This is a genomic window from Micromonospora sp. NPDC049004, assembly GCF_040649315.1.
Classification (GTDB): domain Bacteria; phylum Actinomycetota; class Actinomycetes; order Mycobacteriales; family Micromonosporaceae; genus Micromonospora.
The window spans coordinates 1-56,024 of record NZ_JBEZFG010000016.1; the positions used below are offsets into that span (position 1 = coordinate 1).

Sequence of the window (56,024 nt, forward strand, 5' to 3'; positions counted from 1 at the left end):
GCCCCCCGCGCGGGCGGCCGGGGGGGCCTGCTATCCCCCCCCCCGCCCGGACGGTGCCGGGAACTCCTCAGCGAACGGCGAGCGGCTGCGCGGCCGGACCGACCGGCGCCGGCAGCGCGCCGGCGCCACCCAGGTAACCGTGGATCGCGGCGGCCGCCGCGCGCCCCTCGGCGATGGCCCACACGATCAGCGAGGCGCCCCGGTGCATGTCACCGGCGACGAACACGCCGTCGGCGGCGGTCTGCCAGTCGTCGCGGGCGTCGATCGCCCCCCGCGGGTTGCGGGTCACCCCGAACTGCTCCAGCAGCGGCTGCTGCTCCGTGCCCTCGAAACCGATCGCCAACAGCACCAGGTCCGCCGGCAGCTCCCGCTCGGAGCCCGGGACGACGGTGACCATCCGCCGGCCGTCGCGCTTCTCGACGGTCACCTCGGCGATCCGCACCGCGCGCACCTGACCGGTGCCGTCGTCCACGAACTCCTGCACGGCCACGGCGAAGACCCGCTCGCCACCCTCCTCGTGGGCCGGGTAGCTGCGCAGGACCCACGGCCACGTCGGCCACGGATCCCGAGCCTCGTCGCGCTCGCCCGGCGGCTGCGGGTACAGGTCGAGCTGATGCACGCCGGCAGCGCCCTGCCGGTGGGCGACACCGAGGCAGTCGGCCGCCGTGTCACCGCCGCCGATGATCACCACGTGCTTGCCGGCCGCGTCGATCGGGGTGCCGTCCGGCAGCACCGCGCGGGCCGCCCGGCCCTCGCCGGTGACCGCCACGCCAGGCCCGCCGCCGGCCGCCGTGGCGACCGCGCGATTCGCCGCGACCAGGTGCGCCATCGCCTGGTGTACGCCCCGCAGCGCCCGGCCCGGGGTCTCCGGGGTGTCCCGGCCCTGCAAGGCCCCGCAGGTCAACAGCACCGCGTCGTGTTCCGTGCGCAACTGCTCGGCGGTGACGTCGACGCCGACGTTCACACCGGTACGGAAGCGCACCCCCTCCGCCGCGAGCTGCGCCAACCGGGCGTCGATGTGCCGCTTCTCCAACTTGAAGTCGGGGATGCCGTACCGGAGCAGGCCGCCGATCGCGTCGTCGCGCTCGTACACCGTCACGGCGTGACCGGCGCGGGCCAGTTGCTGGGCGGCGGCCAGACCGGCGGGCCCGGAACCGACCACGGCGACCGACCGGCCCGACGGCGCCGGCACCGGGCGCGGGGTGAACCCGCGCGCCGCTGCCGCGTCGGCGATCTCCACCTCGACCTGCTTGATGGTGACCGGCTGGCCGCCGGCGATACCCAGCACGCAGGCCGCCTCACAGGGCGCCGGGCAGAGCCGGCCGGTGAACTCCGGGAAGTTGTTGGTGGCGTGCAACGACTCCACCGCGGCGTCCCAGTTGCCGGTGCGGACCAGGTCGTTCCAGTCCGGGATGCGATTGCCCAGCGGGCAGCCGTCGTGGCAGAACGGGATGCCGCAGTCCATGCACCGCGTGGCCTGCTCGCGGATGAGCTCCTCGCCGGCCGGCGGGTACACCTCCCGCCAGTCACTGATCCGCACCGGCACCGGGCGGCGGGCCGGCAGCCGCCGGTCGTAGCGCAGGAAACCGTTCGGGTCAGGCACGTGCCACCTCCTGGGCAGCCACCCGCGGGGCGGGCGGCACCGGCGCGATGGGCGCGCTGAGGGCGCCCATCACCGCGTCGTCGACGTCGCGGCCGGCTGCTTCGGCGGCCCGCATGATCTCCAGCACCCGGCGGTAGTCGCGGGGTACCACTGCGGTGAACTCGGACACCGCTTCCGGCCAGCGCTTGAGCAGGTCCTCGGCGACCGCCGACCCGGTCTCGGCCACGTGTCGCTGCACCAGCTCGTGCAGCAGCGCCTGCTCCTGCTCGCCCAGTGGCGCGAGGTCGACCAGTTCCGTGTTGACCCGGGCACGGTCCAACAGGTGCACGAACGCCGTCCCGCCGGACATGCCGGCGGCGAAGTTGCGGCCGGTCGCGCCGAGCACCACCACCGTGCCGCCGGTCATGTACTCGCAGCCGTGGTCACCGACGCCCTCGACGACGGCGATCGCGCCGGAGTTGCGGACCGCGAACCGCTCCCCCACCCGGCCGCGCAGGAAGACCTCGCCCGCCGTGGCGCCGTACAGGATGGTGTTGCCGGCGATGATCTGATCCTCCGCACGCTGCCCCGGCTCGGCATCGGGGTCGAGGAACGGCGCGGCGGCGTCCGGACGGACGATGAGCCGGCCCCCGGAGAGGCCCTTGCCCACGTAGTCGTTGGCGTCGCCGTGCAGACGCAGGGTCACCCCGCGCGGCAGGAACGCGCCGAACGACTGCCCGGCGGTGCCGTGCAGCACGAACTCGACGGTGTCGTCCGGAAGGCCGCCCCCGCCGAAGCGGCGGGTCACCTCGCCGCCGAGCATCGCGCCGACGCTGCGGTGCTCGTTGCGCACCGCGACCTCGACGCGGACCGGCGACCCCTCCGTCAAGGCCGGACGGGCCAGCGCGATCAGCTCGTTGTCGAGCGCCTGCTCCAGGCCGTGGTCCTGGGCGCGCACCCCGCGCCGGGCAGCGCCGGCGGGCAGTTCCGGCAGGTGCAGGACGGGTGCCAGATCGAGCCCGTGCGCCTTCCAGTGCGACACCGCCGGGGCCACGTCGAGCAGTTCGGTCTGCCCGATGGCCTCCTCGATGGACCTGAAGCCCAGCTCGGCCAGGTAGCCCCGGACCTCCTCGGCGAGGAACAGGAAGAAGTTCTCCACGAACTCCGGCGTGCCCGTGTACCGCTCACGCAGCACCGGGTTCTGGGTCGCGATGCCTACCGGGCAGGTGTCCAGGTGGCAGACCCGCATCATCACGCAGCCCGAGACGATCAGCGGCGCGGTCGCGAAGCCGAACTCCTCCGCGCCGAGCAGCGCCGCGATCAGCACGTCCCGGCCGGTCTTGAGCTGGCCGTCGACCTGCACGGTCACCCGGTCACGCAGCTTGTTGAGCAGCAGCGTCTGCTGCGCCTCGGCCAGCCCCAGCTCCCACGGGGTGCCGGCGTGCTTGAGCGAGTTCATCGGGGACGCGCCCGTGCCGCCGTCGTGGCCGGAGATCAGGATGACGTCGGCCTTGAGCTTGGCCACACCGGCGGCGACGGTGCCCACACCCACCTCGCTGACCAGCTTGACGTGCACCCGGGCGGCCGGGTTGACGCACTTCAGGTCGTGCACGAGCTGGGCCAGGTCCTCGATGGAGTAGATGTCGTGGTGCGGCGGCGGCGAGATCAGACCGACGCCGGGAGTGGCGTGCCGGGTCCGCGCGATCCACGGCCACACCTTGTTGCCGGGCAGCTGGCCGCCCTCGCCGGGCTTTGCGCCCTGGGCCATCTTGATCTGCAGGTCGTCGGCGTTGACCAGGTATTCGCTGGTGACACCGAACCGGCCGCTGGCGATCTGCTTGACCGAGGAGCGCCGCAGCGGGTCGTGCAGCCGATCGACGTCCTCGCCGCCCTCGCCGGTGTTGGACTTGCCGCCGAGGCGGTTCATCGCGATGGCCAGCGTCTCGTGCGCCTCGGCCGAGATCGAGCCGTACGACATGGCGCCGGTGGCGAAGCGCTTGACGATCTCGGTGGCCGGCTCAACCTCCTCGATCGGCACCGCCGGACGGACGCCGGTGCGCAGGGTGAACAGCCCACGCAGCGAGCCGGCCTGCGCGGCGAGCGCGTCGACCTTGGCCGTGTACTGGCGGAAGACGTCGTACTGCCGGCTGCGGGTGGCGTGCTGGAGCAGGAAGACCGTCTCCGGGTTGAACAGGTGCAGCTCACCCTCGCGGCGCCACTGGTACTCGCCGCCGACCTCGAGTCGGTCGGAGCCGGCGGTGCCGGCCGGCGGCCAGGCCAGCGCGTGCCGGGCGGCCACCTCGGCGTGCACACCGGCCAGTCCGACGCCGCCGATCCGGCTCGGGGTGCCCCGGAAGTAGCGGTCGATCAGCCGGGTGTCCAGCCCGACCGCCTCGAAGACCTGCGCACCGCAGTACGACGAGACCGTCGAGATGCCCATCTTCGACATGATCTTCAGGACGCCCTTGCCGAGCGCCTTGGCGTAGTTGCGCACCGCGGCAGCGGGCTGCACGCCGGCCAGCGCACCCGTGGTGATCATGTCCTCCACGGACTCGAACGCCAGGTACGGGTTGACCGCCGCCGCGCCGTACCCGATCAGGACCGCCGCGTGGTGCACCTCCCGGCAGTCGCCGGACTCCACGATCAGCGCTGCCTGGGTGCGGGTCTGCTCCCGCACCAGGTGCTGGTGCACGGCGGCGGTGAGCAGCAGCGACGGGATCGGCGCGAGATCGGCGTTGGAGTCCCGGTCGGAGAGCACCAGGATGCGGACGCCGTCCTCGATGGCCTCGGAGACGTGCCGGCAGATCTCGGTCAGCCGGGCCTTGATCCCGGCGGCGCCCTCGCGGATGCGGTACAGCCCGGAGACCCGCACCGCCTTGAAGCCGGGCAGGTCGCCGTCCTCGTCGATGGAGAGGATCTTCGCCAGCTCGTCGTTGTCGATGATCGGATGCGGCAGCACGATCTGCCGGCAGCTCGCCGCGCCCGGGTCGAGCAGGTTGCCCTCCGGCCCGATCGTCGACGCCAGGCTGGTCACCAGCTCCTCGCGGATGGCGTCCAGCGGTGGGTTGGTGACCTGTGCGAAGAGCTGGTGGAAGTAGTCGTAGAGCAGCCGCGGGCGGGTGGACAGGGGCGAGATCGGGGTGTCCGTGCCCATCGAGCCCAGCGGCTCCGCGCCGGTACGCGCCATCGGCGCGAGCAGGACCTTCAGCTCCTCCTCGGTGTAGCCGAAGGTCTGCTGGCGGCGGCGCACCGAGTCGTGGGTGTAGACGGTGTGCTCACGCGGCGGCAGATCGTCCAGCTCGATCAGCCCGGCGTGCAGCCACTCGCCGTACGGCTGTGCGGCGGCCAACTCGGACTTGATCTCGTCGTCGTGCACGATCCGCCCGGCCACCGTGTCGACCAGGAACATCCGGCCCGGCTGGAGCCGCCCCTTCGCGACCACGTGGGCGGGGTCGAGGTCCAGCACGCCCGCCTCGGAGCCGAGCACCACGAGACCGTCGTCGGTCTGCCACCAGCGCCCCGGGCGCAGCCCGTTGCGGTCCAGCACCGCGCCGACGATCTCGCCGTCGGTGAAGGCCACCGACGCCGGACCGTCCCACGGCTCCATCAGGCTGGCGTGGAAGCGGTAGAACGCGCGCTTGGCCGGATCCATCCCGGGGTCGTTCTCCCAGGCCTCCGGGATCATCATGAGGACCGCGTGCGGCAGGCTCCGCCCGGCCAGGTGCAGCAGCTCCAGTACCTCGTCGAAGTTCGCCGAGTCGGAGGCGGCGGGGGTGCAGACCGGGAAGACGCGCCGGATGTTGCCCGGCACGTTCGGCGAACGCAGGAGCGCCTCGCGGGCCTGCATCCAGTTGCGGTTGCCCCGGATCGTGTTGATCTCGCCGTTGTGGGCGATGAACCGGTACGGGTGCGCCAGCGGCCAGGACGGGAAGGTGTTGGTGGAGAAACGGGAGTGCACCAGCGCGATCGCGCTCTCCACCCGCTCGTCGCGCAGATCCGGATAGAACGCCGGCAGCTGGTCGGGCGTGAGCATGCCCTTGTAGACCATCGTGCGGCTGGACAGCGACGGGAAGTACGCCGGCACGCCCCGCTCGGCGGTCTCGCGCTCGGCCTGCTTGCGCAGGCAGAAGGCCACCCGGTCCAGGTCGATGCCGCTCAGGGCGGAACCGGCGGGCCCGGCGGGCGAGTCGGTGAGGCGGTGGGCGGCCACGAAGACCTGCCGCACCCGGGGCATGGCCGCCAGGGCGGTGTCGCCGAGCCCCTGCGGCTCGATCGGCACGTCCCGCCAACCGAGCACGTCGGCGCCCTCGACCAGCGCGTACTTCTCGACCACCCGGCGGGCACGGGCCTCGGCGGCGTCGTCGTCGGGCAGGAACACCAGGCCCGTGGCGTACTCGCCGGCCGGCGGCAGTGTGACATCGGCGACCGCCCGCAGGAACGCGTCCGGGACCTGGATCATGATGCCCGCGCCGTCACCGGTGTTGGGTTCCGCGCCGCGGGCGCCCCGGTGGTCCAGGCGGCAGAGCGCACCGAGCCCGTTGGCGACGACCGCGTGGGACCGTCGGCCGTGCATGTCCGCGACGAAGGCCACCCCGCAGGCGTCGTGCTCCTGCGCCGGGTCGTAGAGGCCCTGGGCGGGCGGATGGGGGCCGGGCGTCGGGGACGCCTGTGGGCTGTGGGGGTGCGGCTGTGTCGAATCCGCGTACGGCTGAGCCACCGGGCCTCCTGTCGTCACTCAGGTTGGATCATGGTGGGGACGACGTCGGCCCGTGGGTCTATTGAGTCTACGTTAGGGCTGGGGGCGCAAGGCCACTCAAGATTGATCACACCGTCCAGAGTCTGGGACGTGTAGTCTCGCGCGGTGGATTCGGTGCACAAGGACATCTTCGACCGGTTGGAGCGTTTCTACGACGCGGTGCCCCGCGACGTCGCCGGTGCCGAGGAACACGGCGGGTTGGTGCTGTTCGTCCGCGAGGGCGCCGGCTGGCCGTTCTACGCCCGGCCCCGGATCGGCGCCGCCGAGCCGCCGTCCCTGGCCGACGTGACATCGGTGCGGGAGCGCCAGCGGGAACTGGGCCTGCCGGAGGCCTTCGAGTGGGTGCACGAGACGACTCCGGAGCTGCTGGCGGTGGCCCGCTCGGCGGGGCTGAACGTGCTGGAGGCCCCGCTGATGGTCCTCGATGAGGCCGCGTTGGCCGACCCGGCGACGCTCTCCGACGTACCCGTGCGGGTGCTGGCCGCGGACTCGCCCGACTTCGCCGCCGACGTGGCCGCCCGGCGGGCGGTGGCGGCCGTGGCGTTCGGCGCCGCCGGCACCGAGCCCGGTGCGGCCGGCCCGGCCGAGCGCGACGCGGCGGTCACCGAGTTGGAGCTCGCCGCGCTGGACGAGGAGCGGGTCCGGATCGCCGACGGCCGGCGGATCTCCGCGCTGGCCGGCACGCCGACCGAGGGCGCGCTGGCCAGCGGCATGGCGATGCGGGTGGACGACGTCGCGGAGATCGCCGGAGTAGCCACCCTGCCGGCCGCCCGCCGGCGCGGCCTGGGCGCCGCCCTGACCGCCACCCTCGCCCGCGAACTGCTCGCCGCCGGCACCGGCCTCGTCTTCCTCTCCGCGGGCAGCGAGGAGATCGCACGGGTCTACCTGCGGGTCGGCTTCCGCCGCATCGGCACCGCCTGCATCGCCGAACCCGCCGCCCTGATCCCCTGAACCGCCCGGTTTCCCGCAGCCTCGCGGACGGTCAGGCCGGCGGACGCCACTGCGCCGCCGAGGCGGCGGCGCTGGAGAGCAGCCGCGAGTTGATGGTGCCGAGCGCCGCGTCGCGGGCGCGCAGCGCCAACCGGCCCCGGGTCTGGAGTACCGCCGACATGCGCCGGGTCTGGCGGACCACTGTCGCCGCCCGGGGACGGCGCACCCGGTCGTACGTCTGCACGGCGTCGGGCAGGCGGGCCTCGCGCAGCAGCGAGGCGAGCGTCGCGGCGTCCTCGAACGCGAGGCAGGCGCCCTGGCCGAGGTGCGGCGGCATGGCGTGCGCCGCGTCACCGAGCAGTACCACCCCGCCCGGCCCGACTCCGAAGCCGTAGGCGCGGGGCAGCGGGCGCAGCTCACGGACCTCCTGCTGCACCAGGTCGCTCGGGTCGGTGGCGTCGAGCAGCGCGGCGATCGGCGCCGGCCAGCCGGCGTACCAGCGGCGCAGGAGGGCGAGCTGGGTCTCCGGCGGCTCGGGGCGGGGAGCGCCGGCGGCGGTGGCCACCCAGTAGATGCCACCCCGGCTGGAACCACCCGATGAGCCACGCTCGCCCAACGAGGCGGCCACGAACCGGTAGCCCGCGCCGAGGACCTCGCCGGCGATCGGCTGGTCGGCGGGCAGCCGAGGCGCCCGGTACCAGGGGATGACAGCCCGCCAGGCCGCACAGCCGGAGCTGACCACGCCGGACTCGGGGGCCAGTTGGCGACGGATGACGCTGTCCGTGCCGTCCGCGGCGACCACCAGGTCGGCCTCGATGGTGTGCCGTCCGTCGCTCACACCCGGGCGTTCGCCCGGCTCGACACGAACGTGCCGAACGGTCACCCCGGTACGCAGCTCGACCCGGTCACCGAGGCCGGCGATCAACGCGTCGTGCAGATCCTCCCGGTGCACCACCACCGGCATCCGGTCGGCCGGAGTCGGCCGGGGTTGCACCAGCCAGTGCCCGTCCGGGCGGCGGACCCCACCGTCGGGCAGCGGGGTCGCGATGGCGGCCAGGCCGGCGCCGAGACCGAGGGCCTGCAACGCGCGGACGCCGTTGGGCCAGAGCACCACGGCGGTCGGCTCGGGGCGGACCCGCTCGGCGCGGTCCAGCAGGGTGACCTGCCAACCGGACCGGGCCAGCGCCCCGGCGACCGCGAGGCCTCCGACCCCGGCGCCGACCACCACCGCGCTTCGCATCGGTGCCGCCCCCGCTCAGCTGTCCCGGTCGGCGGGGCGCACGCCGGAGACGTCGGCCCGGTCCTCGTCGCGCGCCTCGGGCGTGTCATCCACCGGCTCGTCGGCGCGGGCGCGGGCCGCCTCGTCGCCGGTCGCCTCGGCGTCGAGCGGCTCGGCGCCCTCGGGGCGTGCCTCGTCGTCCGCCTCCGGCGGCGCCACGCCGGTGTCCCGCCAGGTGTCGTACTGCTCCTCGCTGACCACCCGGTAACCCTCCGGCGCGGCGGCACGCGCGCTGGTCTGGCCCTCGGAGAGGTCGACCTGGGACACGTCGGAGGTGGTGGGCGGCGTGGGGGTGCCCGCCGGGCCGATCGGGATCAGGTACTCCCGGGGGCCGCGGACCCGCACGAAGTAGATCAACGCGCCGAGGAAGACCAGCGCGGCCGTCCAGACGTTGAGTCGTACGCCGAAGATCTGGTTCGCCTCGTCGGTGCGCATCAGCTCGATCCAGAACCGGCCGGCGGTGTAACCCATCACGTACAGCGCGAACGCCCGGCCCCGCCCGAGCCGCAACCGCCGGTCCAGGATGAGGACCAGCGCGACCACGCCGAGGTTCCACAGCGCCTCGTAGAGGAACGTCGGGTGGTAGAGGCCGGGTTCGAGGATCGGCTGCCCGGCGTCGTCCCGCAGCGAGTGCCCCGGGTTGTCCGGGTCCATCCGGTGGATCTCCAGGCCCCACGGCAGCGTCGTACGACCACCGAACAGCTCGTTGTTGAACCAGTTGCCGAGCCGCCCGACGGCCTGGGCCAGCGGCAGCCCGGGCGCGAGCGCGTCGGCCACCACGCTGAACGGGATGCCCAGCTGGCGGGCGGCGATCCACGCGCCGACCGCCCCACCGGCGACGGCGCCCCAGATGCCGAGACCACCCTCCCAGATGGCGAACGCCTTCAACGGTTCGCCACCGGCGCCGAAGTACTTCTCCGGAGAGGTGATCACGTGGTAGATCCGCGCGCCGATGATGCCCGCCGGCACCGCCCAGACGGCGATGTCGAGCACCGCGCCGGGCGCGACGCCGCGCTGACGCAGGCGACGTTCGGTCACCCAGCAGGCCAGCACGATGCCGGCGATGATGCACAGCGCGTACGCCCGGATCGGAACCGGCCCGAGCTGCCACACCGCGGTGCTGGGACTGGGCAGGGCCGCCTGGGGGGACAGCGAGGCGTTGGTCACGGGTGCACACGCTACCGCTGCGCACCCCCGCAGCGGCACCCCGGGCCGGCGCGCGCGGATCCCGATGACTTCTGGTTTGCGCCGCCGTACGCTCTTTGTCCATGGGCGTGCTCACCTGGGCGGTCGCCGCTGTCGTCACCGACGACGCCGGCCGGGTGCTGCTCTGCCGCCAGGGCCGGGGCCAGCGCCGGTACGCGTTGCCCGGCGGCCGGCTGCGCCCGGCGGAGAGCCCGGTGCGGGCGGCGCTGCGCGACATCCGCGCCGAGACGGGCTGGGAGATCGACCTGGTCGACCTGGTGGGCGTCTACCACCTCGACGGCCCGACGACGCACGCACGGGCCGGTCGGGCCGGGCCGCTGCCGGACATCCTGGTGCACGTGTTCCGCGCGCGTGTCACCGAGGGCCGGCCCAGCGCCGACCCGCCGCCGGGCTGCCGGCTGTCCTGGCACGCCCCCGACGCGCTGCCCGAGGCCGTCACCCCGCTGACCCGGGCTGCCGTCACCGACGGGCTCGCCGGCCGCTCCGGCGTCCTGCGCCGCGTCTCCCGCGATGAGCGGTCTGGGGCGGGTCAGCCGCCGGAGCAACGCGGCGAGCCGACAGCCGACCCGTCCCTTCTGCCCTGACCCGGCTCTCCCGCCGCACTCAGCCCGTCCGGACCAGCGGGGTCGCGAGGCGATGCTGCCAGCGCCTGGGGAGCACATCCGCGAAAAGGCCGTATACCTGTGAGTCATAAAAATGACTCACAGGTATACGGCTCTTCGGCGACAGCGCAGGCCCGGCGCTCATGCCGTCCGTTGCACCGGCCGGACGACGTCCACGTCCATGGCCCGAGCGACCGACGCGGGCGAGGCCGTGGCGATGGCAACTCGACGGTTCAGGACCCGGCGGTTCAGGACCCGGCGGTTCGGGGACCCGGCGGTTCAGGGACCCGGCGGTTCAGCGGGCGGGGTTGCGGACGCCCTCGGCGAGTTCGGCGCTGAGGGTGCGCAGCGCGGCCAGCCCCTCGGCCTCGGAGGAGGCGTCCAGCACACAACGGACGAGCGCGCTGCCGACGATCACCCCGTCGGCGTACCCGGCGACGGTGCTGGCCTGCGCGCCGGTGCCCACGCCCAGGCCGACACCGACCGGCAGGTCGGTGACCGCGCGGACCCGCGAGACCAACGTCGGAGCGGCGTCGGACGTCTGCGCCCGAGCGCCCGTCACCCCCATCACGGCGGTGGCGTAGACGAAGCCCCGGCAGTTGTCCACGGTCATCGCCACCCGGGCGTCGGTGGACGACGGCGACACCAGGAAGGTGCGGTCCAGGCCGTGCGCGTCCGAGGCGGCCAGCCACTCGGCAGCCTCGTCGGGGATGAGGTCAGGTGTGATCAGGCCGGTGCCGCCGGCCGCGGCGAGGTCGCGGGCGAACACGTCCACGCCGTACCGCTCGATGGGGTTCCAGTAGGTCATCGTGACGACCGGCGCACCTGTCGCCGCGACCGCCTCGATGATGCGCAGCGCGTCGGCCGTACGGACGCCGCCGGCCAGCGCGATGTCGCTGGCCTTCTGGATGACCGGGCCGTCCATCACCGGGTCCGAGTACGGAATCTCGACCTCGATGACGTCGACGCCGGCCTCGACCATTGCCGTCATGGCCGCGATGCTGCCCTCGACGGTCGGGAACCCGGCCGGCATGCAGCCGACCAGCACGGCCCGCCCGTCGGCCCGGGCCTTGTCGAAGGCCACCCCGATGCGGCTCATCTCAGTGCTCCTTGTCGAGGATGCCGAAGTAGTCCCCGGCCGTGTGCACGTCCTTGTCGCCCCGGCCGGAGAGGTTGACCACGATGGTGGGCTCCCGGCCCAGCTCGGCGGCCAGCTTCGGAGCCAGCGTGACGGTGCCGGCGAGGGCGTGCGCGCTCTCGATCGCCGGAATGATCCCCTCGGTGCGGCAGAGCAGCTCGAACGCGGCCATCGCCTCGGCGTCGGTGACGGGCAGGTAGCTGGCCCGGCCGGTGTCGTGCAGCCAGGCGTGCTCGGGCCCGATACCCGGGTAGTCCAGGCCCGCGGAGATCGAGTGCGACTCCAGTGTCTGCCCGTCGGCGTCCTGCAGCACGTACGTGCGGGCGCCGTGCAGCACACCCGCCGACCCGCCGGTGATGCTCGCGGCGTGCCGAGTGGTGGCCACCCCTTCGCCGCCGGCCTCGAAGCCGTAGAGCCGCACGTCCTCGTCGGGAACGAAGGCGTGGAAGATGCCCAGCGCGTTGGAGCCGCCGCCGACGCAGGCGGTGACGGCGTCCGGCAGCGCGCCGGTCAGGTCGAGGCACTGCTGGCGGGCCTCGTCGCCGATGCCCCGCACGAAGTCCCGGACCATCGCCGGGAACGGGTGCGGCCCGGCGGCGGTGCCGATCAGGTAGTGGGTCTCGTCGACGTTCGCCACCCAGTCGCGCATGGCCTCGTTCATCGCGTCCTTGAGGGTGCGCGAGCCGGTGGTCACCGGAACGACAGTGGCGCCGAGCATGCGCATCCGGGCCACGTTGAGCGCCTGCCGCTCGGTGTCGACCTCGCCCATGTAGACGACGCACTCCAGGTCGAACAGGGCGGCGGCGGTCGCGGTGGCGACGCCGTGCTGGCCCGCCCCGGTCTCGGCGATCACCCGGGTCTTGCCCATCCGCTTGGTGAGCAGCGCCTGGCCGAGCACGTTGCGGACCTTGTGGGCGCCGGTGTGGTTGAGGTCCTCACGCTTGAGCAGCACCCGCGCGCCGACCTTCGCGGAGAACCGCCGGGCCTCGTAGAGCAGCGACGGCGTGCCCGCGTAGTCGCGCAGCAGCGCCCCGAACTCGGCCCGGAAGGACTCGTCCGCGATCGCCGTACGCCACGCCCCGTCGAGCTCGTCCAGCGCGGCCACCAGGGCCTCGGGCACGAACCGGCCGCCGAAGCGGCCGAAGTGGCCGGCGGAGTCGGGCTGCGAGCCGGCCACCGGGGCCAGCGCATCGGCGCTCATCGGAAATCCTCTCGGTGGGGCGTCACACCGGCGCGGGTCAGCGCACCGGCCGGGGCGTCGCCGGGTGGTTGCCGGCGTTGACCAGTTCGGCCACCGCCTCGCGTGGGCTCTTCTGGGTGACCAGGCCCTCGCCGACGAGGACCGCGTCCGCGCCCGCGGAGGCGTACCGGATCAGGTCGTGCGGGCCGCGGACGCCGGACTCGGCGATCTTGACGACGCTGCTCGGCAGGCCCGGCGCGATCCGCTCGAACACCGACCGATCCACCTGAAGGGTACGCAGGTCACGGGCGTTGACCCCGATCACCTGGGCACCGGCCTCCAGGGCCCGGTCGGCCTCCTCCTCGTCGTGGACCTCGACGAGCGCGGTCATGCCCAGCGACTCGATCCGCTCCAGCAGGCCCATCAGCACGTTCTGCTCGAGGGCGGCCACGATCAGCAGGACCAGGTCGGCGCCGTGCGCGCGCGCCTCGTGCACCTGGTAGCTGGAGACCACGAAGTCCTTGCGCAGCACGGGCACGGTGACCGCGGCCCGCACGGCCGCCAGGTCATCGAGCGACCCGCCGAACCAGCGCCCCTCGGTCAGCACGCTGATCGCCCGCGCCCCGCCCGCCGCGTAGTCGACGGCGAGATCGGCCGGATCGGCGATCTCGGCCAGCCGGCCCTTCGACGGCGAGGAGCGCTTGACCTCGGCGATGACGGCCACGCCGGGCTTACGCAACGCCGCGTACGCGTCCAGCGGTGGCGGCGCCGCAGCGGCCAGCTCACGGATCCGTTCCAACGGAACCTGTTCCTGGCGTCGGGCGACGTCCTCGCGCACGCCAGCCAGGATCTCGTCGAGCACGCTTACGGACGCTGCCTGACCGGCGTCGTCCCCCTCCGCGTGCGCATGCTCAGCAGTCACCAACGGACTCCCCTCTCCGGGTGTCATGGGCCGATGCTAGGGGCAGCCGACCGACGCCGGGAGCCGGGGGTATGGCGCTGCTCACGAAAAGGGCTGCGGCATAATGGCCGACTTGCCGTGAACGGGATGTCACGCAGCGCCACCTCCGGTATCGACCGCCGTCACGCGACGGGAGCCCGGCGGCCCCGGTCGAACCGGGCCGACCCATCGATCATGCCACCGCTTCCGGTCCGCCGCCCGACGACAGCGACGCCGATCGATGCTGTGAGCAAGCTCAAGGCCGAACGGCCGGTCCCAGGTCGCGGGCACGGCGGGACAGTTGACCGGGCGGTCACCCCGGCGAAACGTCAGCCGGTCAGCATCGTCCTCAGGCAGACTCGATGACGCGCCTGCCCGACCGTCGCCAACTCCTCGTGCGGGGTGACCATGAGCATTGTCGAGTCGAACCCGAGCATCGGACTGACCACCATCTCCCGGACCGTGGCGTCCCTCGCCGTCGGCGTGGTGCACACCCTGGAGCGGGCCGTCGTCGGCGAGGGCCGGATGCGCACCGCGCGCGGCAACGCCTGGGAGGCGGTCTGCGCCGACCGGGCCCGCGCCGACCGACGCGCCGAACTGGACCGCCTGGTGGCCGAACTGACCGCCGCCCGCGCCGCCTCGGCCCGCCCGCAGCGCGAGCGCCAGCCGGTCGGCTGATCAGCCGGCCGTCGGGTCCTCACCCCGGTCCAACGCGTCCCACGCCTCGGTGGTCCGCCGCCCGGCCATCCGGCCCGGTTCGGCGACCGTCGTGGGCGCACTCTCCGTGACGGTCCGCGTCGGCCGCTCGTACCGGGCGCCCATCGCCGGCCACACGCCGCCCCGCAGCGCCGTCCACCCGCCGCCCACGGCGGCGAGCAGACCGCCGAGCAGGCACAGCGCCGGCCACTGCCGGCTCACCCCGCCGTCGAGATCGGCCACCAGGCCGTACGCGCCACCGGCGGCCACCGCCAGGCCCAGAACGCCCAGCAGCACCCCCAGCAGGCGCCGCACCCAGCCCCGGGTGGCCAGCACCGCGCCACCGCCGGCCAGCGTGACCAGCGCCAGCGCCGGCAACCACGGCAGCAGGGCAGCACCAGTGCGGGCCTCGCGCACCGGCGGCAGCGGCGCCGGCCGCGCGGTCACCTCGACCGACCAGCCCCGGGTCGCCGCCCACAGCGCCAGGGCCGCGCCCGCCAGGCAGAGCAGCACGGCGTACGTCAGCTGACGCCGACCCCCCACGCCCCCGCCGGTCTCTCGCCGGTCGCTCATCGGGCTGGCCTCAGCGTCTCCGCCGCGGCGATCGCGGCCAGCACGGCGGCTGCCTTGTCGCGGGTCTCCTGCTCCTCGGCGGCCGGATCCGAATCGGCGACCACCCCCGCGCCGGCCTGCACGTAGGCGCGGCCGGCACGGATCAGCGCGGTCCGGATGGCGATCGCCATGTCCAGGTCACCGCCGAACCCGAAGTAGCCGACCGTGCCGCCGTAGAGACCGCGGCGCACCGGCTCCAACTCCTCGATGATCTCCATGGCCCGCACCTTGGGAGCGCCGGAGAGCGTCCCGGCCGGGAAGGTCGCGGCGAGCGCGTCGAACGCGGAACGGTCGTCACGCAGCGTGCCGGTCACTGTGGAGACGATGTGCATCACGTGGCTGTACCGCTCGATGGTCGCGAACTCGGGCACCTGGACGCTGCCGGGCTCGCAGACCCGGCCCAGGTCGTTGCGGCCCAGGTCGACGAGCATCACGTGCTCGGAGCGCTCCTTGGGGTCGGCGAGCAGCTCGGCGGCGAGCCCGGCGTCCGCCGTCGCGGTGGCGCCGCGCGGCCGGGTGCCGGCGATCGGATGCAGCAGCGCCCGGCGCCGCCCGTCCGCGCCGGCGGTGACCTTCAGGTGCGCCTCCGGCGACGAGCCGACGATGTCGAACCCGTCGAAGCGCAGCAGGTACATGTACGGGCTGGGGTTGCTGGTGCGCAGCACCCGGTAGACGTCCAGCGGATCGGCGTGCGTCGCCCGCTCGAAGCGCTGCGACAGCACGATCTGGAAGCACTCGCCGGCCCGGATCGCCTCCTTGGCGGCCTCCACCGCCTTGACGTAGCCACCCTCGGGCGTACGGCAGAGGACCTCGTCGGCAGGTGGACGCTCGACCGTGGAGATCATCGGTGGGATGGGCCGGGACAGCGCCGTGGTCATCGCGTCGAGGCGGCCCACCGCGTGGTGGTACGCGGCGGTGACCTGCGCGTCGCGGCCCGGGGTGTCCAGCGGCGGCAGCACCGCGTTGGCGACCAGGATCGCCGAGCCGTCGTAGTGGTCGAGCACCACCAGGTCGGTGGCGAGCATCATGCCCAGCTCGGGCACGCCCAGATCGTTCTCGGTCAGCTCGGGCAGCCGTTCGAAGCGGCGGACGAGGTCGTAGCCGAGGTAGCCGACCATGCCACCGGTCAGCGGGGGCAGACCGTCGGACGGGTCCCCGAGCGGGCCGGCGAGCGCCGCCACCGTGTCCCGCAGCACCCGCACCGGATCGCCGTCGGTGGGCAGCCCGGCGGGCGGCTGGCCGAGCCAGGTCGCCACCCCGTCCCGCTCGACGAGGGTGGCGCTGCTGCGCACGCCGATGAACGAGTACCGCGACCAGGCCATGCCCGCTGAGCCGACGCCCTGTTCGGCCGACTCGAGCAGGAACGTGCCGGGCCCGCCGGCGAGCTTGCGGTAGACACCCACCGGGGTTTCGGCGTCGGCCAGCAGACGTCGGGTGACCGGCACGACGCGCCAGCGGGCGGCCACGTCGGTGAAGGTGGCCAGGTCGGGGCTCACTGCGCCGTCGGTCATGTGCCCGCCCCCGTCACCGGCAGCTCGGTGAAGAAGCAGGTCCGGTGCCCGGTGTGGCAGGCCGCGCCGACCTGGTCGACGCTCACCAGCAGCGCGTCGCCGTCGCAGTCCAGCGCTACCGAGCGCACGTACTGGTGGTGGCCGGAGGTGGCGCCCTTGACCCAGTACTCGCGGCGGCTGCGCGACCAGTAGGTGGCCCGGCCGGTGGTGAGGGTGCGGTGCAGCGCCTCGTCGTCCATCCAGGCGACCATCAGCACCTCGCCGGAGTCGTGGGCGCGCACCACGGCAGCGACCAGACCGTCGGCGGTGCGGCGCAGCCGGGCCGCGATGGCCGGATCGAGCTGGGACGGACGGACCGGCGCCGACGCCGACGGGCCGCTCGGATCGCTGGGGACGCCGGTCACCGGCGCGTCAGGTACGGGCACAGTTGCCCATTGTCCTGCACGCGGCGCGGGCACCGGCGACGACTCCCGCCGAGGGTTCGGCGGGTGACCCACGGGCCGGGCGAGCTGGGCCACGTAGCGGTCCAACCGGCCGTCGACGAGGGCGTCGGCCAGGTCGGCGCCGGCCGCGTCGGCGATCTCCCCGGCGTACGGGCGGATCAACGGCAGGATCCCGGCGACCAGCCGGACGGCGGCGGCCCAGAGCTGCCCGGTGCCGCTCGGACGCAGCCCGAGGCAGAGCAGCATGTCGTCCCGGTAGCCGGCGGGGGCGACCGGCAGCTCCAGGGCCGCCGCGAACGCCGCCCGTCGGGAGGACACCCGTACCGACGGGTTCGCCGGGCGCAGCACCGACGGGCAGAGCCGGGCGAGGTCCGCCACGGCGAGCCGGACCCCGGGGCGGTCGGCGGCCGCCCGGGCGGCGGCGGCCTTGCCGAGCATGGCGATCAGCTCCTCCAGCCGGGGCGGCTCGGCGGGCTGGCAGAGCACCGGCAGGTCGATCCGGGGCCGCCAGTGCGGGTCGGCCCAGAGCAGCCGGGCCGGCGCGGTGACCGGCAGCCCGAACGCCCAGTCGGCCGGCTCGCCGAGGCGGTGCACCCAGGAGCGGACGTCGCGGGCGGCCACCGAGACGTGGGTGACCCGGCCGGCGGTCTCGGCCAGGTACGCGCGGCGGGCGGCGTACGGGGAGCCGCCGACCAGCACGTCGAGGTCGACGTCGCTGTGCGCGGTGGCGGCCCGTCGGGCGTGACTGCCGCGCAGCAGGATGCCGACGACCGGCCGCTCAGCGGCGTCTCGCAACCGCGCGGCCCAGTCTTCGAGAAATCCGCTGTGCGGTAACGGAGCGTGACCCACGGCGCCATCGTGCCGTACGCCCGATCAGTACGCAATGCCCGTTGCCGGACCTGCTGTCCGGTCCGAAGCCTACTGCCCGTTGTGATGCTGGGCGCGACGGCGGGCGTCGTCTCGAACGCGGGCCGTTGCGCGGACGGAGTTATCTCATCTAGCGTTGAGTTCAACAGACGATGAGTTTTTCGGAGGTGCGTGATGGACGACGCGATAACCGTCCGCGACCTGGTGGTCGACCGGGGCGGGCGGCGGGTGCTGGACGGCATCAGCTGCGCCGTTCCGCGCGGCGCCGTCACCGGTCTGCTGGGCCCCAGCGGCAGCGGCAAGACCACGTTCATGCGCGCGGTGGTCGGCGTGCAGTTGGTCAGCGCGGGCACGGTCACCGTGCTGGGCCAGCCGGCGGGCACCCCGGCGTTGCGCGACCGGGTGGGCTACCTCACGCAGGCACCGAGCGTCTACGCCGACCTGACCGTCCGGGAGAACGCCCGCTACTTCGCGGCCCTCTACGGCCGGGGTCGTGCCGAGGCCGACGAGGCGGTCAGTGCCGTCGGGCTGGCCGAGGCGGCCGGCCAGCTGGTCGCCACCCTCTCCGGTGGTCAGCGCAGCCGCGCCTCGCTGGCCTGCGCCCTGGTCGGCGACCCGGAGCTGGTCATCCTCGACGAACCCACAGTCGGTCAGGACCCGGTGCTGCGGGCCGACCTGTGGGCGCGGTTCCACGCCATGGCCGCCGCCGGCACCACCCTGCTGGTGTCCAGCCACGTGATGGACGAGGCGGCCCGCTGCGACCGGCTGCTGCTGATCCGCCAGGGTCGGCTGATCGCCGACGACAGCCCGGCCGCGATCCGCGCCGCCGCCGGCGTGGACGACCTCGACGAGGCGTTCCTGCGACTGATCAGGGCCGGCGCGGGGGACGCCCCGGCCGGACGGGAGGCATCGTGAACCCGCGGATCCTGGCGGCCACCACCGGCCGCATCCTGCGTCAGCTCCGGCACGACAGGCGCACGATCGCGCTGCTCGTGCTGGTGCCGACCGTCCTGCTCACCCTGGTCTACTTCATGTACGTCGACCAGCCGACCCCGCCGGGGCAGCCCTCGACTTTCGACCGGATCGCGCTGGTGATGCTGGGCATCTTCCCCTTCGTGATCATGTTCCTGGTCACCAGCATCGCGATGCTGCGCGAACGCACCTCCGGCACCCTGGAACGGCTGCTCACCACCCCGCTGGGCAAGCTCGACCTGCTCTTCGGGTACGGCATCGCGTTCGGGCTGGCCGCCGCCGTGCAGGCCGCGGTCGCCGCCGGTGTCGCCTACTGGATCTTCGACCTGCGGACCGTCGGCAGCAGCGGTCTGGTGATCGGGATCGCGGTGCTCGACGCGGTGCTCGGCGTCGCCCTCGGCCTGCTGTGCAGCGCCTTCGCCCGCACCGAGTTCCAGGCAGTACAGTTTCTGCCGGTCGTGGTGATCCCCCAGCTCCTGCTCTGTGGGCTGTTCGTGGCCCGCGACCAGATGGCCGGCTGGCTCCAGGCGCTCAGTGACGCCTTCCCCCTGTCGTACGCCATCGAGGCCTTGCAGGAGGTCGGCGCCAACGCCGAGCCGACCGGCACGATGTGGCGGGACGTGGGCGTGGTGTTCGGCGCGGTGGTGCTGGCGCTGGTGCTCGCGGCGGCGACCCTGCGCCGGCGCACCGGCTGACCGGCCGGCGGCGACCCGCGCCCCGCGGGTTGCCGCCAGCCGTCGGGGCGACCGACGGCGTCAGCTGACGAACGAAGGGCGGCGATGACGCGGCGGACCGGCCGGCGACCCGGCAACCCGGATACCCGGGAGGCGATCCTCGATGCGGCGCGCGCGGCGTTCGCCGAGCGCGGCTTCGACGCCGCCTCGATCCGCGGCATCGCCGCCACCGCCGGGGTGGACCCGGCGCTGGTGCACCACTACTTCGGCAGCAAGGACCAGCTCTTCCTGGCCGCGATGAACTTCCCCGTAGACCCCGGCCAGATGGTGCCGAGGGTGCTCGCGGGCGACCGGGAGGGCGTCGGCGAGCGCCTGGTGCGGACGTTCCTGAGCATCTGGGACTCCCCGGCCGGCAGCGCCGGGGTGGCGCTGCTGCGCTCGGCGGTGAGCAACGAGTGGACCGCGCGGCTGCTGCGGGAGTTCATCACCACGCAGGTGCTGCGCCGGGTGCTCGACCAGCTCGATGTCGACCCGGCCGAACTGCCGCTGCGCGGCTCGCTGGTCGCCACCCAGCTGATCGGGTTGGCGATGATCCGGCACGTGGTGCGCATGGAGCCGGTGGCGTCCGCCGACCCGGAAACCCTGGTCGCCGCCATCGGCCCCACCATCCAGCGGTACGTCACCGGAGAGCTGCCGACCTAGGACCCCCGGCCGGAAGCTCCGGACGGGCTGGACCGGGTCAGCCCGGTGGGCGGGCGTCGGCCGGGCGACGCAGCGGCGGCAGGAGGCGGCTCAGCTCGTCGGGATCGGCCAAGGGGCACGGGAACGCCAGCCGGACGCGCCGCCGTGCGCCGGGGCGCCCGAGGGCCACCACCAAGCCGTACCTGTCGACGCGCACCACGCGCGGCGGTCCGTCCGGGGTCTGCCCGGTCAACCCGAGTTGCCGGCGCAGGTAATCGGTCACCTGCTCGGCGTCGCGCTCGGCGAGATCGGCCAGCAGCAGCGCCTCGAACGGGTGCACCGGGTCCGGCTCGGCCTCGGCGTACTCCCCCGGGTCGATCCGGTGCACGACGCCGGCCCGCTCCCACCGCACCTCGGCCACCTCGAAGCGGAACAGCCGGAACCGGACGCCCACGTCGAGCAGGTCGCCGGTCGGCTCGACCGCGGCGAAGTCGAGCGCGGCGCGGCGTGCCTCCTCGTCGTGCAGTTCGGCGGCCCAGCCGGAGACCCAGGCCCGCCCGAGCCCGGGGGCGCCGGCGGCGGGTGGCAGGTCGAGGACGTCCAGGACCACTGCGACGTCGGCGCCTCCGGCCACCGGCTGCAACGCGGCGCCCAGGTGGCTGGCCACCGGCACCAGCAGCAGCACCCGGCCGTCGGGATCGGTCACGTGCCGGGCGTGGTGCGGGCCCGGCCGGCGGGCCAGGTGGACGAGACCGGGCAGCCGACCGGCGACGAGGGTACGAACGATCTCGGCGGGGCTGGGCCGCATGGCGCGACCTCCTTAAGAGGTTAGGCTTACCTAACCCGGAGCGTAGAGCACCCGTTCCACGGCGTCCAGCAGCCCGGCGCTTCGTTACCGGGTCTGCTCCAACCAGGAGGCGTACAGCAGGCCGTAGACCGAGTCGGCGTCGTGCACCAGCTCGTCGTGCGGGCCCCGCTGCACGATGCGACCCCGGTCCACCACGATCACTTCGTCGGCAGCCTGGGCGGTGGAGAGCCGGTGCGCGATGGCGAGCGTCGTACGACCCCGCGTGACGGCGTCCAGGGTGCGTTGCAGCCGCACCTCGGTCGCCGGATCCACCGCGCTTGTCGCCTCGTCCAGCACCAGCAGGTCCGGATCGGCCACGTACGCCCGGGCCAGCGCGACGAGCTGCCGCTCCCCGACGCTCAACGCCTCGCCACGCTCCCCGACGGGGGTGTCCAGGCCGGCGGGCAGACCGACCAACCAGTCCGCCAGGCCCAACTCCGTGAACGCGGCGCCGAGCTGCTCGTCGGTCAGCTCCGGCCGGGCGAACCGGACATTGTCCCCCACCGTCGCGTCGAACAGGAACCCGTCCTGCGGCACCATCACTACCCGGGAACGCAGCGAGTCGAACCGCACCTGCGCCAGCGGCACCCCGGACAGCAGCACCGCTCCGGCCGACGGGTCCATCAGGCGGGTGAGCAGCTTCGCGAAGGTCGTCTTGCCGCTGCCCGTCTCGCCGACCACCGCCACCCGGCTCTTCGCCGGGATCTCCAGGTCGATGTCGTGCAGCACCGGCGGGCCACCCGGATAGGCGAACCGCACCCCGGCGAACCGGATGTCCAGCGGGCCGGCCGGCAGGTCCCGTCCCTGCTCCCCCGGGTCCGCCACGTCCGGGGCCACGTCGAGCACGTCCAGCACCCGCCGCCAGCCCGCGATGGCGTTCTGCGCCTCGTTGAGCACCTCGGTGGCGATCTGCACCGGCTGGATGAACAGCGTCACCAGGAACAGGAAGGCGGTCAGCTGGCCGATCGACAACGTGCCGTCCACCCCCAACGTCACCCCGAGCACCACCACGCCCGCCAGGGCCAGACCGGCCGCCAGTTCGCCCACCGAACTGCCCACGATGCTGATCCGGATCGCCCGCTGCTGCGCCAGGCGCTGGTTGTCGATGGCCTCGTCCAAGCGGCGCGCGGTACGCCCCGCGATGCCGTACGCCCGGATCACCGGCGCACCCACGACGCTCTCACCGATCGCGCCCAGCAGCGTGCCGGTGCGCTGACGCACCGTCGCGTACGCCGCGCCGAGGCGACGCTGCAACTGACGGATGACGAGCACCGCCGGCAGGAACGCCACAAGCACCACAAGGGTCAGCTGCCAGGAGTACGCCAGCATGACGGCAGTCGTCACCACCAGCTGACCCAGGTTGACCAGCAGGATCACCCCACCCCACTGGAGGAACTGGGTGATCTGGTCGACATCGCTCGTCACCCGCGAGACCAGCGACCCACGCCGCTCCGACTGCTGGTGCAGCATCGACAGGTCGTGCACGTGCCGGAACGCCCGCGTCCGGACGTTCGCCAACGCCGTCTCGCTGACCGTGAACAGCCGGCGCATCATCAGGTAGCCGCAGGCAGTGGTCACCACGAGGATCGCCGCGGTGACCGCCACCACCGACCAGACCACGTCGAGATCCAGACCACCGACGATGCCACGGTCGATGCCCTGCTGCACCGCGACCGGAACGGCCACCCGGCCCACCATGTAGACCAGGGCCAGGCCCAGGGTGGCGGCCAGGCCGGTGCGCAGCTCCGGGGAGAGCGCCAGCCCCCGCCGCAGGGTCTGCCAGGTGGTCTCCGTCCGCGCGTCCCGCTCGTCGTTCGTCACCGTCGTACTCACCGGGCTCGCCTTTCGTTCGCGACTGCGGGGCTCCGCTGCGCTGCACTCCTCGCGCTCACCGGTCCACCTCGATCTCCAGGCCCGACGGCAGCTGCGCCACCTCGTCGTCGTACGCGCGCTCCTGCGCGCGGTCGACCTCCGCCTGCTCGTACGCGGTGACCAGGTCCACGTACCCGGGAACGGTGGCCAGCAGCTCGGTGTGTGTGCCCCGGGCGATCACCCGGCCCTGCTCGGTGTAGACGACCTCGTCGGCGAGGGCGATGGTCGCCCGGCGGTACGCCACCACCAGGATCGACGCGGCCGGCACTCCCGGCTCACCCGCCGACGCCCGCAGACCGGCGAGGATGGCCGCCTCCACGCGGGGGTCCACGGCGCTCGTCGCGTCGTCGAGCACCAGCAGGCGTGGCCGCCCGGCCAGCGCGCGGGCCAGCGTGAGCCGCTGCCGCTGGCCGCCGGAGAGCGAGGTGCCCCGCTCGCCGACCATCGTGTCCAGTCCCTCCGGCAGCGCGGCGACGAACCCGTCCGCCTCGGCCAGGCGCAGCGCCGCCCAGACGGCCTCGTCGTCGATGCCCGCCCGGTCCAGGGCGACGTTGGCCCGCACGGTGTCATCGAAGACGAACGGCACCTGCGCGACCAGCGCGACGGTGCCGGCCAGCGACGCGGCGGTCAGGTCGCGCACGTCCACGCCGTCCAGCTCGACGACGCCGGAGTCCGGGTCGACCAGGCGTACGGCAAGCGACGCGATGGTGGACTTCCCGGCGCCGGTCGGCCCGACCAGCGCGACAGTGCGGCCAGCCGGAACGGTGAAGCCGACCTCGCCGAGCACCTGCGCGCCGGGCTCGTGCGCCTCGGCCGGCGGGTAGGAGAAGTGCACGTCGGTGAACGTGAGCGTGGCCGGCCCCGGGGTGGCCGGGTCGAGCACCTTCTGCCCGTACGGCATCTCGCCGGTGGCGTCGAGCACCCGGCGCACGCGGTCCCAGCCGGCGACGCTGCGCGGCAGCTCGGCCAGCACCCAGCCGATGGCCCGCACCGGGAAGGCCAGCACGGTGAAGAGGAACGCGACGCTGACCAGCTCGGTGACGCTTATCGCGCCCTGGCGCAGGCGGAACGCCCCGACCACCAGCACCGCGAGGGTGCCGAGGCTGGGCAGCGTCTCCAGCAGCGGGTCGAAGACACCCCGCAGCCGGCCGACCGCGATCAACGCGTCGCGCAGCTCGCCGGCGCGACCGGCGAACCGGGCCGTCTCCTGCGCCTCGCGGCCCATCGTCTTGACCACCAACGCGCCGTCGAAGCTCTCGTGCGCGATGCCACTGACCTCGGCGCGCAACCGCTGCGCCCGGGCCTGCCGGGGCGCCATCCGGCGCGAGTAGACGACGTTGAGCGCGAACAGCGCGGGAAAGACCGCGAGGCCGACCAGGGCGAGGGCCCAGTCGGTGGCGAACAGCGAGACGATCGCGCCGACGAGCATCACCAGCGTGCCCACCGCGAAGGGCAGCGGCGCGATCGGATACCAGGCCGCCTCCACGTCGGAGTTGGCGTTGGACAGCAGCGTGCCGGTGGCGTTGCGGTGGTGCCACGACAGCGGCAGGTCCAGGTAGCGGCGGGTGACCCGGCGGCGGTAGGCGGCCTGGAGCCGGTACTGCATGTAACCGGCGCCGAGCCGGCGACCGAAGATGCCCACCACCCGCAGCACGCTGATCCCGAACAGGGCGACCGCGGCCAGCGCCAGGGTGCCGACGCCCACCTCGCCCCGCGCGATGGCCGGCACCACCACGTCACCGACCACCGCGCCCACCACGTACGCGCTGACGATGACCATCGAGCCGAACAGCACACTGCCGATCACGGCAACCGCGAAGATCCGCGGCTGCTCCCGGATCGCCTGCCGCAGAACCCCCAGTCCCCTGCCGAGCACGTCCCGACTTGTCCTGCTCGCCACGCTCTCCCCCGCCGTAAGCCACAATTATCTCCCTCATCCTTACCGCTGCGAGCCGGCACCGCCGACCCGGACGGGATATGTCGACCGTCACGTACCGGACGTCCGGGCCCGGGGGTGCGATCGGCGGCTGCCGGCGCGCGGCGGCGGGTCCGCGGGCCTACGATCGGGCCATGTCCCGGTACGCCCGAGCCGAGCGCGAGGCGCTGGCCGATCTCTTCCTGGCCCTCGGGCCCGACGCGCCGACGATCAACGAGGGCTGGGCGACCCGCGACCTCGCCGCGCACCTCGTGTTGCGCGAGCGCCGTCCGGACGCGGCCGGCGGGATCCTGCTGCCGCCGCTGCGGGGGCACGCCGAACGGGTCCGCCGACGACTCGCGGCCGGGCCCTACCCCGAGCTGGTAGCGCAGGTGCGCCGGCCGCCGGTGTGGAGCCCGATCAGCAACCCGCTCACCGACGAGCTGGTCAACACGGTGGAGTTCTTCATCCACCACGAGGACGTGCGGCGGGCCGTCCCGGGGTGGCAGCCGCGCGACCTGTCCCACGGTCTGCAGGCCACCCTGTGGAAGCGGGTCGCCCCGCTCGCCCGGCTGTCGCTGCGCCGCTTCCCGGCGGACCTCTACGTGCAGGCGCCCGGTCACGGCGAGGTCTCCGTCGGTCGTGGTGGCGAGCGGCTGCGGTTGGTGGGCGCCCCGGCCGAACTGACCCTGTTCCTCTCCGGGCGCCAGCGGGTGGCGCGGGTTCAACTGGACGGTTCGGCGACGTCCGCGCAACAGCTCCGCAACGCCAGCCTGGGCATGTGACTTACTGCGCTTAATCGGTCACAGGACTGCGGGTAGCCGCCTCAGTCCCAGCGATGCGCGCCGATACCTCCTCCCGTACGCTTCAGCGCGCCGTTCCGCGCCGGGGCGGCACGATGTGGGGGCACACGATGCGAAGTTTCGCGATCACGGCGCTACGGGAACCCTCCTTCACGGCGGGGCGCCACAAGTACAGGGATCGGGCAGCCAGCGAGAGCGTCGAGTGGGCGCGCGCTCTCGGTCTGGTCAATTCCGGTCATCAGATTCATCGACTACAACGGGCAGACGCCGCCGGCCTGGCCGGAAGGGCCTGCCCGGAAGGGCCGGCGCAGGGGCTGCGGCTCCTCACCGACCTGATCTCCTGGCTGTTCGTCATGGACGACACCTGCGACGAGGACGGCCTCGGGGCCGACCCGGGCCGGCTGGCGCCGGTCATCGCCGCGCTGCTCGACGTGCTGGACCGGTGCGGCGACCCGCTCGCGGAACCGCCGCCGGACGCCGGCCCGCTGGGCGCCGCGCTGCACGACCTGTGCCGGCGCACCCGGGCCGAGGGCCGGGCGCCGATGCTGCTGCGGTTCGTCAGTCAGCTGCGCCAGTATCTGCTGGCGCTGCTGTGGGAGGCCACCAACCGGGAACGCCGGCGGGTGCCGGGGCTGACGGAGTACGTCCAACTGCGTCGGCACACCGGCGGCGTACACCCCTGTCTCACCCTCACCGACCTGGCGTCGGAGCAGCCGCCCGGGCCGGCCCGGCGTGCCGATCCGGCACTGAGCGCACTGGACCTGCTGGCGGTGGATCTCGTCTGCTGGTGCAACGACCTCTTCTCGTACGGCAAGGAGAGCCAGGCCGACCCGGACGCGCACAATCTGGTGACGGTCATCGCGCAGGAGGGCGGCCTGGACGAGGCGGACGCGTTGCGGGCGGCCGCGGACCGTTTCAACCGGGGGTTGACGGCGTACCTGGAGGCGGAGGAGACGTTGTTGGCCAGCGGCGTCGAGGCCTTGAATTCGCCGTTGGCGGCGCGGCGCAACTGGGTCCGGGCAACCTACGACTGGTCACTCGTGGCTGCCCGGTACGCCTGATCAGGGGTGGGTCGGCCGGCCGACGGGGAGGCCGGCCGATCACCAGCACTAGCCGATGCCCGGTGCCAGGCAATACTCTTCGGTAACCACTATGACGTGACGACCGTCACGCCACCACCCCCGAAGGCGGCTACAGCGATGGCTCTCGATGTACCGTACCGTTCCATCCCGGACATGTTCCTCAAGCGCGTGGCGGCCACCCCCGACCGACACGCGTTCGCGTCCCCGACCCCTGACGACTCGGGCCCCGACTGGCTGACCTGGGAGCAGGTCGGCCAGCGCGCCAAGGCCGTCGCCGCCGGCCTGCACGCGCTCGGCGTCGGCCAGGAGAATCCCGTCGCCATCCTCGCCAACACCCGGCTGGACTGGGTGGTCGCCGACCTCGGCATCATGTGCGCCGGCGGGGCGACCACCACCGTCTACCCGACCACCGAGCCGGCGGACGCGACATACATCATCGCTGACTCCGCCTCGCGGGTGCTCTTCGCGGAGAACCCGGCGCAGGCCGCCAAGATCGCCGGAGCGGACCTGCCGGCGCTGACCCACGTGGTGCTCTTCGACGGCACCCCGGACCCGAGCGCCGCGGTTCCCCAGCTCACCCTGGCCGCCCTGGAGGAACAGGGCACCCGCGCGCTGGCCGCCGAGCCCGATCTGATCGACATGCTGGTGGCCGGCATCGGCCCGGACCACCTGGCCACGCTGATCTACACCTCCGGCACCACGGGCCAGCCCAAGGGTGTCGAGCTGCTGCACGGCGGCTGGTGCTGGGAGGCCGTGGCGCAGGCCGAGGTGGGCCTGCTGCGCGACGACGACCTGCAGTACCTGTGGCTGCCGCTGGCCCACTCGTTCGGCAAGACGCTGCTGTGCGGCGCGATCCACGTCGGCCTGCCCACCTACGTCGACGGCCGGGTGGACAAGCTTGTCGACCTGCTCGGGGTGATCCGGCCGACGCTCATGTGCGGCGCTCCCCGGGTCTTCGAGAAGGTCTACAACAAGGCGGTCACCACGGCCCAGGGCGCCGGCGGCGCGAAGGCGAAGATCTTCGCCTGGGGTGTCCAGGTCGGCAAGGAGAAGGTCGCTCTGGAGCAGGCCGGCAAGCCGGTGCCGGCCGGGTTGAAGCTGCGCTACGGGCTGGCCGAGAAGCTGGTGTTCAGCAAGCTCCAGGCCCGCCTGGGCGGAAGGATGCGGGTGCTGGTCTCCGGCGCCGCTCCGCTGAGCCCCGAGATCGCCACCTTCTTCGCCGCCGCCAACCTGCCGATCTCCGAGGGCTACGGCCTCACCGAGACCAGCGCCGGCAACTTCGTGAACCCGCCCTCCGGGCTGCGGATCGGCACGGTCGGGCAGGCGATGGGCGACCTGGAGTGCCGGATCGACACCGACGGCGAGATCCTGGTCCGTGGTCGGCCCGTGATGCGCGGCTACCACAACCTGCCGGAGGAGACCGCCGCCGCGTTCACCGAGGACGGCTTCTTCCGCACGGGTGACATCGGCAGCCTGGACGAGCAGGGCTACCTGCGGATCACCGACCGCAAGAAGGACCTGGTCAAGACCTCGGGCGGCAAGTACATAGCGCCGTCGCACATCGAGGGGATGTTCAAGGCGATCTGCCCGTACACCTCGCAGGCGGTGGTGGTCGGTCAGGCCCGCAACTTCTGCACGATGCTCGTCACGCTGGACCCGGACGCGATCCGGGGCTGGGTGGCCGGCGGCCCGCTGGAGGGCCGCGACTACACCGAGATCGTCGCCTCGCCGGAGGCGCAGGCGATGGTCGAGGAGTACGTCGCCCAGCTCAACGCCAAGCTCAACCGCTGGGAGACGATCAAGAAGGTGGCGATCCTGCCGCGCGACCTGACGATCGAGGACGGTGAGATCACCCCGTCGTTGAAGATCAAGCGGCGTGGCGTGGAGAGCAACTTCGCCGCCGAGATCGACAAGATGTACGCGGGCACGCTCGCCGAGCTCTGAGCCGACCGAGGGTCCCGTGCCCGGCTTCCCGCCGGCGCGGGGCCCTCACAGGTGTTGGCCCCGCCACCTCGTCTGCTCCTCCTCCACGGCGAGCTGCTCCTCCAGTGCCACCTGCCGGACCCTGCGCCGGCGTCGGGTGTCGACGACCGTCTGGGCGCCCACCGCCAGCGCGGCGGCGAGGGCCAACAGGGCCAGCGCGAACAGCTCGGGCAGCGCGCCGGCCACCGGCACCAGCACGAGCAACAGCACGATGCCGCCGATCGTGGGCCAACGCGGGGCGGCGAGCAGCCACCGGCCCAGCACGATGAGCGCGAGCAGGTAGAGCGCGACCCCGCCGTAGAGCGCCAACAGGTCGAACCCCGGCAGCGGAACACCCCAGCTCGGCGTGTGGGGGGCGGCTCCCTCGTGGATGAGCCCCTTGAGGCCGAGCGCGAACAGGATGACGCCGATGATGACCGGCAGGTGCAGGTAGGTGTAGGCGTCCCGGGCCATGGCGGCGCGGGCGTCCGGGTCGCGGGTGCGGTGCAGGGCCTGTTCCATGCCGAGTGCCAACGTGTCGAAGTACGCCCACCACAGCGACGCGGCCACCGCGACGCCGAGCACCGCGGCGATCAGCACCGGCCAGGTGAGCGGCAGGGCGGCGGTGCCACCGGGGGCGAGCCCGAGCGCGATGATCGCCTCGCCGAGGGCGACCAGGACGATCTGGCCGTGCCGCTCCGCCCAGTGCCCGGCGGAGAGCACCGTCCACCCGGTGCCGCGCAACGCCAGCCCGGCCCCGTACTCGACGGCCAGGGCGGTGAGCCAGAGCGCCAGCCGGAACACCCCCTCGGCGGCGCCGTCGAAGAGCCGCTGCGGCACCAGGGCGGCCACGACGATGAGCGACGTGGCGAGCACCACTGGCAGGGCAAGCATCCGCCAGCGTCGACGCACGTCCCGGTTCCGACGGCCGAGCCACAGGAAGATGGACGTCTCGCCGACCCGGACCAGGAAGTAGCCGGCCGCGAAGACCAGCGGGCCGTACAGCCCGCCGGGACGGTCGACGAACGCCTTCGGCAGGCTCAGCGCGAGCACGAAGGCGGCGGCCATGGTGACGAATCCGACCAGCGGGACGATGCCCTGGTCGGTGCGGATCAGGTTGCCCAGTACGGCGAAGCCCGACCAGCACCACCAGAGCAGCGCCAGCACCACCAGGCACTGGACCAGGCCGCGGACGGTCCGGTCGGCGGCGGTGGCTGTGGTGACGTTCAGGAAGGCGAAGACGAAGATCAGGTCGTAGAAGAGTTCGAGGCGGGTGGCCCGGGAGCCGGGTGCGCTCCGTTGCACCCCGCGTGTCCGCCCGCCCTCGCCCACCAGGGGATTGTGGCAGTCGCGGCCGGGTCGAAGACGCGTTCTGCGCAGACGGGCACTGGCGGCGCGCGCTCTGCCGTGCGGGGCTCAGGCGATGACTGATGGCTCCCGCCATCGCTGCCGGCCGGTCCGGTCCAGGTCGTAGCGGACCGTGGCGATCCGCTCCACGGCCTCCACCAGGTCGGCGGCCGGCAGGGTGAACGGCAGCCGCAGGAAGCGTTCCAGGGTGCCGTCCAGACCGAACCGGGGGCCGGGCGCGAGCCGGACGCCGACCTCCTCGGCGGCGCGGGCGAGCGCGCTGGAGACCGGGCCGTCCAGCTCGGCCCAGAGGGTGACGCCGCCGCGTGGCACGGTCACCCGCCAGTCCGGAAGTCGGTGGGCCAGCGCGGCCAGCAACGCGTCGCGCTGGGCGGTGAGCTGGGCCCGGCGGTCGGCGACGATGGCCGCCGCGTCGTTGAGCAGGTGCACCGCTACCAACTGGTCGAGCACCGGGCTGGACATGTCCACGCCGACCCGGACGGCCGCCAGCCGCTGCACCTGCGGCGCGGAGGCGCGTACCCAGCCGATGCGCAGGCCACCCCAGTACGGCTTGCTCATCCCCCCGATGCTCACCACCCGGGAGTGCCTGTCGAACGTGGCCGTGGGCGGGGGCAGCTCGGTGCCGTCCAGCGGCAGGTCCACGAAGGACTCGTCGACGATCAGGTCGGTGCCGACGGCGTGGGCCGCGGCGACCACCTGCTCGCGCAGCGCGGACGGCATCAGGTGCCCGGTCGGGTTCTGGAACTCCGGAATCAGGTAGGCCAGCTTGGGCCGGGTCTGCCGCAGGCTGCCCAGCAGCAGGTCGGGCTCCCAACCACCGGAGTCGGCGGACAGCCCGTGCGTCGTGATCCGGGCCCGGCGGCTGGCCAGCGCGGCGAGCGCGTTGGGATAGGTCGGGGATTCGACGAGCACACTTCCGCCGGGTGCCAGGGCGAGGCGCAGCACCAGGTCCAGGGCGTGCTGGGTGCCACTGGTGACCATGATCTGGTCGGCCGAGGTGGGCAGCCCCCGCGCGGTGTAGCCGGCGGCCACCGCCTCGCGCAGCTCGCCGATCCCGGTCGGGTGGTAGCCGGCCCCGCCCAGGTAGCGGGGCAGATCCTCGGCGGCGGCCCGCGCGGCGGCGAGCAGCTGCGGCGGGGCCGCCAGCGCGGCGACGCCGAGGTCGATCATCTCCCGGTCGTCCAGCGGGGTCCACAGCCCGGTGCTGGCGACCCGGTGGTTGCCGGGCAGCATCGTCCAGCTGCCGGCGCCCCGGCGGCTGGCCAGGTGGCCGGTCTCGCGCAGCTCCCGGTAGGCGGCGGTGACAGTGGTGCGGCTGATCCGCAGCGCCTCGGCCAGCTCGCGTTCGGCCGGGAGGCGCACGCCCAACGGGAGCCGGGCGTCGGCGAGCAGGCCGCGCACCGCGCCGGCCAGGGCGGCGTAGTCGGGACTGCGACGACGGCCCGGCAGGGCGTGCCACTGCCCCAGCAACCGGGCCAATTGGACGCCTCGCACCTGAGCTGTCATGGCCACTCCTCGGATATTGGCTTCTTCAGCCGGGAGGATTGGCCCCTAGGGTGGCATGCATGGCACTGATTGGCAATCTGCGGCAGCGGCCGGTGCGACGGCTCAGCCAGCTCTACGCCGGGCTCGTCCTCTACGGGGTCAGCATGGCCCTGATGATCCGCTCCGACCTGGGCCTCGACCCGTGGGACGTCTTCCACCAGGGGCTGTCCAAGCTGACCGGGCTCTCCTTCGGCACGGTCACCATCGGTGTCGGCGCCCTGGTGCTGCTGCTGTGGATCCCGCTGCGCCAGCGACCCGGCCTCGGCACCGTCAGCAACGTGGTGGTGATCGGCCTGGTGGTGGACGCGTCCCTGGCCCTGCTGCCCACCGGTGGCCCCCTCGGCGTCCGGATCGCTCTGCTCGTCACCGGGATCGTCGCCAACGGCGCGGCCACCGCGCTCTACCTCGGCGCCCAGTTGGGTCCGGGTCCACGCGACGGGCTGATGACCGGCTTCGTCGCCCGCCGGCCCGGGCGCTCGATCCGCCTGGTGCGCACGGTCATCGAGGTCACCGTGCTCGCGCTGGGCTGGCTGCTCGGCGGCACGGTAGGCCCGGGCACCATCGCGTACGCGCTGGCCATCGGCCCACTCGCGCAGTTCTTCATCCCGCTCGTCGCGGTGCCCGCGCTGGACGCGACCGCTGGCGACCGGCCGGGCGCCACCGCGGGTGACCCGCCGGGCGCCGCTCCCGCCCCGGCCGGCTGAGCGCTCACCTACCGTTCACGGGCCGGCACTCCGCGATGGTGCGAGCGGGCTCGTTGGAGGGTGGGTGTTCCCTTCCGGGACGCTCGCCGTCATCATCTCTGCATGGGGGAGAACGGTTGGCGCTGGAGCGACGCCTGGATATTCGTGTCGTTGGTGATCGCGAGCGGGGCCGGGCGACACCGACGGTCCGCGACCAGTCGACGGCCGGAGGGCGTACGCCTGACCGACGTGCTGTCCACCGCCGACCACCTGAACCAGGCGATTCCCCAGCGACACGAGGTGGAGGCCGCGGTCCAGCGGCTGGTCGGCGCGGGCCTGGTGACCGTCGCCGACGGCTGGTTCCGCATCACCACCGAGGGTGAGCAGCTCTGGCGCAGCCGCCCCCGGGCCGGCGTCGCCACGATGGTGGACACGGTGCAGGGAGTGCTGAGCCGCCGGCACGCGCCGGGCCGCGCCGACTGGATCCTGGAGGAGGCCGACCACGCGGCGGCCGTGCAGGAGTACGCGGTCCGCTCGATCCCCACCCCCCGCCGGTCACCCGAGGGCCACTCCGGCGGCCACTGACCTCTATCGTCGCGCGGCACGGCGGATGCGGCCGGGGGTCAGCGACGCCGGACCGGCACAGCGGGTAACGGCAGGACGAGCAGGTGCATGGGTGTGCCGTCTGGCAGGGCCGACCCACCGACCTGCTGCCATCCCGCGCGCTGGTAGATGGCACGGGCGGGTGCCGCCGGGTTGGACGCGAGCGTCGCCCACCGTTCGGGCCGCCCGTCCAGGAGCCGGCGGATGAGTTCCGCGCCGATGCCCTCGCCGCGCCGGTCGGGACGCACGATCCACTCCATGACCGCGAACTTTTCGGCAGCCCGAAGATCGGCGGGAGGCTCGATGTCGGCACGCGTCCACCACCGGCCGGCGGCCATCGTCCACCCGTACGCCGCACCGGCCAGGTCGCCCGCGTCGTCGGCGACGACGAGGGTGAAGCCGGTACGCCTCGTCTCGTCGGGCAGGGCGGCGGCGAACGCAGCCACCTCTTCCGGTCCCTCGACGTACGGTGGCTCCGCGTAGACGACCGCGTAGAGACCTACGAGCGCCGGTAGGACGTCCGTGGCCGATTCGGCGTCATGCACGATGTACGTCACGGGCATGGCAGCGGAGCCTAGGTCCGCATCCGGTCGGCGAGATCAGTGAACGCGGGCCGCGATCGTTCCACTGTGGGTACCGCATCCGCGACCTGTGCGGCCACGGACCGCAGCGAGTGGTTGTGCAGGTGGGCCGGCAGCGCGTCGAGGGTGTCGGCGGCACACCGCAATCCGTCGGGAATGTGCCCGCCACGGATCAGGCGGGCAGCCTGATGCAGTTGCACCTGCGCACGTAGCCGGGTCTGCGAGGCCGGATACAGGCCGAGGGCCAGCTCCTGCGCGACCTCGGCGTCGCCCAGCCGGCCGGCGTGGGTGTACACCCACGATTCAGTGTGGTGAATCCGATGCTCCGGCCATCCCCACAGCGACTCCACATCGGTCACGACTGCGGCTGGTAACCGCTGAGCGACGTCGACGAGTTGCCGCACCGTCGCCACCGCCTCCGCATGCCGTCCGGCCAACGAGAGTGCCTGGGCCCGGCCGGCGAGCAGTCCGCACACCGCGGACGTGGCCTGTCGACCCAGCAGCGGCAGCACGTCGTCGGACAGGGCGACGACCGCCGACGGCGCACGTCCGTCGTAGCAACCGTTGACCACATCCCACGCCCGCACCAACACCCGGGTATCGGAGTCCTCGGACTGGTCGGCGATCCGATGGGCGGTCTGCCACCAGCGCCGGCCCAGCACGATCTGGCCCGAGGCGACAAGGCTCAACGCGACGATGACGGACAGGCGCGCGGCAACTCGCAGGAGACCAGGACGACGCGCGCCCGGGTCGGCCGCGATCTGGTGCTGCAGCACCGTCAGGTCGGCACTCAGGTGGGCCATCAACGCGGGACGGGGTTGCCGGTAGTAGCCGCCAGGGCCGTCATGGCCCGCAACATGGTACGTCGGTGCAGGTCGGTGGCACCGGCCCGCTCGCTCCGGTACGCATCGACGAGCGCCCCGTCGGCATCCAGTGCCCGGTCGCAGGCCGTGGCCAGCGCTTCGGTGGGGCGGCGTTCACCGCGCTCCACCTGGGAGATGTGGCTGTACTGGAAATGGATGGTCGCACCGAGCTGCCGCAGGGACAGTCCGGCGTTCTCCCGATGCTGCCGGAGCAGCTTCCCGAAAGCGTCCATGGCCGGCTCCCAGCGTGGTGCAGGAGCGTGTGCACAACGCGCACGCCTGCCGTACGGGCAGCTTATCGGCCACGCTCGACGTGTCAGCCCACCTGGGACAGCAACTTGCCTCGGAAACTCGCTGCCGTTTTGAGTGATGTCACCCCCTGCCCCCGGAGCCGACCATGACCGACAGCCTTCACGTGCCAGTGGGCACCCTGCTGCACCTGCTGGCATGGGAGATCGCCCCCAACCCCACCAACCGCGACGAACTGGTGTGGACGGTGGTGGTAGACCACCAGCCGGTCGGCGGCATGGTGCGGCTGCGTGGGCACACCTGTGCTGGCCTCGTACCGGACGGTGCGGGCGGCTGGTGCTTCGACGCACGGATTTCGGTCGCGGCGATCCGCGCGAACATGAGTGGAGCCCGGTGAGTGCACCCACCGCCGAGCAACTGGCCCGCTGGTGGCGGATTCTGGCCGAGCACGAGCCGCGACACGGACGATGCCCGGTCTGCGGCACCCGCGCGCGGTGCTGGGCATGGGCGGGAGCATTCGCAGACTTGGTCGCACACGACGCGTACCATCTGGGTCCGCCGTCGCCGGCGGTCGGCGGTGGCCCTCGGTCACCGCCGTGGGGGCGGATGCGGTGGTGAGCGGTATACCTGAGAGTCATATTGATACCTCTGAGGTATACCGCTCAACAGCACATCGACACGGCGGGCAGCCAGAGCGGATCAGCGGCATCGGTGTTCGAGTTGCGCGGATCAGGGCCGCGGGCTGGCGTGCTTGACCCCGTCGATGAATGCCGTCCACGCCGCCACGGTCACGACCAGCGACGGGCCGCACCGGTCCGTGGAGTCACGGATGCCGACCGCGTGCGACGCCAGAGCGACTTCGACGCACTGCGCATTTTCGTTCAGGCTACGGCTGCTCTTGCGCCAGGTGGAGGTGGTCAGGAAGTCGCGCTTCACGTGGTCCTCCTTCGCTACGGGCCCGCTAGCGCACGGGGTGGCCGCTGCGCCGCAGGGCGTCCTTGACCTCGCCCACCGTCAGCTCGCCGAAGTGGAAGACGCTGGCGGCGAGCACCGCGTCAGCGCCGGCCCCGATAGCCGGTGGGAAGTGGGCCACCTCGCCGGCCCCACCGCTGGCGACGACCGGCACGTCCACCACGGCCCGGACCGCGCTGATCAGCTCCAGGTCGAAGCCCGCCTTGGTGCCGTCGGCGTCCATCGAGTTGAGCAGGATCTCCCCCGCGCCCAGCTCGGCCACCTGCCGCGCCCAACGCACCGCGTCGATGCCGGTGCCGCGCCGGCCACCGTGGGTGGTGACCTCGAACCCGCTGGGCGTGCCGCCGGCCGGGGCGCGGCGTACGTCGAGGGAGAGCACGAGCACCTGCCGGCCGAACCGGTCGGCGATCTCGGCGATCAGCTCCGGCCGCGCGATGGCGGCGGTGTTCACGCCGACCTTGTCCGCGCCGGCGCGCAGCAGCGTGTCGACGTCGCCGACCTGCCGGACCCCGCCCCCGACCGTCAGCGGGATGAAGACCGTCTCGGCGGTGCGGCGCACCACGTCGAGCATCGTCCCCCGGTCGCTGGAGGAGGCGGTGACGTCGAGGAAGGTCAGCTCGTCGGCGCCGGCCCGGTCGTACGCGGCGGCCAGCTCCACCGGGTCGCCGGCGTCCCGCAGGTCGACGAAGTTGACCCCCTTGACCACGCGCCCGGCGTCCACGTCGAGGCAGGGGATCACGCGTACCGCCACCGTCATGCCGTCACCCTATCTTCCGCGCGTGGCACGGCGGCCGACCCGACCGGGCCGACCGCCGTACGCGATGTGCGGGTGCTCACACCCGGACGAGCATCTTGCCCAGGTTCTCGCCGCGCAGCAGGCCGAGGAACGCCGCCGGGGCGTTCTCGATGCCGTCGACGACCGTCTCGTCGTAGGAGAGCGTGCCCTCGCGCAGCCAGCCCGCGACGTCGTTGACGAACGCCTTCCGCAGGTGGTTGTGGTCGTTGACCAGGAAGCCGCGCAGGGTGAGCCGCTTGCCGATGACCAGCGACAGGTTGCGGGGCGCGGCGGGCGGCTCGGTGTCGTTGTACTGCGCGATCATGCCGCAGATGGCGGCGCGGCCGTGCAGGTTCATGGCCGAGATCGCCGCCTCCAGGTGGTCGCCGCCGACGTTGTCGAAGTAGACGTCGACGCCGTCCGGGGCGGCGGCCCGCAGCGAGTCGCGGACCGGCCCGTCGTGGTAGTCGAACGCGGCGTCGAAGCCCAGCGCCCGCAGCCGCTCGACCTTGGCGGCCGAGCCGGCGCTGCCGATGACGCGGCCGGCGCCCTTGAGCTTGGCGATCTGACCCACCAGGCTGCCGACCGAGCCGGCCGCGGCCGAGACGAAGACCGTCTCGCCGGGCTTCATCGCGGCGACCTCCAGCAGACCGGCGTACGCGGTCAGCCCGGGCATGCCGAGCACGCTGAGGTAGGCGCTGGCCGGGGCGAGGGCCGGGTCGACCCTGCGCGCGCCGCTGGCGTCGAGCAGCGCGTACTCCCGCCAGCCCAGCCCGTGCAGCACTGTGTCGCCGACCGCGAGGTCGGCCGACTCGCTGGCCACCACCTCGCCGATCGCGGCCCCGTCGAGCGGGGCGTCGAGGGCGTACGGCGGCATGTACGACTTGACGTCGTTCATCCGTCCCCGCATGTACGGGTCGACGGACATGAACTGGTTGCGGACCACGATCTGGCCCGGTCCGGGCGTCGGGACGTCGGTCTCGACGAGCCGGAAGGTGTCCTCGGTGGGCCAGCCCTCGGGGCGGCTGGCCAGGTGGATCTCACGGTTGCTGGTCATCGGGTGGTCGTCCTCTCGTCCGCGGGTGGGGTCCGGGTCCGCGACGTCAGGCGGCCAGGGTCTCGCGGACGGTCAGCGCGACGTCGATGTTGCCGCGGGTCGCGTTGGAGTACGGGCAGACCTGGTGGGCCTGCTCGACGATCTGCTCGGCGGCGTCGCGGGCGACGGCGGGCAGGTCGACGACGAGCTGCACGGTGAGCCCGAAGCCACCGCTGCCGTTCGGGCCGATGCCCACCTCGGCGGCGACGACGGAGCCGGTCACGTCTGCCTTGGCGCGGCGGGCCACCAGGCGCAGGGCGCTGTGGAAACAGGCCGCGTAGCCGGCGGCGAAGAGCTGCTCCGGGTTGGCGGCGCCACCCGCGCCACCCATCTCCTTCGGCACCGCCAGGTCGAGCGCGAGCGTGCCGTCGGAGGTCTCGACGTGGCCGTCCCGGCCGTCGCCGGTGGCGGTCGCGGACGCGGTGTAGAGAACCTGCATGAGAGTCACTGCTCCTTCTGTCGGTGGATGGTCTCGGTGACCCGGGTGAGCGTGTCGCGCAGGGCGACAAGCTCGGCGATGCCCAGCCCGGTGGCCTGCGCGATCCGCAGCGGAACGTCGCAGAGCTGCTCCCGCAGCGCCCGACCCTGCTCGGTCAGGCCCACCTCGACCCGCCGTTCGTCGCGCGCCGACCGCCGCCGCACCACCAGGCCCGCACCCTGAAGCCGCTTGAGCAGCGGGGAGAGCGTGCCGGAGTCCAGCCGCAGCTCGGCGCCCAGCTCGGACACCGTGGGCGCGTCGTCGGGACGTTCCCAGAGCACCAGCAGCACCAGGTACTGCGGGTAGGTCAGCCCGAACTCGTCGAGGATCGGCCGGTACACGTCGGTGAGGGCGCGCGACGCGGCGTAGAGCGCGAAGCACACCTGCCGGCGCAGCACCAGGTCATCGGTCACCACTGAACCGTAGCCCGCAATTAAGTTGTGCACAACTTATCGGGCCGGAACGCGGCCGTGACGAGGACCACCGGCGACTCAGCGCTCGCCGACGAACGCCTCCAACTCCACCTCGACCAGTTGCTCCGGATCGAGCAGACCCGCCACCATCACAAGCGTCGCCACCGGACGGACCGCCCCGAAGACCGCGTTGTGCGCCCGACCCACCTCGTCGGCGTGCAGCCGGTCCGTCACGTACATCCGGGTCCGGACGACGTCACCCGGCTGCACGCCCACCTCGGCGAGCGCCGCCAACCCGATCCGCAACGCCTGCGCCGTCTGCGCGGCGGCGTCCCCGACGTGCACCACCCGACCGTCGACAGTGGACGTACAGCCGGCCGTCCAGGCCAGGTCACCGGCCCGGACCACCCGGGAATAGCCGTAGCTCTGCTCCCACGGCCCTCCCGAACCCAGCCGGGTGACAGTCACGCCTCGGCCAACGTGCGCAGCGCCTCGGCCACCGTGAACGCGCCCGCGTACAGCGCCTTGCCGGCGATCACGCCCTCCACGCCCAGCGGCTCCAGGGTGGCCAGCGCCCGCAGATCGTCCAGGGTGGACACGCCACCCGAGGCGATCACCGGCCGGTCGGTACGCGCGCACACCTCGCGCAGCAGATCCAGATTCGGCCCACGCATCGTGCCGTCCTTGGTGATGTCGGTGACCACGTACCGCGTGGCGCCCGCCTTGTCCAGGCGCTCCAGCACCTCGTACAGGTCACCGCCGTCCCGGGTCCACCCCCGCGCGGACAGGGTCTGACCGCGTACGTCCAGCCCGATGGCGACCCGGTCGCCGTACTCCCCGACGACCCGGTCGCACCACACCGGGTCCTCCAACGCGGCGGTGCCGATGTTCACCCTGCTCGCGCCGGTGCCCAACGCCGCCCGCAGCGACTCGTCGTCCCGGATGCCGCCGGACAACTCCACCTGCACGTCCAACTGGCGCACCACCTCGGCCAGCAGGTGCGCGTTGGTGCCCCGGCCGAACGCCGCGTCCAGGTCGACCAGGTGGATCCACTCGGCGCCGTCGCGCTGCCACGCCAGGGCCGCGTCCAACGGGTCGCCGTAGACGCTCTCGCTGCCGGCGGCGCCCTGCACGAGCCGGACAGCCCGGCCGTCGGCGACATCCACGGCGGGTAACAGGGTGAGGCTCAACGTCATCTCCTCGATCAGGTACGGCGGTCCAGGGCGATCACCACGATCGCCGGCAGTACGAGCAGCAACAGCACGATCAGCGCGACACGCAACGCCACATCGTCGACGAACGTCCAGATCACAATCATCGCCGCCACGGTGAGCAGCACGATCGCCGCCCGCTCACCCCGCGTGTGCCGAGCCAGCCGGCCCGTGCGGCCCCGCCGCAACTGCGGCGTCAACCGGCGGACGACCGCGCGGCGGCGCTGCCGACGCGCCACCCGGCGCTGCCGGGCCGCCCGCTCCCGCGCCAGGTCAGCCTCACGTTCGGCCCGCCGACGGGCCCGCTCCCGGCTCACCGCGACGCCCGCCGGACGGACACCGGACGGTGCCGGCGCTCAGTCACCGGCGGGCAGAGTGGCGAGCCAGTTGCGCAGCAACGCGGCACCGGTCTCGGCGGACTTCTCCGGGTGGAACTGCGCCGCCGACAGCGGCCCACGCTCCACCGCGGCCACGAAGTCGGTGTCGTGGTGCGCCGTCGTCACCACGGCCCCCGCCGCCGCCAACGCCGCCGGGTCACCCATCGCGTACGAGTGCACGAAGTAGAACCGGCTCTCCGGCGGCAACCCGGCGAACAGCACCGACCCCCGCGGCGCGCGGACCGTGTTCCAGCCCATGTGCGGCAGACGGTGCGCGGCCAACCGGGTCACCCCACCGGGCAGCAACCCCAGGCCCTTCGTCACCACCCCGTGCTCCTCGCCGTGCTCGAAGAGCACCTGCATGCCCACGCAGATGCCGAGCACCGGCCGGCCCGCGGCCACCCGCTCCGCGATCACCGGCCCGGCGCCGAGCGCCTCGATACCCGCCATGCACGCCGCGTAGGCGCCCACACCCGGCACCACCAGACCGTCCGCGGCGGCCGCCGCGGCGAGGTCGTCGGTCACCCGGACGGACGCGCCCGCGGCGGCCAGCGCCCGCTCCGCCGAGCGCAGGTTGCCCGAGCCGTAGTCGAGCACCACCACGTCGGCGGTCACGACCCCGACTCCGGGATCAGCCGGAGCACCCCGGCGGCCGTGGCCAGCAGCGCGAGCAACGCGGTGATCACCACCGCGGCCCTCGGCGCACCCTGCCGGTGCAGCGACCACGCGCCACCCACCAGCACACCGGCCAGGATCAGCAGCAACGTCGGCAACGCGGCACCCATTAGAGCGCCCCCTTCGTGCTCGGGATCGCGCCCGCCGCCCGCGGGTCGATCGCGGTGGCCTCGCGCAGCGCCCGGGACACCGCCTTGAACTGGGCCTCCACCACGTGGTGCGCGTCCGGGTGCCCACCGGGACGGGCCGCGCGCAGCACGTCGACGTGCAGGGTGATCCGGGCCGCCTGGCCGAACGACTCCCAGATGTGCCGGGTCATGCTGGTCGGGTACACCGGCCCGATGTACGGCGCGAGGACCGGCTCGTCGTGCACCACGTACGGCCGGCCGGACAGGTCCACCGCGGCCCGGACCAGCACCTCGTCCATCGGGACGGTCGCCGAGCCGTACCGCCGGATGCCGGCCTTGTCGCCCAGCGCCTGGTCGAACGCGGCGCCCAGCGCGAGCGCGGTGTCCTCCATCGTGTGGTGCGCGTCGATCTCCAGGTCACCCACGGTGCGCACGGTCAGGTCGTAGCCGCCGTGGCGGGCGATCTGGTTCAGCATGTGGTCGTAGAAGCCCACGCCGGTGCTGATCTCGGCCGTGCCGGTGCCGTCGAGGTCGATCTCGACGAGAACCTTGGTTTCCTTGGTGATCCGCTCCACCCGGGCGGTCCGGCTCATTGCATACCTTTCGGTCGCGACTGCGGGGCTCGCAAGCTCACTGCTCGCGCTCCCATCGCACGGTCTCCATTGCGGCTAGGAAGGCGTCGGTCTCGTCGGGGGTGCCGGCGGTCACCCGCAGCCAACCGGGCAGGCCGACGTCGCGGACCAGCACCCCCTGCGCCAGCAGGGCCTGCCAGGCGGCAGCCTGGTCGCCACCGGCCTCGAACAGCACGAAGTTGGCGTCGCTGTCGGCCACCCGCAGGCCCCGTTCGCGCAGCGTCGCGACGATCCGGTCCCGCTGGGCCATGATCGCGCTCACCGTACCCAGCAGGGCGTCGCGGTGGGCCAGCGCCGCGCGGGCGGCGGCCTGGGTGAGCACGGACAGGTGGTACGGCAGACGGACCAGCTGCACCGCGCGCACCACCGCCGGATCGGCGGCCAGGTAGCCCAGCCGGCCACCGGCGAAGCCGAACGCCTTGCTCATCGTGCGGGTGACCACGAGCCGCGGGTGGCCGGGCAGCACCGCGAGGGCGCTGACCGTGCCCGGCCGGGCGAACTCGGCGTACGCCTCGTCGACGATCACCATGCCGGGCGCGACGTCGAGCACCGCGGCGACCACCGCCGGGTCCAGCGCCGTGCCGGTGGGGTTGTTCGGCGAGCAGAGGAAGACCACGTCGGGCCGGTGCTCGCGGACCTGCGCCACCGCCTCGTCGGCGGTCAGCCCGAAGTCGACGCCGCGCTGGGCGGGCACCCACCGGGTGCCGGTGCCCAGGGCCAGCAGCGGGTGCATCGAGTACGCCGGCACGAAACCCAGCGCGGTGCGCCCCGGCCCACCGAACGCCTGCAACAACTGCTGCTGGATCTCGTTCGAACCGTTGGCCGCCCAGACGTGCTCGACGGTCAGGCCGTGCCCGAGATATCCGGCCAGGTCGGCGCGCAGCGCCACCGCGTCCCGGTCCGGATAGCGGTTCAGGTCGCGCAACTCGGCGGCGAGCGCCTTGCCGATCGCGTCGACGACCGGCTCCGGCACCGCGTAGGAGTTCTCGTTGGTGTTCAGCCGCACCGCCACGTCGAGCTGCGGCGCCCCGTACGGCGACAGCCCGCGCAGGTCGTCGCGGATCGGCAGATCATCGAGCGAGGTCACGCCACCCCTCCCGGGAAGCGGGCCTGCACGGCCTGGCCGTGCGCCGGCAGGTCCTCCACGTTCGCCAGGGCGACCACGTGCGGGGCCACCTCGCGCAGCGCGGCCTCGGTGTACTCGATCAGGTGCACGCCGCGCAGGAACGACTGCACCGATAACCCGGACGAGTGCCGGGCGCAGCCGCCGGTGGGCAGCACGTGGTTGGAGCCGGCGCAGTAGTCGCCGAGCGACACCGGCGACCACGCCCCCACGAAGATCGCTCCGGCGTTGCGCACCCGCAGCGCCCACTCCCGGGCGTCGACCGTCTGGATCTCCAGGTGCTCGGCCGCGTACGCGTCGACCACCCGCAGCCCCGCCTCGAGGTCGTCGACCAGGACCACGCCGCTCTGCTCACCGGTCAGCGCCGTGGTCACCCGCTCGGCGTGCTTGGTGGCGGGCACCTGCCGGGCCAGCTCCGTCTCGACCGCCTCGACCAACGCCAGCGACGGGGTGACCAGCACGCTCGCGGCGAGCGGGTCGTGCTCGGCCTGACTGATCAGGTCGGCGGCGACGTGCGCCGGGTCGGCGCTGTCGTCGGCCAGGATCGCGATCTCGGTCGGGCCGGCCTCGGCGTCGATGCCGACGACACCCCGCAGCAGCCGCTTGGCGGCGGTCACCCAGATGTTGCCCGGGCCGGTGACCAGGTCGACGGGCTCGCACCGCAGCGCGCCCGTCGGGTCGACGGCGGACCCGTACGCCAGCATCGCCACCGCCTGGGCGCCGCCCACGGCGTAGACCTCGTCGACGCCGAGCAGCGCGCACGCGGCCAGCACCCGGGGGTCGGGCAGGCCGCCGTTGTCCTTCTGCGGCGGGCTGACCACCACCAGCGAGCGCACCCCTGCCGCCTGGGCCGGCACCACGTTCATCACCACCGTCGACGGGTACATCGCCAGGCCGCCGGGCACGTAGAGGCCCACCCGGTCGACGGGCAGCCACCGCTCGGTGACCGTGCCACCGGGCACCACCCGGGTCGTGTGGTCGGTGCGCCGCTGGTCGTCGTGCACCCTGCGGGCCCGGGCGATCGACTCCAGCAGGGCGGCACGCACAGCCGGGTCGAGCACACCCTCGGCCTCGGCGATCGCCTCCACCGGCACCCGCAGCACCTCCGGTGAGATGCCGTCGAACCGCTCACTGGCCTCCCGGATCGCCGGGTACCCATGCTCCCGGACCGCCTCGACGAGCGGCTTGATCCGCTCGACGGCCACCGACACGTCGAGCTGGGCACGGGGCAGCAGGCGGCGCGGGTCCACGAGACCGTCGCGCAGGTCGATCCGATTCAGCACCCTTGCGAGTCTAGGCGGCCCGACCGGAGCTCACCCCAGGCGCCCGCTCGGCGGGACGGTGAGCCGGGCCACGCCGGCGCGGGCGCGATTGGTTAGGCTCGACCACGTGACCGCACGGCTGCCGGTGTTCCCGCTCGCAACGGTGCTCTTTCCCGGGTTGGTGCTGCCGCTGCACATCTTCGAGGAGCGCTACCGGGCCCTGGTCCGGCACCTGGTCGACCTGCCCGAGGGCGCGTCCCGCGAGTTCGGGGTGGTGGCCATCCAGGCCGGCTGGGAGGTCGCGCCCGCCGGGCCCGGCGCCCGCGCGGGCACCGGCGTCGGCGACGTCACCCTGCACGAGGTGGGCTGCACCGCCGAGTTGCGCCAGGTCACCGAGCTGGCCGACGGCGGTTTCGACATCGTCACCGTCGGGCGCCGCCGATTCCGGATCGCCGACGTCGACGACGCGTCCGCGCCCTACCTGACCGCCGACGTCGAGTGGCTGCCCGAGGCCTCCGGGCCGGACGAGGTGGCCGACCTGCTGGCGGCCCGGGTGATCGCGGTGTTCCGGCAGTACCTGGGGCTGATCCGCCCCGACCCGGAGGAGATCTCCGAGCAGCTGCCGGAGGACCCGACGGTGCTGTCGCACCTGGTGGCGGCCACCGCCGCGCTGACCGTCGACGACCGGCAGCGGCTGCTCGCGATCGACGACACCGCCGCCCGGCTCCGCGCCGAGCTGCGACTGCTCAACCGCGAGGCGGCTCTGCTGCGCCAGGTGCGGGCGGTTCCGGTGCCGCTGTCGGAGCTGGCGTCCCCACCGACGCCCAACTGAGGGCCGCCGGGTCCGGCTCCGGCCGCAGGCCCGGCCAGCGCGACCAACCGGCCAGCAGGGTGTACGTGACAGCGGCGCCGAACGCCGGCAGCAGCAGGTTGCCGTGCGGCACGGGCAGCGCGCCGAAGAGCCAGTCGATTCCGCCGGCGCGCAGGTCTGCGGGTTTGGTGAACGCCTGACCGGCCGGGGCGCTGTCCAGCAGCCGGTCGAAGGTCGCCAGCCCGACCCGACGCCCCACCTGCCAGGCCACCGGGGCGGCGGCCAGCGTGCCCAGCAGCACGCCGAGCAACCCGACGGGGCCGCGTTGGCGGCGCAGCAGGAACCACACGGCCAGCGCCGCGAGCACCCCGAAGGCCAGCCCGAGCAGGCTGAACCAGCCGTCCGCGGCGATCGGCTGCTCCGGCTGGGGCTCGGCGTAGATCGCGCCCTCGGCGGTCTTGAGCACCGGGGTGTCCGGCGCGAGCACGGCCCAGAGCAGCCCGAGCGCCCCGCCCAGCACGGCCAGGGCGAGCACGACCCCGAGCACCGCCGCCACGGTCCGCAACGGGCGGCGGGGCTCGTCGGGGGTCAGCTCCGGTCCGCTCTGGTACGCCGTCAGGGTGGGACCCTCGCCGGGGTCGAACCCGGGCGGCGGCACGGCTGGTGGCGGCACGGCCGACCCGCTGTCGGCGGGTGCCGCACCCGACGGTGCGGGTGGGGCGGGCCGGTCGGCGTCGTCGACGTGCCGCTCAGGGTCGGGGTTGTCCGGGCTCACCCGATGATCCTCTCAGGCCCCGGGACGGGCCGGGGCGCCGGTGGCGGCGAACCAACTCACCGGGCGAACGGCTCTGCCATGGCCGCGGCGGCGCGCAGCCACGCCTGCCGGGTCTCCGGCTGGAGCTGGTGGTACTCGATCGACGAACCGGTCTCCAACGCCGGGTCGTACGGCACGACGGCCACCGCGCGGGTACGCGTCGCGAAGTGCCGTTCCAGGTCGTCCTGCAACGGCGAGCGGCCGGGAGTGGGGCAGGAGATGAGGGTGACCGCGTTGTCGGCCAGCTCGCCCATGCCCTCCTCGTGCAGCAGGTCGAGCATCCAGTCGGCACTGAACGCCGCGTCCTCCCGGGGCACGGTGGTCACCACCAGTTGGTCGGCGGCCTGCATCACGGTGCGCCAGTTGGCGCTCTCCACGTTGTTGCCGGTGTCCACGCAGACCACGTCGTGCGTACGACGCAGCAGTTCGAGCACCCGCTTGACGGTGAACTGGTCGAGTCGCTGGGCGAAGCGCGGGCTCTCCTCGCCGGCCAGCACGTCGTACGAGCCGTCGGAGGCGTGCCGCAGGTAGTCGTCCAGCCGCTCCAGCAGGGTCGCGCCCTCCAGGATCTCGATCTGGGCCAGGTCACCGATCAGGTGGCGGATGGTGCGTGCGTGGCGGGCACTCCCGGCGCGGAGCCCCAGGGTGCCGCGCAGCTCGTTGTCGTCCCAGGCCAGCACGCCCCGCCCCCGGACGCTGCCGACGGTGGCGGCGGCGAGGACCGTCGCGGTGGTCTTGTGCACGCCGCCCTTGGGGTTGGCGAACGCGAACACGCGGGGTGTGCCCAGGTCGCGGCGGAGCACGCCGGTGGCGCGTTCGGACTCCTGGTCGACGCCCTGCGGTCGCCACTCGATCCGGGCGGGGTAGCCGCGCTCGGCGATGGCCGAGCCCGGCGGCGGGCTGACCGGCGGGGCGGGCGGCGGGGTGACCGGTGGCGCGACCGGCGGTGGCGCGACCGCCGCGACCGGCGGGGTCACCTGCGGCGCGGGTGTCGGGTAGCCGGTCTCCGGCTGGTAACCGGTCTCCAGCAGCGCGTACCGCGACTCCCCCGCCGGGTTGCCCGGCCGGTAACCGTTGTCCAGGAGGGCGTAGCGCGACTCCGGCTCGGCCCGGCGCGGCGGCGGCTCGGGCTCGGCCTGGTAACCCGGCTCGGCACGGTACGTCGGGTCGGCCCGGTAGCCCGGGTCGGCGCGGTACGTCGGCTCGGCCCGGTAACCCGGCTCCGACCGGTACACCGGCTCGGCCCGGTAGTCCGGCTCGGCCCGGTACGCGGGCTCGGCCCGATACTCCGGCTCGGCCCGATACTCCGGCTCGGCCCGGTACGCGGGCTCCGCCCGGTAGTCCGGCTCCGACCGGTAGGCGGGCTCGGCGCGGTAGTCCGGCTCGGCCCGGTACGCGGGCTCCGCCCGGTAGTCCGGCTCCGACCGGTAGCCCGGCTCGGCACGGTAGGCGGGATCGACCCGGTAGGTCGCCTCGGCCCGGTAACCGGGCTCCTGGCCGTACGACAGATCGGCCGGATGCCCGATGGCCGACGCCCGCCCCGAGTAGCCGTTGGGGGCCGCGCGCCGCGGGAGGGGATCCGGCGGCGCCTCGTCGGCCCGGCGCTCGGGCTCGGGCTGCTCAGCGGCCCGGCCGCCCAGCCGGGCGCGGTCCAGCAACGCCCGCCATCTCGGCGCTGGTTCGGCCGGCCGGCCCCAGCCGGTCTCACTGCCCTCCACGGCCCGCCCTCCCAGCGCCATCGATCTCTGTCTGACAGGCTACGAACCAAACCCTATTCGGACCACACCTGAGCACGCACACCACCCGGCGCAGATCACGACGGGGAGGGCGGCAGCAGTCCGGCGTCGGGCGCGTCCGGGGAGGTGGTGACACCCGGCGGGGCCACCTCGGTGGGTTCGGCCGAGGGCGACTCGGGTGACGGAATCGTTACGAGCGGTGCGGGTTCCGACGATTCGCCCATCGGCACCGGCGGCCTCGGCGTGCTCGACGGCGACGCGCCACTCGCCAGCGGCGTCGGCTCCGGGCTCGGGCCGGTGTCGGCAGGCGGGCGGACCACGTCGCGCTGCTCGGGCAGCGGCGGCGTGAAGACCGTACGGTCGAGTCGGTACACCTCGGGCGCCGGATCGACGGCCCGCACGTCCGGGCGGGCGGCCACGCCCCGCAGCACCTCCGGCGCCGCGCGCACCACCGCCGCGTAGACGCAGGCGCAGCCGCCGCGGTACGCCGCCGCCTCGGCGCTCGCCACGTCCGCCCCGGTGACGTACTGCTGGCGCAGCTCGCGCTCGGCGGCGCTGTCGCCGCGCACCCCGGCGGCCCTGGCCCGGTAGTCGGCGGCCTCGCCGTCCTTGCGGGCGGCCACCTGCGCCATCTGAGCGACCACGTCGTCCGGCACCCGCAGGGCCGGCATCCGGACGATCTCGGTCTGCCGGCCGGGCAGCGGCACCCGGCCGAAGACCGTCGACACCGACACGTCACCGAGCACCGCGGCCAGCCGCTGCGGCGGCAGGTACGCGTCGAGCACGACCAGGGCGTACGTCCCGTCGCCGGTGGCCGGGGCCGTCGGGCTCAGCGCGGCCAGGTCGGCCGCGGCCGAGCGCAGGTAGCCGGGAACCCAGTCGCCGTCGGCCACCCCGACGCGGGTCACCTCGCCCACCGTCCGGTCGCCCACCGGAGCGTCGTCGGCGGCCCACACGGCGGTGCCCAGCACGGCCGCCGCGGAGAGCACCGCGGCCCAGGTGAGCACCCCGGACCGCCCCGACCGGTCACCGAGACGGGCCACCGCCCGGGTCAGCGGCGGCAGCAGCCGTTGGTCCAGCTGCCGCAGCAGGTCGCCGGCGCGCACAGGCGGGATCCCCTCGTCGGATCGATGTCGGGTGGTCGCCGCTCAGTCACGCAGGATCTCAAGCGCACGTTCCAGATCGTCAGGGTAGTCGCTGACGAACCGGACCTCGTCCCCCGAACGGGGGTGCAAAAAGCTCAGTTCGCGGGCGTGCAGCCACTGTCGGGCCAGGCCGAGACGGGCCGAGAGGGTGGGATCGGCGCCGTAGGTGAGGTCACCGACACAGGGGTGCCGCAGCGTGGAGAAGTGCACCCGGATCTGGTGCGTCCGGCCGGTCTCCAACCGCACGTCGACAAGGCTGGCCGCCGGGAACGCCTCAAGCGTGTCGTAGTGGGTGATGCTCGGCTTGCCGCCGGACACCACCGCCCAGCGGTAGTCGTGGGTGGGGTGCCTGTCGATAGGCGCGTCCACGGTGCCCCGCAGCGGGTCCAGGTGCCCCTGCACCACCGCGTGGTAGCCCTTGTCCACCTCGCGGTACTTGAAGGCCCGCTTCAACGCCGTGTACGCCTGCTCGCTCTTGGCCACCACCATGATCCCCGTGGTGCCCACGTCGAGACGGTGCACCACGCCCTGCCGCTCGGCGGCGCCGCTGGTGGAGATGCGGTGCCCGATCGCGGCGAGCGCGCCGATCACCGTCGGGCCGGTCCACCCCGGGCTGGGATGCGCGGCTACGCCCACCGGCTTGTCCACCACCACGATGTCGTCGTCGGCGTACACGACGCGCAGGCCGGGCACCGCCTGCGGCACCACTGTCGGTGGGGCGACCGGGGCGGGCAGGGTGACGTCCAACCAGGAGCCGGCCTTGACCTTGTGGGAGTTGGGCCGGGCGGCGCCGTCGACGAGGGCGTCGCCCGCGTCGACCAGGGCGGCGGCCGCGGTGCGGGAGAGGCCGAACAGCCGGGACACCGCCTGGTCCAGGCGCATGCCGTCCAGGCCGTCGGGCACGGGCAGCGAACGGTGGTCGCCGCCGGCGGCGAACGTGGAGGTCATGCCCGCTCCCTCTGCTCGGCGTCGGCGGTGGCGCCCGCGTCGGCGGGGGCGTCGTCCCGGCCGGCCCGCCGGCCGTCACGCTGGCGGCCGGTCAGCTCCAGCAGCACGGCCAGCAGCACACCGCAGACCAGCGAGCTGTCGGCCAGGTTGAACACCGGGAAGTGCTCGCCGTACGGCCCGAAGACGCTGATCATGTCGACCACGTGGCCGTGGAACGGGGCGGGCGCCCGGAAGATCCGGTCCATGAGGTTGCCCAGCGCCCCACCGAGCACCAGGCCCAGGGAGATCGCCCACGGCAGGGACCGCAGTCGCAGCGCCATCCAGACGATCCAGCCGACCACGCCGATGGTGATCAGCGGGAACACCCAGGTGTAGTTCGCACCGATGCTCCACGCGGCACCGCTGTTGCGGGTCAGGCTCAGGTAGACCAGCCCACCCAGCACCCGGACCGGCTCGCGGTCGCTGAGCGCGGCGAGCGCGAGGTGCTTGGTCACCAGGTCGGCCACCAGGGCCACCAGGGCCACCCCGGCGAGGATCGCGACAGCCCGGGGCCGGGGCTTGCCGCCGCCCGGGTCGGTGCGGCCAGGTTCGGCGGGCGGTGCTGCGGTCATGCGCTCCCCATCGAGGTGTCTCGGCGGTGATCGCTCACCGTCTCATCGCAGACGGGGACCGGGCCTCAGCGCCGCTCCTCCAACTGCTTGCACGTCACACACAGGGTGGCCGACGGGAAGGCGGCGAGGCGCTCGACCGGGATCGGGTTGCCGCACCGCTCGCACCAGCCGTAACCACCCTCGTCGAGGCGCTCCAGGGCGCGCTCGACCTGCGTGATCCGTTCCAGAATGCTGTTGGCGAGAGAGATCTCCTGCTCCCGCTCGAACGTCTTGGTGCCGGTGTCGGCCTGGTCGTCCCCGGCCGAGTCCGTCAACCGATCGCGCTGCAGCTCGGTGATCTCGCTCAGCGTCTGATCGTACTCGGCGCGCAGCTCGTCCCGCCGCGCCGCCAGCGCCGCCCGGATCTTCTCGGTCTCCGCCGCGCTGCGGGTGGCCTTGGCCACCGGCTTGCGGCCGGCGGTCCTGGTGTCGGCTGGCTTCGCCATGGGTCGCTCCTCGGCCGCGGAGCCGCTCGGTCACGGCACCTGGTCAGGGGCGCCGACAAAGGCGTCCCCAAGTACGAAAAGGGGCGCACGGCGACGATGGCCGCGCACTCCGGAGGTTGGCAAGAATACGGAACGTACAGGCGTCCGACAACGTGGCGCACCGTCGCACCGCTCAACAGCCCCGAGCCCTGCCTAACTGGGGCAAAGGGAACGCTAGCAGATCAACCGACCGCCTCATCCCCGTACTCGCCAAACCATCGGGCCAGCCGACCCCGTCGGCTGACGGCCCGCAGCCGCCGTTCGGCGGCGTCGCGCACCCCACCGGTGGCGACGATCAGCAGGCTGTCGCCGGTTTTCAGCCGGGTGTCCGGGCCGGGCACGAAGCCCACCCCGTCGCGCAGCACCAGAGTCACCGAGGCGCCCAGCGGCAACCGCAGCTCGTCGACGTGCACGCCGGCCAGCCGCGAGCCCGGAGGCACCTCCAGTTGGAGCAGATCGGCCCGCATCCGCTCCAGTGGCGCGGTCTCCACGTGGATCTCGGTGGCCTCGGCCGGCGCGGTGGTCCCCAGCCGGCGGGCGAACGGACCGAGCGTGCTGGTCTGCACCAGCGTGAAGATCACCACCAGCACGAAGACCGCGTCGAAGAGGCGCTCCGCGCCCGGCACCCGCTCCGAGAGCGGGATGGTGGCCAACACGATCGGCACCGCCCCGCGCAGCCCGGCCCAGGACAGGAACGCCTGCTCCCGCAGGCCGACCCGGAACGGCGCCGCCGAGACGGCCACCGACAACGGCCGGGCCAGCAGCACCAGCGCCAGACCGGCCACCACCGCCGGCAGCACCGCCGCATCCAACCGGCCCGGCGAGGCCAGCAACCCGAGCAGCACGAACAGCCCGATCTGGGCGACCCACGCCAGCCCGTCGGCGAAGCCCAGGATCGCCTGCCGGTGCGACAGCCGAGCGTTGCCCAGCAGCACCCCGGCCACGTAGACGGCGAGGAAGCCCGAGGCGTGCAGAACGGCGCCTGCGGCGTACGCCAGGACGGTGATCCCCACCGCCGCGATCGGGTACAGCCCCGCGGACGGCAGCGCGGCCCGGCGCAGCGCCCACGTGCCGGCGACGCCCGCACCCACGCCCACCGCCGCGCCGACGCCCAGCTCGTAGCAGACCAGACCGACCTCGTACCACCACGGATGCGACCAGCCGGAGTGCGACAGCAGCACCACCAGCAGCACCACCGGGGCGTCGTTCATGCCCGACTCGGCCTCCAGTGTGGCCACCAGCCGCGGCGGCAGCCGCAGCCGTCGCAGGGTGGCGAACACCGCCGCCGCGTCGGTGGAGGAGAGCACCGCGCCGTAGAGCAACGCCAGCCGCCAGTCCAGACCCAGCAACAGGTGTACGGCGACGCCGACCACCACGATGCTGACGATCACGCCGACCGTGGAGAGCGCGGAGGCCAACCCGAGGACCGGACGCAGGGCGCTCCACCGGGCGGTCAGGCCACCCTCGGCGATGATCACGATGAGCGCGCAGAAGCCGAGGGTCCGGGTCAGATCGACGTCGTCAAAGCGGATACCCAACCCGCCCTCGCCGATGGCCACGCCGAGCGCCAGGTAGAACAGCAGGCTGGGCACCCCGAGGCGGCTGGAGAGCCGGACGGCGCCGACCGCCACCAACAGCACGGCCGCGCCGAGCAGCAGCGCGATGTCCAGCCCGGGCGTCACGGTTGCCGAGCCCGGGCGGTCCTCACCCTGCGGATCCGTCGCGCAGTCGGTGCAGCACGTCGGTCAGCTCGGGGCCGGGCCGGTCGACGAGGAACAGCTTGTCCCGGCTGGTCGCGCCGGTGCGCAGCGACACCGTGGCCGCCCGGACGCCCAGCGCGTCGGCGAGGGCCCGGCGGGCAGCCTCGGTCGCCCGACCGTCCACCGCCGGAGCGTGGACCGCGATCACCAGGGCGGGGCCGTACGCGCCGTCGAAGCGGCCGCCGACGGCGTTGCGGGAGGCGCCAGGCTTCACCCGTACCGCCACGGTGAGCGCGTCCTGCGGGGGCACCGACACCGCTCTCAGATCGGCCGGGCGTCGGTGAGCAGGGCGGTGGCCGGCGCGCACGCCGCGCACGGCGTGAAGCCGAGCTCGACGGCCTCGGCGACCGGGAGGGACTCGGGCACCCGCCCGGCCAGGCGCGGGCACCCGGCCAGGTGGTAGCGGGGTCGCCCGTCGACAACCACGACGGGGTCGGACAGCCGGGAGACCCGGGCCGCCTCGGCAGGGGTGATCGGCTGCTCGGCCGGCTCGTCGGCCAGCGCGTCGACCGAGGTCGTGCCGGAGGGGTACGCCTCTTCGCCGCGCGCCACGAAGGGCGATGCCGGGCTGACGGGCGTGGAGCGTGACCCGTCGGCCGGGGTCACGAACGACGCCTCGGGCTCGAACGGCGAGGCCGTGTCAAAGGGCGAGGCCGCGTCATACGGCGAGGCCGCGTCGAAGGGCGGGGCCGCGTCGAAGGGCGGGGCCGCGTCGAAGGGCGGGACCGCCGCGGGGTCGGACGGCGGCTCGGGTGGTTGCCGCCACCCGGTGCCGCCGTTGCCGACCGTCGGAGGTACATGCTGGACCGGCACATCCGGCTGGGCCAGCGGCGGACCGTACGCGACACCCGGCTCGGCCTGGCTGGCCCTGCGGAATGTCGCGCGGTCCCGCGGACCGGCCCGACCGGGATCCGCCGTCGCGCGGTTGGCGGCTGCCTGGCGGGCGCCCACCACCAACGCGACGGCGGCCAGCAGACTGGCCGCGATGGAAATGGTCAACAGAACGCTGGAGCCACCGGCCAGACCGAACACCAGCAGCACCACAGCGACGAGGATGAGCAGAAGACTCGCGACTATCACGGCTCACCCCCGCCGCGTCGTACCGTCCAGGCAGGGCCGGCGACCGTCACCATCTGCGGACAGCGATCGCCGGCCGGTGCTCAGCGTCCGGCTTCGAGGGCGCCGGAGCGCCCGCCGCCGTACGAACCGGCGAGGCCTGCCGCGGCCAGCCCGTTGCCGCCGGCGACCCGGCCTGCCTCGGAGCGGGTCATCTCGGCTTCGAGGCCCTGGCCGCGACCGTCGAGGTCCCGCAGCTGGCTCTCCAGGTAGGCCTTGAGCCGGGTGCGGTACTCGCGCTCGAACTGCTTGAGCTCCTCGATGTGCTTCTGCAGGGCCGTGCGCTTGGCGTCCAGGCCGCCCATGGCCTCCTGGTGCCGCTGGCGGGCGTCCCGCTCCAGGGCGTCGGCCTTCGCGCGAGCCTCGCGGGTCACCTCCTCGGCCTTGCTCCGAGCCTCGGACAGGAGCTGGTCGGCCTCGCGGCGCGCGTCCGACACGTGGTCGTCGGCGGTGCGCTGGGCCATCATCAGCACGCGCAGGGCCTGCTGCTCACCGTCACCGGTGACGCCGCCGGCCGGACCGCCGGTCGCGCGGACCTGCTCCAGCTCGGCCTGCATGGCGCGGGCGGCCTGCTCGGCAGCGGACTTGTCGCGCTGCACCCTGTCCAGCTGGGCCTTGACGTCGTTGAGCTCCGCCGCCAGTCGGGCGTCGCCGCCGGGGCCGGCGGGGGCGCCGCCACGACCGCCGCGCTCCACCTGGGCGCGCAGCTCGTTGTTCTCCTCGATGAGACGGGCGAGCTCGCGCTCGACCTCATCCAGGAAGGCGTCGACCTCCTCCTCGTCATACCCCCGCTTGCCGATCGGCGGTTTCTTGAAGGCGACGTTGTGGACGTCGGCCGGGGTCAGCGGCATCGAAACTCCTCGGGTCAGTTGCGGCCGCGAAAGCGCGTCGGTCATCAGGCAGATGCCCTGATCGACGGCCCTAACACGAACTCCATCAGCACGAACAGGATAACCAGGAGCACAAGGGAGGCCAGGTCGATGCTCACGGTACCAATTCGCAGCGGAGGGATCACACGCCTCAACGCGTTGAGAGGGGGATCAGTGACGCTCCACACGGATTCCAGTCCTGCCGATGCGCCGCGTCCCGGCTGCCACCGCCGGCCGTACTGGAGGACGGCGCTCAACACGAACCGGGACAGAAGAAGAAGCAGGAAGACATAAAGGACCAGGTACAGCACTTGCAGTAAGATCGACAACACGGTCAGCGACGTCCCTCGGGTCGGGCGGGGTCAACTCAGGCTGAAAAAACCGCCCTCAGCGATCTTGGCCTTGTCCTCCGCGGTGACCTGGACATTGGCCGGTGAGAGCAGGAACACCCGATTGGTCACGCGCTCGATCGTACCGCGCAGCCCGAACGCCAGACCGGCCGCGAAGTCAACCAGACGGCGGGCGTCCGCCTCATCCATCTCGGTGAGATTGATGATCACTGGTACGCCGTCGCGGAAGTGCTCACCGATGGTGCGCGCCTCGCGGTACGTGGTCGGGTGCAGCGTGGTGATCTGGTACCGCTGCTCCTCCTCGGGCACGGCCACGCGCTCCCGCGTCACGGCCTGCGGCGCGAGGGCCAGATTGTCGCGCGTGTGGTACGTCAACGCGCCCGACGTCTCACCGGCCGAGGACCGCGTGATCGACCGTACGCTGGACCGCTCGGCCCGCTCCGGACGCTCACCGTCACCGCGGTCGGACTCGCCGCCGCGCCCGGTGGACCGCTCGGAGAGCCGACCCCGCTCGCTGGCGCGCGGCCGGGGAGCCGGTGGCTCCTCGGCGTCGTCGTCGTCCTCGTCGGCGAACTCCTCGGCGTACCGGCTCTGCCGGTAACGCGACTCGCGGTAGCCACCCTTGTCGTAGCCACCGTCGTCGTAGGCCCGCTCGTCGTCTTCCTCGACGAGACCGAGCCAGACCCCCGCCTTGCGCAGTGCACCCATCCCGCGCCCTTCCGTCCGCCGTGCGGCACTCGCCCCCGTGCCATGTCGCCCGTCGCGAGTGGACAACCATGCCCATCGGACCGGAACGGCAATCCCCCTGGCGCGCGATTCGCGTCGCGCGTCACGACCCCCACAAGGATCCGCCGCCCTGAAACAACACTGATGTAATTTGCCTGTCTCGCGGTCAGGCTACCGCAGCGTGGGACGCATTCCGAGCAACGCGCTACCGACGCGGACATGTGTCGCGCCGTATCGGATCGCGATTTCCAGGTCGCCGCTCATTCCCGCCGACAACGCTGTCGCTCCCGGATGGAGCGTCCGAAACGCCTCGGCCACCTCGGCCAGTCGGGCGAAGGCCCGCTCGGGTGGCCAACCCAGCGGCGCCACCGCCATCAGACCGGCCAACCGCAGCGCGGGGGCGTCGGCCACCGCCGCGGCGACCGCCTCCAGCCCCACGCCCTCGTCGGCCGAGTCGGGCAACGCGCCGCCGCGCGCCGGGTCGCCGTCGATGCTCACCTGCACCAGGGCGTCCAGCGGGCGTTCCCGATCCGCCGCCGCGTTACCCAGCGCGCGGGCCAACCGCACGCTGTCCACCGAGTGCACCACGTCGGCGTAGCGCACGACCGAGCGGGCCTTGTTGCGCTGCAACTGCCCGATGAAGTGCCAGCGGGGACGTACGCCGGCCGCAGCCACCTCGGCGGCCTTGCCGGCCGCCTCCTGGTCGCGGTTCTCCCCCATGTCGGTCACCCCGAGGCCGGCCAACGCCAGCACGTCACCGGCCGGGTACGTCTTGGTCACGGCGATCATCGTGACGTCGGCGGGGTCCCGGCCCGCGTCCGCGCAGGCGTCGGCGATCCGGGCCCGCACCTGGACCAGGCCCGCCGCGAGTTCGGCGCGGCGGTCCGGTCGTACCGTGGCTGAACTGTCGGTCATCGGCGGCGCTCAGGAACCGTTCTTGAGAAAGTCGGGCACGTCCACGTCGTCGAAGAGCACCCGGCGCGGCGACTGGGCCGGAGCCGGCAGGGTGGCCGGCGGCGGCACCGGGGTG

The 56,024-nt window shown here is 73.4% G+C and carries 58 protein-coding genes and 1 pseudogene (1 of these 59 running past the window's edge); 13 read left to right on the plus strand and 46 right to left on the minus strand.

What is annotated here, in order from left to right:
- Positions 1–67: 67 nt before the first annotated feature.
- Complete coding sequence (locus tag AB0B97_RS31180; protein ID WP_357498763.1) at positions 68–1,603, minus strand: glutamate synthase subunit beta; 1,536 nt, start codon at positions 1,601–1,603, stop codon at positions 68–70.
- On the minus strand, positions 1,596–6,299 hold the full coding sequence (gene gltB / locus AB0B97_RS31185) for a glutamate synthase large subunit (RefSeq protein WP_357498765.1): 4,704 nt from the start codon (positions 6,297–6,299) through the stop codon (positions 1,596–1,598). Before gltB ends, AB0B97_RS31180 begins: the two co-directional genes overlap by 8 nt.
- Before the next feature lie 153 nt (positions 6,300–6,452).
- Between gltB and AB0B97_RS31190 the strand changes: the two genes are divergently transcribed.
- Positions 6,453–7,289 carry a GNAT family N-acetyltransferase gene (locus tag AB0B97_RS31190; RefSeq protein ID WP_357498845.1) on the plus strand — a complete coding sequence of 279 codons (837 nt, stop codon included), beginning with the start codon at positions 6,453–6,455 and terminating at the stop codon, positions 7,287–7,289.
- Positions 7,290–7,320: 31 nt separating this feature from the next.
- On the opposite strand, the gene AB0B97_RS31195 is transcribed toward AB0B97_RS31190, so the two are convergent.
- Positions 7,321–8,508, minus strand: a complete 1,188-nt coding sequence (locus tag AB0B97_RS31195) for an FAD-dependent monooxygenase (protein WP_234587996.1) — start codon at positions 8,506–8,508, stop codon at positions 7,321–7,323.
- 15 nt (positions 8,509–8,523) lie between these two features.
- On the minus strand, positions 8,524–9,714 hold the full coding sequence (gene lgt / locus AB0B97_RS31200; protein ID WP_357498768.1) for a prolipoprotein diacylglyceryl transferase: 1,191 nt from the start codon (positions 9,712–9,714) through the stop codon (positions 8,524–8,526).
- A 101-nt stretch (positions 9,715–9,815) separates the two neighbouring features.
- On the opposite strand from lgt, the gene AB0B97_RS31205 reads away from it, so the two are divergent.
- A complete protein-coding gene (locus AB0B97_RS31205; RefSeq protein WP_357498770.1) occupies positions 9,816–10,337 on the plus strand; it encodes an NUDIX domain-containing protein in 522 nt (173 codons plus the stop codon).
- Between the two features lie 313 nt (positions 10,338–10,650).
- On the opposite strand, the gene trpA is transcribed toward AB0B97_RS31205, so the two are convergent.
- The 3 genes from trpA to trpC are packed head-to-tail and all read right to left on the minus strand — an operon-like array spanning position 10,651 to position 13,535.
- Positions 10,651–11,454: a tryptophan synthase subunit alpha gene (gene trpA, locus AB0B97_RS31210; protein ID WP_234587999.1), complete on the minus strand. Its 804-nt coding sequence runs from the start codon at positions 11,452–11,454 to the stop codon at positions 10,651–10,653.
- 1 nt (position 11,455) lies between these two features.
- Positions 11,456–12,694, minus strand: coding sequence for a tryptophan synthase subunit beta (gene trpB, locus AB0B97_RS31215; RefSeq protein WP_234588000.1), 1,239 nt, complete (start codon positions 12,692–12,694; stop codon positions 11,456–11,458).
- 37 nt (positions 12,695–12,731) lie between these two features.
- Positions 12,732–13,535, minus strand: a complete 804-nt coding sequence (gene trpC, locus AB0B97_RS31220) for an indole-3-glycerol phosphate synthase TrpC (RefSeq protein WP_039906616.1) — start codon at positions 13,533–13,535, stop codon at positions 12,732–12,734.
- Positions 13,536–14,021: 486 nt separating this feature from the next.
- Between trpC and AB0B97_RS31225 the strand changes: the two genes are divergently transcribed.
- A complete protein-coding gene (locus AB0B97_RS31225; protein ID WP_234588001.1) occupies positions 14,022–14,291 on the plus strand; it encodes a hypothetical protein in 270 nt (89 codons plus the stop codon).
- Here AB0B97_RS31225 and AB0B97_RS31230 read toward each other — a convergent pair whose 3' ends face one another.
- The 4 genes and pseudogenes from AB0B97_RS31230 to AB0B97_RS31245 form a co-directional block, all read right to left on the minus strand.
- Entirely contained in the window at positions 14,292–14,882 is a 591-nt protein-coding gene (locus AB0B97_RS31230) for a Trp biosynthesis-associated membrane protein (protein WP_357498773.1), read from the minus strand.
- Positions 14,879–16,432 (minus strand): anthranilate synthase component I, encoded by a 1,554-nt coding sequence (locus AB0B97_RS31235; protein ID WP_357498775.1) that lies wholly within the window; start codon positions 16,430–16,432, stop codon positions 14,879–14,881. The genes AB0B97_RS31230 and AB0B97_RS31235 overlap by 4 nt, the downstream gene beginning before the upstream one ends.
- A complete protein-coding gene (hisI, locus tag AB0B97_RS31240; protein WP_234588054.1) occupies positions 16,429–16,857 on the minus strand; it encodes a phosphoribosyl-AMP cyclohydrolase in 429 nt (142 codons plus the stop codon). The genes AB0B97_RS31235 and hisI overlap by 4 nt, the downstream gene beginning before the upstream one ends.
- Before the next feature lie 180 nt (positions 16,858–17,037).
- Positions 17,038–17,724, minus strand: a pseudogene (locus tag AB0B97_RS31245) (phosphoribosyl-AMP cyclohydrolase); the annotation flags it as partial.
- A gap of 192 nt (positions 17,725–17,916) precedes the next feature.
- On the opposite strand from AB0B97_RS31245, the gene AB0B97_RS31250 reads away from it, so the two are divergent.
- The 3 genes from AB0B97_RS31250 to AB0B97_RS31260 all read left to right on the plus strand — a co-directional run bounded on the left by AB0B97_RS31250 (position 17,917) and on the right by AB0B97_RS31260 (position 20,090).
- Positions 17,917–18,657 (plus strand): ABC transporter ATP-binding protein, encoded by a 741-nt coding sequence (locus tag AB0B97_RS31250; RefSeq protein ID WP_357498777.1) that lies wholly within the window; start codon positions 17,917–17,919, stop codon positions 18,655–18,657.
- Complete coding sequence (locus AB0B97_RS31255; RefSeq protein WP_357498779.1) at positions 18,654–19,409, plus strand: ABC transporter permease; 756 nt, start codon at positions 18,654–18,656, stop codon at positions 19,407–19,409. The genes AB0B97_RS31250 and AB0B97_RS31255 overlap by 4 nt, the downstream gene beginning before the upstream one ends.
- 84 nt (positions 19,410–19,493) lie before the next feature.
- Positions 19,494–20,090, plus strand: coding sequence for a TetR family transcriptional regulator (locus AB0B97_RS31260; RefSeq protein ID WP_234588007.1), 597 nt, complete (start codon positions 19,494–19,496; stop codon positions 20,088–20,090).
- 37 nt (positions 20,091–20,127) lie between these two features.
- On the opposite strand, the gene AB0B97_RS31265 is transcribed toward AB0B97_RS31260, so the two are convergent.
- The 3 genes from AB0B97_RS31265 to AB0B97_RS31275 form a co-directional block, all read right to left on the minus strand.
- Positions 20,128–20,877, minus strand: coding sequence for a DUF2470 domain-containing protein (locus tag AB0B97_RS31265; protein WP_357498781.1), 750 nt, complete (start codon positions 20,875–20,877; stop codon positions 20,128–20,130).
- An 84-nt stretch (positions 20,878–20,961) separates the two neighbouring features.
- The gene (locus tag AB0B97_RS31270) at positions 20,962–22,737 is read right to left on the minus strand and encodes an ABC transporter ATP-binding protein (protein WP_357498847.1); all 1,776 of its coding nucleotides are present in this window, start codon (positions 22,735–22,737) and stop codon (positions 20,962–20,964) included.
- A gap of 67 nt (positions 22,738–22,804) precedes the next feature.
- The gene (locus AB0B97_RS31275) at positions 22,805–24,688 is read right to left on the minus strand and encodes an ABC transporter ATP-binding protein (protein ID WP_357498783.1); all 1,884 of its coding nucleotides are present in this window, start codon (positions 24,686–24,688) and stop codon (positions 22,805–22,807) included.
- A 170-nt stretch (positions 24,689–24,858) separates the two neighbouring features.
- On the opposite strand from AB0B97_RS31275, the gene AB0B97_RS31280 reads away from it, so the two are divergent.
- From AB0B97_RS31280 to AB0B97_RS31290, 3 genes are all read left to right on the plus strand, one after another.
- On the plus strand, positions 24,859–25,488 hold the full coding sequence (locus tag AB0B97_RS31280) for a TIGR03085 family metal-binding protein (RefSeq protein ID WP_234588014.1): 630 nt from the start codon (positions 24,859–24,861) through the stop codon (positions 25,486–25,488).
- A 128-nt stretch (positions 25,489–25,616) separates the two neighbouring features.
- A complete protein-coding gene (locus AB0B97_RS31285; RefSeq protein ID WP_357498786.1) occupies positions 25,617–26,567 on the plus strand; it encodes a terpene synthase in 951 nt (316 codons plus the stop codon).
- A 138-nt stretch (positions 26,568–26,705) separates the two neighbouring features.
- On the plus strand, positions 26,706–28,532 hold the full coding sequence (locus AB0B97_RS31290; protein WP_234588016.1) for a long-chain fatty acid--CoA ligase: 1,827 nt from the start codon (positions 26,706–26,708) through the stop codon (positions 28,530–28,532).
- Positions 28,533–28,577: 45 nt separating this feature from the next.
- Here AB0B97_RS31290 and AB0B97_RS31295 read toward each other — a convergent pair whose 3' ends face one another.
- Both AB0B97_RS31295 and AB0B97_RS31300 read right to left on the minus strand, forming a co-directional pair.
- Entirely contained in the window at positions 28,578–29,882 is a 1,305-nt protein-coding gene (locus tag AB0B97_RS31295; RefSeq protein WP_357498788.1) for a low temperature requirement protein A, read from the minus strand.
- Positions 29,883–29,966: 84 nt separating this feature from the next.
- On the minus strand, positions 29,967–31,424 hold the full coding sequence (locus AB0B97_RS31300; RefSeq protein WP_357498790.1) for a PLP-dependent aminotransferase family protein: 1,458 nt from the start codon (positions 31,422–31,424) through the stop codon (positions 29,967–29,969).
- Between the two features lie 59 nt (positions 31,425–31,483).
- Between AB0B97_RS31300 and AB0B97_RS31305 the strand changes: the two genes are divergently transcribed.
- Both AB0B97_RS31305 and AB0B97_RS31310 read left to right on the plus strand, forming a co-directional pair.
- A complete protein-coding gene (locus AB0B97_RS31305; protein WP_357498791.1) occupies positions 31,484–32,167 on the plus strand; it encodes a hypothetical protein in 684 nt (227 codons plus the stop codon).
- 102 nt (positions 32,168–32,269) lie between these two features.
- The gene (locus tag AB0B97_RS31310; protein WP_357498792.1) at positions 32,270–32,731 is read left to right on the plus strand and encodes a hypothetical protein; all 462 of its coding nucleotides are present in this window, start codon (positions 32,270–32,272) and stop codon (positions 32,729–32,731) included.
- A gap of 38 nt (positions 32,732–32,769) precedes the next feature.
- Here the strand turns inward: AB0B97_RS31310 and AB0B97_RS31315 are convergent, their stop codons facing one another.
- Genes AB0B97_RS31315 through AB0B97_RS31325 form a run of 3 tightly spaced genes read right to left on the minus strand, consistent with a single transcriptional unit; the run spans position 32,770 to position 34,426 of the window.
- A complete protein-coding gene (locus AB0B97_RS31315; RefSeq protein ID WP_357498793.1) occupies positions 32,770–33,312 on the minus strand; it encodes a GNAT family N-acetyltransferase in 543 nt (180 codons plus the stop codon).
- A gap of 11 nt (positions 33,313–33,323) precedes the next feature.
- Positions 33,324–34,133, minus strand: a complete 810-nt coding sequence (locus AB0B97_RS31320; RefSeq protein WP_357498795.1) for an XRE family transcriptional regulator — start codon at positions 34,131–34,133, stop codon at positions 33,324–33,326.
- Entirely contained in the window at positions 34,133–34,426 is a 294-nt protein-coding gene (locus AB0B97_RS31325) for a helix-turn-helix transcriptional regulator (RefSeq protein WP_357498797.1), read from the minus strand. Before AB0B97_RS31325 ends, AB0B97_RS31320 begins: the two co-directional genes overlap by 1 nt.
- Before the next feature lie 164 nt (positions 34,427–34,590).
- Here AB0B97_RS31325 and AB0B97_RS31330 point away from each other — a divergent pair, with 164 nt between their 5' ends.
- The gene (locus tag AB0B97_RS31330; RefSeq protein ID WP_357498799.1) at positions 34,591–34,839 is read left to right on the plus strand and encodes a hypothetical protein; all 249 of its coding nucleotides are present in this window, start codon (positions 34,591–34,593) and stop codon (positions 34,837–34,839) included.
- 332 nt (positions 34,840–35,171) lie between these two features.
- Here AB0B97_RS31330 and AB0B97_RS31335 read toward each other — a convergent pair whose 3' ends face one another.
- From AB0B97_RS31335 to hisD, 13 genes are all read right to left on the minus strand, one after another.
- The gene (locus AB0B97_RS31335) at positions 35,172–35,378 is read right to left on the minus strand and encodes a DUF397 domain-containing protein (protein ID WP_357498801.1); all 207 of its coding nucleotides are present in this window, start codon (positions 35,376–35,378) and stop codon (positions 35,172–35,174) included.
- 25 nt (positions 35,379–35,403) lie between these two features.
- Positions 35,404–36,171 (minus strand): imidazole glycerol phosphate synthase subunit HisF, encoded by a 768-nt coding sequence (gene hisF, locus AB0B97_RS31340; protein WP_357498803.1) that lies wholly within the window; start codon positions 36,169–36,171, stop codon positions 35,404–35,406.
- 76 nt (positions 36,172–36,247) lie between these two features.
- Entirely contained in the window at positions 36,248–37,246 is a 999-nt protein-coding gene (locus AB0B97_RS31345; protein WP_357498805.1) for an NADP-dependent oxidoreductase, read from the minus strand.
- Between the two features lie 46 nt (positions 37,247–37,292).
- The gene (locus AB0B97_RS31350; RefSeq protein ID WP_255787514.1) at positions 37,293–37,724 is read right to left on the minus strand and encodes an organic hydroperoxide resistance protein; all 432 of its coding nucleotides are present in this window, start codon (positions 37,722–37,724) and stop codon (positions 37,293–37,295) included.
- Between the two features lie 5 nt (positions 37,725–37,729).
- Entirely contained in the window at positions 37,730–38,176 is a 447-nt protein-coding gene (locus tag AB0B97_RS31355) for a MarR family transcriptional regulator (protein ID WP_234588025.1), read from the minus strand.
- 78 nt (positions 38,177–38,254) lie between these two features.
- Positions 38,255–38,644: a RidA family protein gene (locus tag AB0B97_RS31360; protein ID WP_357498808.1), complete on the minus strand. Its 390-nt coding sequence runs from the start codon at positions 38,642–38,644 to the stop codon at positions 38,255–38,257.
- Entirely contained in the window at positions 38,641–39,366 is a 726-nt protein-coding gene (gene priA / locus AB0B97_RS31365; RefSeq protein WP_234588027.1) for a bifunctional 1-(5-phosphoribosyl)-5-((5-phosphoribosylamino)methylideneamino)imidazole-4-carboxamide isomerase/phosphoribosylanthranilate isomerase PriA, read from the minus strand. The genes AB0B97_RS31360 and priA overlap by 4 nt, the downstream gene beginning before the upstream one ends.
- Positions 39,367–39,380: 14 nt before the next feature.
- Complete coding sequence (locus AB0B97_RS31370; protein ID WP_357498810.1) at positions 39,381–39,704, minus strand: hypothetical protein; 324 nt, start codon at positions 39,702–39,704, stop codon at positions 39,381–39,383.
- 39 nt (positions 39,705–39,743) lie between these two features.
- Positions 39,744–40,379 (minus strand): imidazole glycerol phosphate synthase subunit HisH, encoded by a 636-nt coding sequence (gene hisH, locus AB0B97_RS31375; RefSeq protein WP_357498812.1) that lies wholly within the window; start codon positions 40,377–40,379, stop codon positions 39,744–39,746.
- Positions 40,376–40,549 (minus strand): hypothetical protein, encoded by a 174-nt coding sequence (locus tag AB0B97_RS31380; RefSeq protein ID WP_234588029.1) that lies wholly within the window; start codon positions 40,547–40,549, stop codon positions 40,376–40,378. The genes hisH and AB0B97_RS31380 overlap by 4 nt, the downstream gene beginning before the upstream one ends.
- Positions 40,549–41,160, minus strand: a complete 612-nt coding sequence (gene hisB, locus AB0B97_RS31385) for an imidazoleglycerol-phosphate dehydratase HisB (RefSeq protein ID WP_234588030.1) — start codon at positions 41,158–41,160, stop codon at positions 40,549–40,551. The genes AB0B97_RS31380 and hisB overlap by 1 nt, the downstream gene beginning before the upstream one ends.
- Before the next feature lie 37 nt (positions 41,161–41,197).
- Positions 41,198–42,286 carry a histidinol-phosphate transaminase gene (locus tag AB0B97_RS31390; RefSeq protein ID WP_357498815.1) on the minus strand — a complete coding sequence of 363 codons (1,089 nt, stop codon included), beginning with the start codon at positions 42,284–42,286 and terminating at the stop codon, positions 41,198–41,200.
- Positions 42,283–43,605 (minus strand): histidinol dehydrogenase, encoded by a 1,323-nt coding sequence (gene hisD, locus AB0B97_RS31395; RefSeq protein WP_234588032.1) that lies wholly within the window; start codon positions 43,603–43,605, stop codon positions 42,283–42,285. The genes AB0B97_RS31390 and hisD overlap by 4 nt, the downstream gene beginning before the upstream one ends.
- 106 nt (positions 43,606–43,711) lie before the next feature.
- On the opposite strand from hisD, the gene AB0B97_RS31400 reads away from it, so the two are divergent.
- A complete protein-coding gene (locus AB0B97_RS31400; RefSeq protein ID WP_234588034.1) occupies positions 43,712–44,416 on the plus strand; it encodes an LON peptidase substrate-binding domain-containing protein in 705 nt (234 codons plus the stop codon).
- Here the strand turns inward: AB0B97_RS31400 and AB0B97_RS31405 are convergent.
- From AB0B97_RS31405 to ftsZ, 14 genes are all read right to left on the minus strand, one after another.
- Complete coding sequence (locus AB0B97_RS31405) at positions 44,331–45,170, minus strand: DUF2567 domain-containing protein (RefSeq protein WP_357498818.1); 840 nt, start codon at positions 45,168–45,170, stop codon at positions 44,331–44,333. The two genes, AB0B97_RS31400 and AB0B97_RS31405, sit on opposite strands and share 86 nt — an antisense overlap.
- A gap of 56 nt (positions 45,171–45,226) precedes the next feature.
- Complete coding sequence (locus AB0B97_RS31410; protein ID WP_357498820.1) at positions 45,227–46,927, minus strand: AAA family ATPase; 1,701 nt, start codon at positions 46,925–46,927, stop codon at positions 45,227–45,229.
- 95 nt (positions 46,928–47,022) lie between these two features.
- Positions 47,023–48,051 carry a hypothetical protein gene (locus tag AB0B97_RS31415; protein ID WP_357498822.1) on the minus strand — a complete coding sequence of 343 codons (1,029 nt, stop codon included), beginning with the start codon at positions 48,049–48,051 and terminating at the stop codon, positions 47,023–47,025.
- Positions 48,052–48,093: 42 nt separating this feature from the next.
- On the minus strand, positions 48,094–49,038 hold the full coding sequence (locus AB0B97_RS31420; RefSeq protein WP_234588042.1) for an RluA family pseudouridine synthase: 945 nt from the start codon (positions 49,036–49,038) through the stop codon (positions 48,094–48,096).
- Complete coding sequence (gene lspA / locus AB0B97_RS31425) at positions 49,035–49,649, minus strand: signal peptidase II (protein WP_357498825.1); 615 nt, start codon at positions 49,647–49,649, stop codon at positions 49,035–49,037. The genes AB0B97_RS31420 and lspA overlap by 4 nt, the downstream gene beginning before the upstream one ends.
- Before the next feature lie 65 nt (positions 49,650–49,714).
- Positions 49,715–50,134, minus strand: a complete 420-nt coding sequence (locus tag AB0B97_RS31430) for a TraR/DksA C4-type zinc finger protein (RefSeq protein WP_007463005.1) — start codon at positions 50,132–50,134, stop codon at positions 49,715–49,717.
- 221 nt (positions 50,135–50,355) lie between these two features.
- Complete coding sequence (locus AB0B97_RS31435) at positions 50,356–51,855, minus strand: potassium/proton antiporter (protein WP_357498827.1); 1,500 nt, start codon at positions 51,853–51,855, stop codon at positions 50,356–50,358.
- Positions 51,856–51,877: 22 nt separating this feature from the next.
- A complete protein-coding gene (locus AB0B97_RS31440; RefSeq protein WP_234588045.1) occupies positions 51,878–52,189 on the minus strand; it encodes a DUF167 domain-containing protein in 312 nt (103 codons plus the stop codon).
- Between the two features lie 5 nt (positions 52,190–52,194).
- Positions 52,195–52,761, minus strand: coding sequence for a hypothetical protein (locus tag AB0B97_RS31445; RefSeq protein WP_357498849.1), 567 nt, complete (start codon positions 52,759–52,761; stop codon positions 52,195–52,197).
- Between the two features lie 332 nt (positions 52,762–53,093).
- Positions 53,094–53,900, minus strand: coding sequence for a DivIVA domain-containing protein (locus AB0B97_RS31450; RefSeq protein WP_007463015.1), 807 nt, complete (start codon positions 53,898–53,900; stop codon positions 53,094–53,096).
- A gap of 44 nt (positions 53,901–53,944) precedes the next feature.
- Entirely contained in the window at positions 53,945–54,250 is a 306-nt protein-coding gene (locus AB0B97_RS31455; RefSeq protein WP_088949372.1) for a YggT family protein, read from the minus strand.
- Positions 54,251–54,280: 30 nt separating this feature from the next.
- Positions 54,281–54,976, minus strand: coding sequence for a cell division protein SepF (gene sepF / locus AB0B97_RS31460; RefSeq protein WP_357498831.1), 696 nt, complete (start codon positions 54,974–54,976; stop codon positions 54,281–54,283).
- 189 nt (positions 54,977–55,165) lie between these two features.
- On the minus strand, positions 55,166–55,909 hold the full coding sequence (locus AB0B97_RS31465) for a YggS family pyridoxal phosphate-dependent enzyme (RefSeq protein ID WP_357498833.1): 744 nt from the start codon (positions 55,907–55,909) through the stop codon (positions 55,166–55,168).
- A 9-nt stretch (positions 55,910–55,918) separates the two neighbouring features.
- Positions 55,919–56,024 carry the 3' end of a cell division protein FtsZ gene (gene ftsZ / locus AB0B97_RS31470; protein ID WP_234588050.1) on the minus strand. It continues 1,010 nt past the right edge of the window, so only the last 106 of its 1,116 coding nucleotides appear in the window; its start codon lies off the right edge, out of view; the stop codon is at positions 55,919–55,921.

Excerpts from the sequence above, each read along its gene's own strand:
- AB0B97_RS31280 (WP_234588014.1), top strand. The coding sequence starts at position 24,859 with ATGTCCCGGTACGCCCGAGCCGAGCGCGAGGCGCTGGCCGATCTCTTC.
- AB0B97_RS31430 (WP_007463005.1), bottom strand. The coding sequence starts at position 50,134 with ATGGCGAAGCCAGCCGACACCAGGACCGCCGGCCGCAAGCCGGTGGCC.
- AB0B97_RS31195 (WP_234587996.1), bottom strand. The coding sequence starts at position 8,508 with ATGCGAAGCGCGGTGGTGGTCGGCGCCGGGGTCGGAGGCCTCGCGGTC.
- AB0B97_RS31265 (WP_357498781.1), bottom strand. The coding sequence starts at position 20,877 with ATGCGGCCCAGCCCCGCCGAGATCGTTCGTACCCTCGTCGCCGGTCGG.
- AB0B97_RS31350 (WP_255787514.1), bottom strand. The coding sequence starts at position 37,724 with ATGCAGGTTCTCTACACCGCGTCCGCGACCGCCACCGGCGACGGCCGG.
- AB0B97_RS31420 (WP_234588042.1), bottom strand. The coding sequence starts at position 49,038 with ATGACCTCCACGTTCGCCGCCGGCGGCGACCACCGTTCGCTGCCCGTG.
- AB0B97_RS31305 (WP_357498791.1), top strand. The coding sequence starts at position 31,484 with ATGGCACTGATTGGCAATCTGCGGCAGCGGCCGGTGCGACGGCTCAGC.
- AB0B97_RS31380 (WP_234588029.1), bottom strand. The coding sequence starts at position 40,549 with ATGGGTGCCGCGTTGCCGACGTTGCTGCTGATCCTGGCCGGTGTGCTG.
- AB0B97_RS31330 (WP_357498799.1), top strand. The coding sequence starts at position 34,591 with ATGACCGACAGCCTTCACGTGCCAGTGGGCACCCTGCTGCACCTGCTG.
- trpA (WP_234587999.1), bottom strand. The coding sequence starts at position 11,454 with ATGAGCCGCATCGGGGTGGCCTTCGACAAGGCCCGGGCCGACGGGCGG.
- AB0B97_RS31450 (WP_007463015.1), bottom strand. The coding sequence starts at position 53,900 with ATGCCGCTGACCCCGGCCGACGTCCACAACGTCGCCTTCAAGAAACCG.
- AB0B97_RS31300 (WP_357498790.1), bottom strand. The coding sequence starts at position 31,424 with ATGACAGCTCAGGTGCGAGGCGTCCAATTGGCCCGGTTGCTGGGGCAG.
- AB0B97_RS31290 (WP_234588016.1), top strand. The coding sequence starts at position 26,706 with ATGGCTCTCGATGTACCGTACCGTTCCATCCCGGACATGTTCCTCAAG.
- AB0B97_RS31205 (WP_357498770.1), top strand. The coding sequence starts at position 9,816 with ATGGGCGTGCTCACCTGGGCGGTCGCCGCTGTCGTCACCGACGACGCC.
- lspA (WP_357498825.1), bottom strand. The coding sequence starts at position 49,649 with ATGACCGCAGCACCGCCCGCCGAACCTGGCCGCACCGACCCGGGCGGC.
- AB0B97_RS31230 (WP_357498773.1), bottom strand. The coding sequence starts at position 14,882 with ATGAGCGACCGGCGAGAGACCGGCGGGGGCGTGGGGGGTCGGCGTCAG.
- AB0B97_RS31465 (WP_357498833.1), bottom strand. The coding sequence starts at position 55,909 with ATGACCGACAGTTCAGCCACGGTACGACCGGACCGCCGCGCCGAACTC.
- hisB (WP_234588030.1), bottom strand. The coding sequence starts at position 41,160 with ATGAGCCGGACCGCCCGGGTGGAGCGGATCACCAAGGAAACCAAGGTT.
- AB0B97_RS31285 (WP_357498786.1), top strand. The coding sequence starts at position 25,617 with ATGCGAAGTTTCGCGATCACGGCGCTACGGGAACCCTCCTTCACGGCG.
- trpB (WP_234588000.1), bottom strand. The coding sequence starts at position 12,694 with ATGAGCGCCGATGCGCTGGCCCCGGTGGCCGGCTCGCAGCCCGACTCC.
- AB0B97_RS31260 (WP_234588007.1), top strand. The coding sequence starts at position 19,494 with ATGACGCGGCGGACCGGCCGGCGACCCGGCAACCCGGATACCCGGGAG.
- AB0B97_RS31345 (WP_357498805.1), bottom strand. The coding sequence starts at position 37,246 with ATGACCAGCAACCGTGAGATCCACCTGGCCAGCCGCCCCGAGGGCTGG.
- AB0B97_RS31325 (WP_357498797.1), bottom strand. The coding sequence starts at position 34,426 with ATGGACGCTTTCGGGAAGCTGCTCCGGCAGCATCGGGAGAACGCCGGA.
- sepF (WP_357498831.1), bottom strand. The coding sequence starts at position 54,976 with ATGGGTGCACTGCGCAAGGCGGGGGTCTGGCTCGGTCTCGTCGAGGAA.
- AB0B97_RS31315 (WP_357498793.1), bottom strand. The coding sequence starts at position 33,312 with ATGCCCGTGACGTACATCGTGCATGACGCCGAATCGGCCACGGACGTC.
- AB0B97_RS31310 (WP_357498792.1), top strand. The coding sequence starts at position 32,270 with ATGGGGGAGAACGGTTGGCGCTGGAGCGACGCCTGGATATTCGTGTCG.
- AB0B97_RS31250 (WP_357498777.1), top strand. The coding sequence starts at position 17,917 with ATGGACGACGCGATAACCGTCCGCGACCTGGTGGTCGACCGGGGCGGG.
- AB0B97_RS31320 (WP_357498795.1), bottom strand. The coding sequence starts at position 34,133 with ATGGCCCACCTGAGTGCCGACCTGACGGTGCTGCAGCACCAGATCGCG.
- AB0B97_RS31235 (WP_357498775.1), bottom strand. The coding sequence starts at position 16,432 with ATGACCGACGGCGCAGTGAGCCCCGACCTGGCCACCTTCACCGACGTG.
- AB0B97_RS31225 (WP_234588001.1), top strand. The coding sequence starts at position 14,022 with ATGAGCATTGTCGAGTCGAACCCGAGCATCGGACTGACCACCATCTCC.
- hisF (WP_357498803.1), bottom strand. The coding sequence starts at position 36,171 with ATGACGGTGGCGGTACGCGTGATCCCCTGCCTCGACGTGGACGCCGGG.